Source organism: Bradyrhizobium sp. USDA 372 (assembly GCF_053629095.1).
This window is the reverse complement of sequence record NZ_JBRJHR010000001.1, coordinates 7,816,389-7,870,907: the sequence shown is the minus strand read 5'-3', so window position 1 is coordinate 7,870,907 and position 54,519 is coordinate 7,816,389. Positions and strand designations below refer to the sequence as shown.

At 65.6% G+C, this 54,519-nt stretch carries 56 protein-coding genes and 1 pseudogene (1 of these 57 cut by a window edge); 30 read left to right on the top strand and 27 right to left on the bottom strand.

What is annotated here, in order from left to right; translation table 11 throughout:
- Positions 1–20: 20 nt before the first annotated feature.
- Positions 21–1,880, top strand: coding sequence for an ABC-F family ATP-binding cassette domain-containing protein (locus AB7M16_RS36660; RefSeq protein WP_453946992.1), 1,860 nt, complete (start codon positions 21–23; stop codon positions 1,878–1,880).
- A 134-nt stretch (positions 1,881–2,014) separates the two neighbouring features.
- Here the strand turns inward: AB7M16_RS36660 and AB7M16_RS36655 are convergent, their stop codons facing one another.
- Positions 2,015–2,980 carry a tripartite tricarboxylate transporter substrate-binding protein gene (locus tag AB7M16_RS36655; protein WP_453946990.1) on the bottom strand — a complete coding sequence of 322 codons (966 nt, stop codon included), beginning with the start codon at positions 2,978–2,980 and terminating at the stop codon, positions 2,015–2,017.
- 160 nt (positions 2,981–3,140) lie between these two features.
- The gene (locus tag AB7M16_RS36650) at positions 3,141–3,611 is read right to left on the bottom strand and encodes a MarR family winged helix-turn-helix transcriptional regulator (RefSeq protein ID WP_453946989.1); all 471 of its coding nucleotides are present in this window, start codon (positions 3,609–3,611) and stop codon (positions 3,141–3,143) included.
- Positions 3,612–3,708: 97 nt separating this feature from the next.
- Between AB7M16_RS36650 and AB7M16_RS36645 the strand changes: the two genes are divergently transcribed.
- On the top strand, positions 3,709–4,077 hold the full coding sequence (locus tag AB7M16_RS36645; RefSeq protein WP_212257557.1) for an antibiotic biosynthesis monooxygenase family protein: 369 nt from the start codon (positions 3,709–3,711) through the stop codon (positions 4,075–4,077).
- Positions 4,078–4,101: 24 nt separating this feature from the next.
- Positions 4,102–4,575: a hypothetical protein gene (locus tag AB7M16_RS36640; protein WP_453946987.1), complete on the top strand. Its 474-nt coding sequence runs from the start codon at positions 4,102–4,104 to the stop codon at positions 4,573–4,575.
- A 93-nt stretch (positions 4,576–4,668) separates the two neighbouring features.
- Here AB7M16_RS36640 and AB7M16_RS36635 read toward each other — a convergent pair whose 3' ends face one another.
- The 3 genes from AB7M16_RS36635 to AB7M16_RS36625 all read right to left on the bottom strand — a co-directional run bounded on the left by AB7M16_RS36635 (position 4,669) and on the right by AB7M16_RS36625 (position 7,265).
- Positions 4,669–5,157, bottom strand: a complete 489-nt coding sequence (locus tag AB7M16_RS36635) for a hypothetical protein (RefSeq protein WP_212257555.1) — start codon at positions 5,155–5,157, stop codon at positions 4,669–4,671.
- 149 nt (positions 5,158–5,306) lie between these two features.
- Positions 5,307–5,759 (bottom strand): DNA polymerase III subunit chi, encoded by a 453-nt coding sequence (locus AB7M16_RS36630; RefSeq protein ID WP_453946985.1) that lies wholly within the window; start codon positions 5,757–5,759, stop codon positions 5,307–5,309.
- A gap of 6 nt (positions 5,760–5,765) precedes the next feature.
- Positions 5,766–7,265: a leucyl aminopeptidase gene (locus tag AB7M16_RS36625; protein ID WP_453946984.1), complete on the bottom strand. Its 1,500-nt coding sequence runs from the start codon at positions 7,263–7,265 to the stop codon at positions 5,766–5,768.
- Positions 7,266–7,603: 338 nt separating this feature from the next.
- Here AB7M16_RS36625 and lptF point away from each other — a divergent pair, with 338 nt between their 5' ends.
- The 9 genes from lptF to AB7M16_RS36580 all read left to right on the top strand — a co-directional run bounded on the left by lptF (position 7,604) and on the right by AB7M16_RS36580 (position 17,514).
- Positions 7,604–8,770, top strand: coding sequence for an LPS export ABC transporter permease LptF (lptF, locus tag AB7M16_RS36620; RefSeq protein WP_172786469.1), 1,167 nt, complete (start codon positions 7,604–7,606; stop codon positions 8,768–8,770).
- Positions 8,767–9,864, top strand: a complete 1,098-nt coding sequence (gene lptG / locus AB7M16_RS36615; RefSeq protein WP_172786468.1) for an LPS export ABC transporter permease LptG — start codon at positions 8,767–8,769, stop codon at positions 9,862–9,864. The genes lptF and lptG overlap by 4 nt, the downstream gene beginning before the upstream one ends.
- Complete coding sequence (locus tag AB7M16_RS36610) at positions 9,864–12,350, top strand: LPS assembly protein LptD (protein ID WP_439400700.1); 2,487 nt, start codon at positions 9,864–9,866, stop codon at positions 12,348–12,350. Before lptG ends, AB7M16_RS36610 begins: the two co-directional genes overlap by 1 nt.
- A 61-nt stretch (positions 12,351–12,411) precedes the next feature.
- A complete protein-coding gene (locus AB7M16_RS36605; protein ID WP_172786466.1) occupies positions 12,412–13,347 on the top strand; it encodes a peptidylprolyl isomerase in 936 nt (311 codons plus the stop codon).
- Complete coding sequence (gene pdxA / locus AB7M16_RS36600; RefSeq protein WP_172786465.1) at positions 13,347–14,384, top strand: 4-hydroxythreonine-4-phosphate dehydrogenase PdxA; 1,038 nt, start codon at positions 13,347–13,349, stop codon at positions 14,382–14,384. The genes AB7M16_RS36605 and pdxA overlap by 1 nt, the downstream gene beginning before the upstream one ends.
- Positions 14,384–15,241 (top strand): 16S rRNA (adenine(1518)-N(6)/adenine(1519)-N(6))-dimethyltransferase RsmA, encoded by an 858-nt coding sequence (gene rsmA, locus AB7M16_RS36595; protein ID WP_439400702.1) that lies wholly within the window; start codon positions 14,384–14,386, stop codon positions 15,239–15,241. The genes pdxA and rsmA overlap by 1 nt, the downstream gene beginning before the upstream one ends.
- Positions 15,242–15,264: 23 nt before the next feature.
- Positions 15,265–16,323 carry an alcohol dehydrogenase gene (locus AB7M16_RS36590; protein ID WP_172786463.1) on the top strand — a complete coding sequence of 353 codons (1,059 nt, stop codon included), beginning with the start codon at positions 15,265–15,267 and terminating at the stop codon, positions 16,321–16,323.
- 75 nt (positions 16,324–16,398) lie between these two features.
- The gene (locus tag AB7M16_RS36585) at positions 16,399–16,635 is read left to right on the top strand and encodes a hypothetical protein (protein ID WP_212257547.1); all 237 of its coding nucleotides are present in this window, start codon (positions 16,399–16,401) and stop codon (positions 16,633–16,635) included.
- A 159-nt stretch (positions 16,636–16,794) separates the two neighbouring features.
- The gene (locus AB7M16_RS36580; RefSeq protein WP_260383419.1) at positions 16,795–17,514 is read left to right on the top strand and encodes a Crp/Fnr family transcriptional regulator; all 720 of its coding nucleotides are present in this window, start codon (positions 16,795–16,797) and stop codon (positions 17,512–17,514) included.
- Positions 17,515–17,524: 10 nt separating this feature from the next.
- Here the strand turns inward: AB7M16_RS36580 and AB7M16_RS36575 are convergent, their stop codons facing one another.
- On the bottom strand, positions 17,525–18,262 hold the full coding sequence (locus AB7M16_RS36575; RefSeq protein ID WP_172786460.1) for a Crp/Fnr family transcriptional regulator: 738 nt from the start codon (positions 18,260–18,262) through the stop codon (positions 17,525–17,527).
- Between the two features lie 157 nt (positions 18,263–18,419).
- Here AB7M16_RS36575 and AB7M16_RS36570 point away from each other — a divergent pair, with 157 nt between their 5' ends.
- Entirely contained in the window at positions 18,420–18,659 is a 240-nt protein-coding gene (locus tag AB7M16_RS36570; protein ID WP_172786459.1) for a hypothetical protein, read from the top strand.
- A gap of 17 nt (positions 18,660–18,676) precedes the next feature.
- Positions 18,677–19,378: a Crp/Fnr family transcriptional regulator gene (locus AB7M16_RS36565; RefSeq protein ID WP_453946980.1), complete on the top strand. Its 702-nt coding sequence runs from the start codon at positions 18,677–18,679 to the stop codon at positions 19,376–19,378.
- Here AB7M16_RS36565 and AB7M16_RS36560 read toward each other — a convergent pair.
- The 3 genes from AB7M16_RS36560 to AB7M16_RS36550 all read right to left on the bottom strand — a co-directional run bounded on the left by AB7M16_RS36560 (position 19,366) and on the right by AB7M16_RS36550 (position 20,893).
- Positions 19,366–19,977: a cupin gene (locus tag AB7M16_RS36560; RefSeq protein ID WP_453946979.1), complete on the bottom strand. Its 612-nt coding sequence runs from the start codon at positions 19,975–19,977 to the stop codon at positions 19,366–19,368. The genes AB7M16_RS36565 and AB7M16_RS36560 overlap by 13 nt on opposite strands.
- Positions 19,978–20,093: 116 nt before the next feature.
- Positions 20,094–20,579 carry an SRPBCC family protein gene (locus AB7M16_RS36555; RefSeq protein ID WP_260383415.1) on the bottom strand — a complete coding sequence of 162 codons (486 nt, stop codon included), beginning with the start codon at positions 20,577–20,579 and terminating at the stop codon, positions 20,094–20,096.
- On the bottom strand, positions 20,576–20,893 hold the full coding sequence (locus AB7M16_RS36550) for an ArsR/SmtB family transcription factor (RefSeq protein ID WP_212257542.1): 318 nt from the start codon (positions 20,891–20,893) through the stop codon (positions 20,576–20,578). The genes AB7M16_RS36555 and AB7M16_RS36550 overlap by 4 nt, the downstream gene beginning before the upstream one ends.
- Before the next feature lie 189 nt (positions 20,894–21,082).
- Here AB7M16_RS36550 and AB7M16_RS36545 point away from each other — a divergent pair, with 189 nt between their 5' ends.
- Positions 21,083–22,375 (top strand): hypothetical protein, encoded by a 1,293-nt coding sequence (locus AB7M16_RS36545; protein ID WP_453946976.1) that lies wholly within the window; start codon positions 21,083–21,085, stop codon positions 22,373–22,375.
- Here the strand turns inward: AB7M16_RS36545 and gmk are convergent.
- The 9 genes from gmk to AB7M16_RS36500 form a co-directional block, all read right to left on the bottom strand.
- Positions 22,308–22,967 carry a guanylate kinase gene (gmk, locus tag AB7M16_RS36540; protein ID WP_172786453.1) on the bottom strand — a complete coding sequence of 220 codons (660 nt, stop codon included), beginning with the start codon at positions 22,965–22,967 and terminating at the stop codon, positions 22,308–22,310. The genes AB7M16_RS36545 and gmk overlap by 68 nt on opposite strands.
- 3 nt (positions 22,968–22,970) lie before the next feature.
- The gene (locus AB7M16_RS36535; RefSeq protein WP_453946975.1) at positions 22,971–23,858 is read right to left on the bottom strand and encodes a YicC/YloC family endoribonuclease; all 888 of its coding nucleotides are present in this window, start codon (positions 23,856–23,858) and stop codon (positions 22,971–22,973) included.
- 117 nt (positions 23,859–23,975) lie between these two features.
- A complete protein-coding gene (mltG, locus tag AB7M16_RS36530) occupies positions 23,976–25,259 on the bottom strand; it encodes an endolytic transglycosylase MltG (RefSeq protein WP_172786451.1) in 1,284 nt (427 codons plus the stop codon).
- Positions 25,260–25,386: 127 nt separating this feature from the next.
- Positions 25,387–26,652, bottom strand: a complete 1,266-nt coding sequence (fabF, locus tag AB7M16_RS36525) for a beta-ketoacyl-ACP synthase II (protein WP_212257540.1) — start codon at positions 26,650–26,652, stop codon at positions 25,387–25,389.
- 107 nt (positions 26,653–26,759) lie between these two features.
- Complete coding sequence (locus AB7M16_RS36520; protein ID WP_008551805.1) at positions 26,760–26,999, bottom strand: acyl carrier protein; 240 nt, start codon at positions 26,997–26,999, stop codon at positions 26,760–26,762.
- A 311-nt stretch (positions 27,000–27,310) separates the two neighbouring features.
- Positions 27,311–28,048, bottom strand: coding sequence for a 3-oxoacyl-[acyl-carrier-protein] reductase (gene fabG, locus AB7M16_RS36515; RefSeq protein WP_172786449.1), 738 nt, complete (start codon positions 28,046–28,048; stop codon positions 27,311–27,313).
- Between the two features lie 11 nt (positions 28,049–28,059).
- The gene (fabD, locus tag AB7M16_RS36510; RefSeq protein WP_439363262.1) at positions 28,060–29,019 is read right to left on the bottom strand and encodes an ACP S-malonyltransferase; all 960 of its coding nucleotides are present in this window, start codon (positions 29,017–29,019) and stop codon (positions 28,060–28,062) included.
- A gap of 188 nt (positions 29,020–29,207) precedes the next feature.
- Positions 29,208–30,233: a fatty acid desaturase family protein gene (locus AB7M16_RS36505; RefSeq protein WP_453946972.1), complete on the bottom strand. Its 1,026-nt coding sequence runs from the start codon at positions 30,231–30,233 to the stop codon at positions 29,208–29,210.
- A gap of 3 nt (positions 30,234–30,236) precedes the next feature.
- A complete protein-coding gene (locus AB7M16_RS36500; RefSeq protein WP_453946971.1) occupies positions 30,237–30,941 on the bottom strand; it encodes a TetR/AcrR family transcriptional regulator C-terminal domain-containing protein in 705 nt (234 codons plus the stop codon).
- Positions 30,942–31,272: 331 nt separating this feature from the next.
- On the opposite strand from AB7M16_RS36500, the gene rpsF reads away from it, so the two are divergent.
- From rpsF to rplI, 4 genes are all read left to right on the top strand, one after another.
- Positions 31,273–31,740, top strand: a complete 468-nt coding sequence (gene rpsF / locus AB7M16_RS36495; protein WP_025035823.1) for a 30S ribosomal protein S6 — start codon at positions 31,273–31,275, stop codon at positions 31,738–31,740.
- 5 nt (positions 31,741–31,745) lie between these two features.
- The gene (gene rpsR / locus AB7M16_RS36490; protein WP_007592020.1) at positions 31,746–31,985 is read left to right on the top strand and encodes a 30S ribosomal protein S18; all 240 of its coding nucleotides are present in this window, start codon (positions 31,746–31,748) and stop codon (positions 31,983–31,985) included.
- A 131-nt stretch (positions 31,986–32,116) separates the two neighbouring features.
- The gene (locus tag AB7M16_RS36485; protein ID WP_453946969.1) at positions 32,117–33,094 is read left to right on the top strand and encodes a DUF2232 domain-containing protein; all 978 of its coding nucleotides are present in this window, start codon (positions 32,117–32,119) and stop codon (positions 33,092–33,094) included.
- Between the two features lie 51 nt (positions 33,095–33,145).
- Positions 33,146–33,745, top strand: a complete 600-nt coding sequence (gene rplI, locus AB7M16_RS36480) for a 50S ribosomal protein L9 (RefSeq protein ID WP_172786444.1) — start codon at positions 33,146–33,148, stop codon at positions 33,743–33,745.
- Positions 33,746–33,819: 74 nt separating this feature from the next.
- Here rplI and AB7M16_RS36475 read toward each other — a convergent pair whose 3' ends face one another.
- The 3 genes from AB7M16_RS36475 to AB7M16_RS36465 form a co-directional block, all read right to left on the bottom strand.
- On the bottom strand, positions 33,820–34,287 hold the full coding sequence (locus AB7M16_RS36475) for a PaaI family thioesterase (RefSeq protein ID WP_212257535.1): 468 nt from the start codon (positions 34,285–34,287) through the stop codon (positions 33,820–33,822).
- Positions 34,288–34,298: 11 nt separating this feature from the next.
- Positions 34,299–34,895 (bottom strand): TetR/AcrR family transcriptional regulator, encoded by a 597-nt coding sequence (locus AB7M16_RS36470; RefSeq protein ID WP_453946967.1) that lies wholly within the window; start codon positions 34,893–34,895, stop codon positions 34,299–34,301.
- Positions 34,896–35,000: 105 nt separating this feature from the next.
- Entirely contained in the window at positions 35,001–35,900 is a 900-nt protein-coding gene (locus AB7M16_RS36465; protein WP_172786441.1) for a hypothetical protein, read from the bottom strand.
- A 276-nt stretch (positions 35,901–36,176) separates the two neighbouring features.
- Between AB7M16_RS36465 and AB7M16_RS36460 the strand changes: the two genes are divergently transcribed.
- Positions 36,177–37,427 carry an SAM-dependent methyltransferase gene (locus AB7M16_RS36460; RefSeq protein WP_172786440.1) on the top strand — a complete coding sequence of 417 codons (1,251 nt, stop codon included), beginning with the start codon at positions 36,177–36,179 and terminating at the stop codon, positions 37,425–37,427.
- Between the two features lie 9 nt (positions 37,428–37,436).
- Here AB7M16_RS36460 and AB7M16_RS36455 read toward each other — a convergent pair whose 3' ends face one another.
- Positions 37,437–37,709, bottom strand: a complete 273-nt coding sequence (locus AB7M16_RS36455; RefSeq protein ID WP_453946964.1) for a transcriptional regulator — start codon at positions 37,707–37,709, stop codon at positions 37,437–37,439.
- Positions 37,710–38,194: 485 nt separating this feature from the next.
- On the opposite strand from AB7M16_RS36455, the gene AB7M16_RS36450 reads away from it, so the two are divergent.
- Complete coding sequence (locus AB7M16_RS36450; protein WP_061876691.1) at positions 38,195–39,706, top strand: replicative DNA helicase; 1,512 nt, start codon at positions 38,195–38,197, stop codon at positions 39,704–39,706.
- A gap of 46 nt (positions 39,707–39,752) precedes the next feature.
- Complete coding sequence (gene alr, locus AB7M16_RS36445) at positions 39,753–41,027, top strand: alanine racemase (RefSeq protein ID WP_212257620.1); 1,275 nt, start codon at positions 39,753–39,755, stop codon at positions 41,025–41,027.
- 135 nt (positions 41,028–41,162) lie between these two features.
- Here the strand turns inward: alr and AB7M16_RS36440 are convergent, their stop codons facing one another.
- Entirely contained in the window at positions 41,163–41,378 is a 216-nt protein-coding gene (locus tag AB7M16_RS36440) for a hypothetical protein (RefSeq protein WP_172786439.1), read from the bottom strand.
- Positions 41,379–41,418: 40 nt separating this feature from the next.
- Between AB7M16_RS36440 and AB7M16_RS36435 the strand changes: the two genes are divergently transcribed.
- On the top strand, positions 41,419–42,189 hold the full coding sequence (locus AB7M16_RS36435; RefSeq protein WP_439363268.1) for an exodeoxyribonuclease III: 771 nt from the start codon (positions 41,419–41,421) through the stop codon (positions 42,187–42,189).
- A 3-nt stretch (positions 42,190–42,192) separates the two neighbouring features.
- Here AB7M16_RS36435 and AB7M16_RS36430 read toward each other — a convergent pair whose 3' ends face one another.
- A complete protein-coding gene (locus AB7M16_RS36430; protein ID WP_439400715.1) occupies positions 42,193–42,561 on the bottom strand; it encodes a GFA family protein in 369 nt (122 codons plus the stop codon).
- A gap of 161 nt (positions 42,562–42,722) precedes the next feature.
- Positions 42,723–43,499, bottom strand: coding sequence for a potassium channel family protein (locus AB7M16_RS36425; RefSeq protein ID WP_172786514.1), 777 nt, complete (start codon positions 43,497–43,499; stop codon positions 42,723–42,725).
- Positions 43,500–43,719: 220 nt separating this feature from the next.
- Here AB7M16_RS36425 and AB7M16_RS36420 point away from each other — a divergent pair, with 220 nt between their 5' ends.
- Positions 43,720–44,445 carry a sulfite exporter TauE/SafE family protein gene (locus AB7M16_RS36420; RefSeq protein ID WP_260383401.1) on the top strand — a complete coding sequence of 242 codons (726 nt, stop codon included), beginning with the start codon at positions 43,720–43,722 and terminating at the stop codon, positions 44,443–44,445.
- A gap of 12 nt (positions 44,446–44,457) precedes the next feature.
- Here AB7M16_RS36420 and AB7M16_RS36415 read toward each other — a convergent pair whose 3' ends face one another.
- Together AB7M16_RS36415 and AB7M16_RS36410 are read right to left on the bottom strand one after the other, a co-directional pair.
- Positions 44,458–46,527, bottom strand: coding sequence for a putative bifunctional diguanylate cyclase/phosphodiesterase (locus AB7M16_RS36415; protein ID WP_453947321.1), 2,070 nt, complete (start codon positions 46,525–46,527; stop codon positions 44,458–44,460).
- The gene (locus tag AB7M16_RS36410) at positions 46,527–47,540 is read right to left on the bottom strand and encodes an ABC transporter substrate-binding protein (protein ID WP_453946961.1); all 1,014 of its coding nucleotides are present in this window, start codon (positions 47,538–47,540) and stop codon (positions 46,527–46,529) included. Before AB7M16_RS36410 ends, AB7M16_RS36415 begins: the two co-directional genes overlap by 1 nt.
- 327 nt (positions 47,541–47,867) lie before the next feature.
- Here AB7M16_RS36410 and radA point away from each other — a divergent pair, with 327 nt between their 5' ends.
- The 6 genes and pseudogenes from radA to AB7M16_RS36380 all read left to right on the top strand — a co-directional run.
- Positions 47,868–49,313, top strand: a complete 1,446-nt coding sequence (radA, locus tag AB7M16_RS36405) for a DNA repair protein RadA (RefSeq protein WP_453946959.1) — start codon at positions 47,868–47,870, stop codon at positions 49,311–49,313.
- A gap of 167 nt (positions 49,314–49,480) precedes the next feature.
- Positions 49,481–50,110, top strand: a complete 630-nt coding sequence (locus AB7M16_RS36400; RefSeq protein ID WP_172786433.1) for a CvpA family protein — start codon at positions 49,481–49,483, stop codon at positions 50,108–50,110.
- A gap of 28 nt (positions 50,111–50,138) precedes the next feature.
- Positions 50,139–51,663 (top strand): annotated as a pseudogene (gene purF, locus AB7M16_RS36395) (amidophosphoribosyltransferase).
- Positions 51,664–51,843: 180 nt separating this feature from the next.
- On the top strand, positions 51,844–52,584 hold the full coding sequence (locus AB7M16_RS36390) for an SDR family NAD(P)-dependent oxidoreductase (protein WP_453946958.1): 741 nt from the start codon (positions 51,844–51,846) through the stop codon (positions 52,582–52,584).
- Between the two features lie 267 nt (positions 52,585–52,851).
- Positions 52,852–54,075 (top strand): ABC transporter substrate-binding protein, encoded by a 1,224-nt coding sequence (locus AB7M16_RS36385; protein WP_172786430.1) that lies wholly within the window; start codon positions 52,852–52,854, stop codon positions 54,073–54,075.
- Positions 54,076–54,468: 393 nt separating this feature from the next.
- Positions 54,469–54,519, top strand: partial view of an IS110 family transposase gene (locus tag AB7M16_RS36380; RefSeq protein WP_453944235.1) — the beginning only. The gene runs 921 nt beyond the window's last position; 51 of the gene's 972 nt are visible here — the first part of the coding sequence; it begins with the start codon at positions 54,469–54,471; its stop codon lies off the right edge, out of view.

Below are 54,519 nucleotides of genomic sequence, written 5' to 3'. Positions count from 1 at the left end.
CCTTGCGGTGACAAGGCCGCATGCTCGCCATCAACGACCTCTCCATCCGCCTCGCCGGACGCCTTTTGATCGACCAGAGTTCCGTGCAGATCACGCCCGGATCGCGCGTCGGCCTGGTCGGACGCAACGGCACCGGCAAGTCGACGTTGTTCAAGGTGATCCGCGGCGAGCTTGCGGCCGAGCACGGCACGGTGACCCTGCCGCCGCGCTGGCGCGTCGGCAGCCTGGCGCAGGAAGCGCCGAACGGCCCCGAAAGCCTGATCTCGGTCGTGCTCAAGGCCGACCTCGAACGCGACGCGCTGCTCACCGAGGCCGAGCACGCGACCGATCCGCACCGCATCGCCGAGATCCAGACCCGCCTCGTCGACATCGACGCCCACTCGGCGCCGAGCCGCGCGGCCGCGATTCTCTCCGGCCTCGGCTTCTCCGCCGCCGATCAGCTCCGCCCCTGTGCCGAATTCTCCGGCGGCTGGCGCATGCGCGTCGCGCTCGCCGCAACGCTGTTCGCGGCGCCCGACCTTCTGCTGCTCGACGAGCCCACCAACTATCTCGACCTCGAAGGCACGCTGTGGCTGGAGGATCACCTCGCGCATTATCCGCGCACGGTGATCGTGATCAGCCACGACCGCGACCTCCTGGAAAGCTCGGTCGACCAGATCCTGCATCTGGAGCGCGGCAAGCTCACGCTCTACAAGGGGTCTTATTCCTCGTTCGAGGAGCAGCGCGCCGCGCGCGAGCTGCTCGATGCCAAGGCGGTCAAGCGCCAGGAGGCCGAGCGCGCCCGCCTCCAGGCCTTCGTCGACCGCTTCAAGGCCAAGGCATCGAAAGCCCGGCAGGCACAGTCTCGCGTGAAAATGCTGGAGCGGCTGAAGCCGATCACGGCGCTGGTCACCGAGGACGTGCGGGAGATCAGCTTCCCGGCGCCGGAGAAGATCTTGTCGCCGCCGATCATTGCCGTCGACAACGCCTCGGTCGGCTACGACCCGGCGAGCCCGGTGCTGGGCCGCGTCACCTTGCGCATCGACAATGACGACCGCATCGCGCTGCTGGGCGCCAACGGCAACGGCAAGTCGACGCTGGTGAAACTGCTCGCCGGACGTCTCGCGCCGTTCTCGGGCAAGGTAACGCGCGCCGACAAGCTGTCGATCGCCTATTTCGCGCAGCATCAGCTCGATGAGCTGACCGAAGACGCCTCTGCCTACGATCACGTCCGCAAGCTGATGGGCGATGCGCCCGAGGCCAAGGTGCGCGCCCGCGCCGGCGCGATCGGCTTCTCCGGCAAGGCCGCCGACACCAAGGCTGGCAAATTGTCAGGCGGCGAGAAGGCGCGCCTCCTCCTGGGCCTTGCGACCTTCTTCGGCCCCAACATGATCATCCTGGACGAGCCGACCAACCATCTCGACATCGACAGCCGCGGCGCGCTTGCCGAGGCGATCAACGAGTTTTCCGGCGCGGTGATCATGGTCTCGCACGACCGCTATCTGATCGAGGCCTGCGCCGATCGGCTCTGGATCGTCGCCGATCGCACCGTCACCAATTACGACGGCGACCTCGACGAATATCGCCGCCTGGTGCTGTCGACGCGCAACGCCGAGGCCCCGCGCGAGCGCAGCGCGCCGCCTGAGAAGCCGCTGCGTCCAAGAGTGGACAATCGCGGCTCACTGAAGAAGCGCATCGCCGAAGCCGAGGCCGAGATCGCGCGCGTCAGCGAGATCATCGCCAAGATCGACACGGCGCTGGCCCTGCCCGACATCTTCACGCGCGATCCCAAGCAGGCCGCGCAGCTGTCGAAGGCGCGCGCGAACGCGGCCGACGCGCTGGCGCGCGCCGAGGAGCAATGGCTGGAGGCGAGCGCGCAATTCGACGAGGCGGCGGGTTAGCGCCTCCACCGCGCGCCAGCCAAACGTGCAAAACAACCCCATGCACAGTACCGGCATTATGGCACCGGCGAACTAGCCTTTGAACAAGCTGCTTTTTACCCGCTCGGCCGGCAAGCCTCGCGGGGCCCAAAAGCTCAATCCGCGTATTGCCCGGCCGCCTTGATGATCGGGGCCCAGCGGTCGATCTCACTCGTCAGCATCGCACCTAACGCCTCCGGCGTCGCCTTGTCCTGCGGGACCGGCTCGGTGTTGATATCGTTGAACCGTGCGATCAGCGCGGGATCCCTAAGGGCCGTCTGAAGCGCCGCGGTCAGCTTCTGAACGATCGCCGGCGGCGTGCCCTTGGGCGCATAGATGCCGTGCCAGACACCAAGCTCGAAACCCTTGAGGCCGGCCTCGTCGGCCGTCGGCAGATCGGGAAGACTCTTCAGCCGTTCCTTGGTGGTGATCGCATAGGCCTTGACCTGCTTGGCCGTGATCGGACCGGTGGTGTTGGTCGCTTGATCGCAGGTGAGATCGATCTGCTTGCCGAGCAGATCGTTCATGATCGGGCCGTTACCCTTGTACGGCACCGTGGTGAGCTGCTTCTGGATCGCGGTCATGAACAGCATGCCGCAGAGATGCGAGGCCGCACCCAAGCCGGCATTGGCATAGGTCAGCTTGTCGCCCTGCTGCTGGGCGTAGGCGACCAGGTCCTTGAGCGTATCGGCCGGGAAGTCGGGGCGCGCGATGATGGTCATCGGCGCGTTGGTGACGAGCCCGATCGGCGCAAAGGCCGTTTTGGTGTCGTAGCTGAGATTGCGGTAGAGCGTCGCGGCGGTCGAGATGCCGACGTGATGGATCAGCAGCGTGTAGCCGTCCGGCTGGGCGCGCGCGGCCCGGGTCGTGCCGATGGTGCCGCCGGCGCCGGTCGCGTTCTCGACGATGACCTGCTGTCCCAGGGATTTCGCCATGCCCGCCGCGGTCAGCCGGGCGATGGTGTCGGTCGGCCCGCCCGCGGCGAATGGCACCAGCATGGTGATGGGCCTGGTCGGATAGTCCTGGGCGAATGCCGCACTGAGCGGCAGAAGCAGCGCCGATACGAGGGCAATGTACCGCATAGTTTCCTCCGGATTGTTGTTTGCGCCATCAAAGCGCATTCAGGGGCGCGCGGCCATCACGAAAGCGACGTCAGCAGGAACCTTGCAGCGGTCGAGCGCGCGCCGAGGCCGACCGCATCGCATTCGGTGCGACCGCGCGCGCCCTTGCCGCTTGCCCGCGCTACGTCTGCGCCTCGGCTTCGCTCTCGAGCTTCGTCCGTAGTGCCGTGACGATGCGATGAACCGTTTGCAGATCCTTGACCGACAGCCCTTCGGAAAGGCTGTTGACCCACGGCATCTGCAGGGCCATGGCGGCATCGAAAGCACGGCGCCCCTTGTCGGTCAGGACGACGAGCTGCGCTCGGCGGTGGTGCGGATTGGCCTCGAAAGCAACGAGGCCTTCCGCATGGAGGTCGTTGACGATCCGCTGCACGTTTTGACGATTGCCGCCCAGATCGCGGGCGAGCCAGGCCACCGGCTGGGGCCGCTCCGCCTGCACGATGGCGCCGAGAATCTGCCAGCGGGCGCTGGTGAGCCCGAGCCGGGCCACCAAGCGGTCGCCAGCGGTCAAGAGCAGGCTGTTCAGCCGGAACAAGTCAAGCATGAGGTCGGTCAGAGCATCGCCGGCCGGCGTTCGTTGGGATTTTCGCATCCGTCACCATAGACAGTTATTGACATCATGATGTCAAATTACTAAATTATCCATAGTACCCGATTGACATCATAAAACCATCTCGACGGAGTTCGTCATGGCGCGCCTACGCCCACTGGACCCTGACTGTCCCATCGAGCGCCAGCTCGGCATCGACACCGGCCCCGTGGTGCTGGTGAATCTGTTCACGCTCGACAAGGCCGATGAACAAAGCTTTCTCCAAATCTGGCAAGACGATGCCGCCTTCATGAAGCGGCAGCCGGGCTTCATCTCCACCCAGCTTCACCGAGCAATTGGCGAAAGCCCCACGTATCTGAACTATGCGGTTTGGCAGACGACCGCCGACTTCCGGGCTGCGTTCACGCACCCCGAGTTCAGGTCGAAGATCTCGGCCTACCCCGCATCCGCCGTCGCCTCCCCGCACCTTTTCGAGAAGGTCGCGGTGCCCGGCATTTGCGTCGCGTAGCTCGCTTCGAGAACGGCAGACCCGATGACCAGGATCATCCACCCAATCGCGGGAGCGGTCGCACTGACGACCATTGCAACCTTCTGGCTTTCCACGGCTCTCACCGAGCTATTTGCGTCACACCAGACCATCGCCATGGTGAAGACCGCCATACCGTGGGGCTTCCTGTTGCTCATTCCGATGCTCGCGGCGACGGGAGGTTCGGGATTCGTCTTGGCACAGGAGCGGCGCGCCGGCCTGATCGGTGCGAAGATCAAGCGCATGCCGTTCATCGCCGGCAACGGCATCCTGGTTCTGATTCCCGCCGCGTTGTTTCTTGCCTCCAAGGCGAAGGCCGCGGAGTTCGACACCACGTTCTACGCGGTGCAGACTCTCGAATTGTTTGCCGGCGCGATGAACATCGCCCTTCTCGGCCTCAATATGCGCGACGGCTTCAAGATGAAGGGCAGTTTCCGCGCTCGCCAGCCCGATCGCTTCAACACCAAGCCGATCCTCTGAGCGCGCCGCCAAGCCGACTTTGCATCGGGTCCGCCCCGCTCACCTCCTGGATCGGAGACTCTTCCGTTTCACTGCGGCGCAGGCGATCCCCGACTACGCGTGCTTCTTCTTCGGCTTGGCCGCCCTCGGCATCGGCTGCGGGTCCGGATTGCCTTCGATCGAGGACAGACGTCCAGCGGTGAACGTGTAGACGCCCGCGCGCGGACCAGTCGTCCACGTGACCACGGCGACGCGGCGGCCGGCGGCATCGTTGGAGAGATTGATGCTCGAGGGCGCGCCGATGCCGCGCACCACGTCGCATTCGGTGTGGCCGAGCGCGACCGTGCCGCCCATCGGCGCGGTCGTCGAGGCATTGGCATCGGCCGGTCCGGGCGGCGGCGCCATGCCGGGACAGGCGCCGTCGGCGCTGACGAGATCCTCAGCTCCGACCGGCTTGTCCGGGGTCAGCGGCGGCGATTCGATCGAGATGTTCTTGATGAAGAGACGGCCGGGTTTCTGGAACCATTCGGCGTCCTTCGACAGCAGGTCGGTGCCGCCCGAGCAGCCCGCGACCAGCGGTGCTACGGCAACGAGCGCAATCATGAGCGAGCCGGGAAGCTTTTGATGTCGCACGATAAACTAATTCCCCGCGTGAAGGACCAGCCCTAAGCGTTTGTCCCAACATCCCTTTGCGGCACGAAGGTGGCCGAAGCCAGCATCGCCCGAAAAGTGCAAATTATCATTAATTGCGGCTAATTGCGTTTCTGCCACCGGCCCCGGTCGTCGGCCTGCCAATAGGTGACATCAAATCCCCGCGCCTTGCAATCCGTCCAGGCCGTGCGGGCGAGCGCGAGCGCGTCGGGATCGTCGCCGTTGAACAGCAGCACCATGCGCTCGTAGGCCTGTGCGTCCTCCGGCAGCGCGGCGTTGTCGACCAGGAAGCGGACATTGGCCCCATTGGGATTGCCGCCCTCGATCGCCAGCACGATCGGCTGGTCGGCAACATCGTTCACCCGCCATGTCGCGTGCGGCAGGAATGAATCGTCGCGATAGGTCCACAAATGCGAGTCGAGCGCGTCGGCGCGCTCCTCCGAGGTCGACTGCACCACGACGCGCCAGCCGCGCTCGAGCGACTTCTCGAGCAGCGGCGGCAACACATTCTCCACCGTCATGTTTTGCAGATGGTAGAACAGCACTTCAGTCATGTCGGATCATTTGCGCTCGTAATGGTCGGCGACCAGGCGGTCGAGCAGGCGGACGCCGTAGCCGCTTCCCCAGCTCTGGTTGATGTCGGTCTTCGGCGCGCCCATCGCGGTGCCGGCGATGTCGAGATGGGCCCAGGGCACACCGTCGACGAAGCGTTGCAGAAATTGCGCGGCGGTGATCGAGCCGCCATGGCGGCCGCCGGTGTTCTTCATGTCGGCAAACTGGGAATCGATCAGCTTGTCGTATTCGGGGCCGAGCGGCATGCGCCAGACCTTCTCCCCGCTCTCGATGCCGGCCGTGAGCAGTCGCTCGGCCAGTTCGTCGTTGTTGGAGAACATGCCGGCGTGCTCGGTGCCGAGCGCCACCATGATCGCGCCGGTCAGCGTCGCCAGATCCACCATGAATTTCGGCTTCACCTTCTTGGCGACGTACCAGAGCACGTCGGCGAGCACGAGGCGGCCCTCCGCGTCGGTGTTGATGATCTCGATGGTCTGGCCGGACATCGATGTGACGATGTCGCCCGGCCGCTGCGCGTTGCCGTCGGGCATGTTCTCGACCAGGCCGATGGCGCCGACCGCGTTGACCTTCGCCTTGCGCGCCGCGAGCGCATGCATCAGGCCGACGACGCAGGCCGCCCCGCCCATGTCGCCCTTCATGTCCTCCATGCTGCCGGCCGGCTTGATCGAGATGCCGCCGGTGTCGAAGCAGACGCCCTTGCCGACGAAGGCGACCGGGGCCTCGCCCTTCTTGGCTCCGTCCCAGCGCATGACCACGGTGCGGCTCGGCCGCGCCGAGCCCTGGCCGACGCCGAGCAGCGCGCCCATGCCGAGCTTCTGCATCGCCTTGACGTCGAGCACCTCGACCTTGACGCCGAGCTTGCGCAGCTGACCGGCTCTGCGGGCGAATTCCTCCGGGAAAAGCACGTTCGGCGGCTCGTTGACGAGGTCGCGAGCGATGATCACGCCGTCGACGACGTGGCCGGCCGCAGCGAACGCCTTTTTCGCCGCACCGGCATCGCCGACCGCAAGCGAGACGTCGGCGCGCGCGCCGCCCTCCTCGCCGTCCTTCTTCCTGGTCTTGTAGCGATCGAACTTGTAGGCGCGTAAGCGCAGGCCCGAGGCGATCGCAACCGCCTGCTCGCTCGTCATGGCGCCACCCGGCAGTTCCGCGAGGACGGTCATGGCGCTGGTGCCGACGGGCAGCTTGCTGGCGGCCACCCCGCCGAACTTGAGGAAATCATTCGCCTTGAGGCCGGTCGCCTTGCCGGCGCCGATCACGATCAGCCGGGTCGCCTTCACCCCCTCCGGTGCCAGAATGTCCAACGCGGCCCCGCTTTTGCCCTTGAAGGCGGCCGCGGCCGCGGCGCGCTTCACGATGTCGGCAGCGCCACCCAGCGCCTTGGCCGTCGCCGGGCCGAGCTTCAGGCCGTCGTCGCAAAACACGACCAGGATGCCACGGGGGGCGGCAGACAACGGGACAAAGCCGACCTTGATGGCATCGGACATGGATAACTCCTCCAAAACATGGGGTTTTTCGTCGTTCGGGGGTCCGAGCACAAGCCGGAGCTGAACGGCGATTCACTGAGGCTTCCCCCACTATGGGCCAGCGGCCAGCCCGATGCCAAGCGCCGCCGTGGCCGCGGGGCCACAACGCCCGAAATATTAACCATATAATGAGGGTGCCACGGGGCAGCCATTTTGTTGACGGATCAAAGGGATGGTAGTGAGAGAATGAACCGCCGGAAGAGCTGTCGGCCGACCTTGGGGATCCCCTGACGGGGATTGGTTGGACCGCCGGAATTCTGGTCGACATTGGGGACTTGGGTGGGTTCGTGCGGTAGCGCATGGGGTCGATCGATAGGTATATCTTCCGCACGACGCTGGCGTCGTTTGCGCTGGTCCTGGTCAGCCTCACCGGCGTGATCTGGATTACGCAGGCGTTGCGCGGCATCGACCTGATGACGAGCCAGGGTCAGACCATTCTCACCTTCCTCGGCATCACCAGCCTCGTGATCCCGGCCCTGGTCCTGATCATCTCGCCGATCGCGCTGATGATCGCGATCTCGCACACGCTGAACAAGCTCGCGACCGATTCCGAGATCATCGTGATGAATGCCGCCGGCTTCTCGCCGTTCCGGCTGTTCTATCCGTTCTTCTACGCCACCTGCGTGGTGGCCCTGCTGGTCGCCTTCATCGCGGCCTATCTCGCCCCGGACGGCATGCGGCGGATCAAGCAGTGGGATGCCGAGATCACCGCCGACGTGCTCACCAACATCCTGCAGCCCGGCCGCTTCGCCCGGCTCGACGAGAACCTCACGATCCGGATTCGCGAACGCCAGCCGGGCGGCATCCTTGCCGGCATCTTCATCGACGACCGGCGCGATCGGAACGAGCGCGTCTCGATCGTCGCCGAGCGCGGCGAGGTCGTGAAGAACGAGACCGGCTCGTTCCTGGTGCTGGAGACCGGCAATCTCCAGCGCTTCGAGGCGGGCAAGCGCGATCCGGCGCTGGTGGCCTTCGGCCGCTACGGCTTCGACATGTCGAAATTCTCGAAGGGCCGCGACGTCACCCTCGGCATTCGCGAGCGCTATCTCTGGGAGCTGCTCTGGCCATCCGAGACCGATCCCGTCTACAAGGAGATTCCCGGGCAGTTCCGCGCGGCCCTGCACGACAGCCTGCTCGCGCCGATCTATCCCTTCGCCTTTGCGGTGCTGACCTTTGCCTTCCTCGGAGCGCCGCGCACCACCCGCCAGAGCCGCAACTTCTCGATCGCCTCGTCGATCGTCGCGGTGTTCGGCCTGCGCATGGCCGGCTTTGCCTGCTCGGTGATGGCGGTGAAGTCGCCGAGCCCGGTGCTGGTCCAATATGCGATGGTCTTCGGCGCGATCGGCGCTGGGCTGTGGATGATCATCGGCGGCGTCGTGGTCGAAGCGCCTCCCGGCCTGATGGAGGCCATCAACAGGTCGAACGCACGGATCGCGCGGCTGTTCGGACGTCCGGCCACCGCATGAGCATGCTCACCAACACACTCGGGCGCTATTTCGCCGGCCGCTTCGTGGTCGCCGCGCTCGGCGTCTTCGGCGGCATTTTCCTGCTGCTGGTGCTGGTCGATTACATCGAGATGGTACGCAAGACCTCAGGGCTCGCCTCCGCCTCCGCGATCATGGTGGCCGAGACTTCGCTGTTCCGGGTGCCACAACTGCTGGAGAAGCTGACGCCGTTCTGCATGCTGATCGGCGCCATGACCTGCTATCTCGCCCTCTCCCGCCGGCTCGAGCTCGTGGTGGCGCGCGCGGCGGGCATCTCCGCCTGGCAGTTCATCTCGCCGGCGCTCGGCAGTGCGCTGCTGATCGGGGTGATCGCCACCGTCGCCTACAATCCGATGTCGGCCAATTTGCGCGAGCTGTCCAAGCGCATGGAGGCCGAGCTGTTCGGCTCGGCGCCCGGCGGCGGCATTCAGGACGCCTCCGGCTTCTGGCTCAACCAGCTCACCAACGACGGCCAGACCATCATCAATGCGGCGCGCAGCGAGCAGCAGGGCATCCGGCTCACCGGGCTGACGCTGTTCCGGTTCGACCAGGACCAGCACTTCAAGGAGCGGGTCGAGGCGCGCGAGGCGACGCTGGAGTCGGGCCGCTGGCTGTTCAAGAGCGTCCGCCGCTTCTCGCTGGACGGACCGCCGATCGACCAGCCCGTTCTTGAGATACCGACCACGCTGACCGAGGCGCAGGTCCGCAACAGCTTTTCCACCCCCGAGACTGTGTCCTTTTGGCAACTACCGAGCTACATCCGCTCCTCCGAGAGCTCGGGCTTCGCGACAGCCGGATACCGACTCCAGTATCAGAAGCTTCTGGCACAGCCGTTTTTGCTCGCAGCCATGGTGATGCTCGCGGCCTCCGTGTCGTTGCGCTTCTTCCGGATGGGCGGCGTGCAGAAGATGGTTTTGAGTGGCGTGGGCGCAGGCTTTCTGCTCTACGTTCTGTCGAAAGTAACTGAGGACTTGAGCAAGGCTGAGTTGATGCATCCGATCGCTGCGGCGTGGTTGCCCGTTGTGGTGGGCGGCCTCACCGGCTTTTTGGCCTTGCTCTATCAGGAGGACGGATAGTGACTGCCGTCCGCCGAGGGCTCGTGTCTCGTTTGACGCGGCGCACATTGGTGCGCGCGAACGGGTGCGGCTTGTCCGTCCGCAGGCTCCTGCTTGCCGTCGTCGCGGCTGCCTCGCTGGGCGGCTTGATCGACGCTGCCGTGGCGCCGGCTAAGGCCCAGAGCTTCACCTACAATCCGCTGCCGCCGCGTCCGAAGCCGCCGAGGGCCCCCAACGACAACCAGATGCTGGTTCAGGCCACCGAGGTCGACTACGACTACAACAATTCGCGCGTCTCCGCCGTCGGTAACGTGCAGCTGTTCTACAACGGCACGAGCGTCGAGGCCGACCGGGTCATCTACGACCAGAAGACCAAGCGGCTGCATGCCGAAGGCAACATCCGCATGACGGATGCCGACGGCAAGATCACCTATGCCGAGATCATGGATCTCTCCGACGATTACCGCGACGGTTTCGTCGATTCGCTGCGCGTGGACACGGCCGATCAGACCCGTATGGCCGCGAGCCGCGCCGACCGCTCCAGCGGCAATTACACGGTGTTCGAGAACGGCGTCTACACGGCCTGCGCGCCGTGTAAGGAGGATCCGAAGAAGCCGCCGCTGTGGCAGGTCAAGGGTGCCCGCATCATCCACGATCAGCAGGAGAAGATGCTGTATTTCGAGACGGCGCAGCTCGAATTCTTCGGCGTGCCGCTCGCCTACATGCCCTATTTCTCGACCCCCGACCCCACCGTGAAGCGTAAATCCGGCTTCCTGATGCCGGGTTATATTTCCGGCACGACGAACACGGGCTATGGCGTCGAGGTTCCCTATTACTGGGCGATCGCGCCCGACATGGACGCAACCATCACCCCGCGCTTCTTGTCGCGGCAAGGCGCGCTGCTGCAGGGCGAATTCCGCCAGCGCCTGATCGACGGCGCCTACCAGATCCGCGCCTACGGCATCTACCAGCTCGATCCCGGAGCATTCGCCGGGCAGCCCGGCGACCGCGAGTTCCGCGGCGCCATCGACACCAAGGGTCAGTTCGCGCTGAACGACAAATGGGTCTGGGGCTGGGACGGCGTCCTGATGTCCGACTACTATTTCTTCTCGGATTATCGGCTCTATCAATACCGCGATCCGCTCGGCTCGTTCCTGTTGCTGCCGACGGAAGCGCTGTCGCAGCTCTATCTGACCGGCGTCGGCAACCGCAGCTTCTTCGATGCGCGCACGATGTACTGGCTGAGCTATTCGGGCAACCAGAGCCAGGTGCCGATCGTCTACCCGGTGATCGACTACTCCAACGTGCTCAACTATCCCGTCTTCGGCGGCGAGTTCAGCTACAAGACCAATTTCGTGAACCTGTCGCGCGACGATGCGGTGTTCGACCCGATCACGACGCTCGCCAACACCAACGGCCTGTGCACCACGGCATCGGCCGATCCGCTGGCGCGGATGCCCGCGCAGTGCCTGTTGCGCGGCTTCCCCGGCACCTACACCCGCCTCTCGGCGGAAGCGCAGTGGCGCAAGTCCTTCACCGACCCGTTCGGCCAGATCTGGACGCCGTTCGCGAGCCTGCGCGCAGACGCGATCAAATCCTCGGTCTCCAACCAGCCCGGCGTGTCGAACTACCTGCCCGTCGGCGACACCGAGGCGTTCCGCCTGATGCCGACCGTGGGCCTCGAGTACCGCTATCCGTTCATCAACGTTCAGCCCTGGGGCTCGACCACGCTCGAGCCGATCGCGCAGATCATCATCCGTCCGAACGAGACCTATGCCGGCAGGCTACCGAACGAGGACGCCCAGAGCCTGGTGTTCGACGCCGCGAACCTGTTCAACGTCGACAAGTTCTCCGGCTACGACCGTGTCGAGGGCGGCGGCCGCGCCAATGTCGGCGTGCAGTCCACCACGCAGTTCGACAGGGGCGGCGCCGTCAAGGTGCTGTTCGGCCAGTCCTACCACCTGTTCGGCCTGAACTCCTTCGCGGTCCAGGATGCCATCAACACCGGCCTGAACTCCGGCCTCGACAAGCCGCGGTCCGATTACGTCACCAGCGCCAGCTACTCGCCGAACAGCACCTACACGTTCAGCGTCCGCTCCCGCATGGACGAGCAGACCTGGAACGTGCAGCGCTTCGAGGCGGAAGGCCGCGCCAACTTCAATCGCTGGTCGGTCAGCGTGCTGTACGGCAATTACGCAGCCCAGCCGGAATTGGGCTATCTGACCCGCCGCGAGGGCATCCTGACGACGGGCTCGCTGAAGGTCGCGACCAACTGGGTGGTGTCGGGCTCGGCGCGCTGGGACCTCGAGGCCAACAAGATCAACCAATACGTGCTCGGTGCCGGCTATGTCGACGATTGCTTCGTGCTGGCGGCGAATTACGTAACTTCGTATAGCTATTCCGCGGGCACCGCACCGCCCACGCTGAGCCACGCGTTCATGTTCCAAATCGGCCTGCGCACGCTGGCGAACTCGTCGACGAGCAGCAGTTCCGCCGGCCTCCAGTGAACAGTTTAAAGTGTCGGCCGCGTTTGCCCTATCTCAACGCGGTCGACATGCGAGCGACATCATGACGACGCCATTGCCTATCTTCCGCCTCCTTCTCGCCATCGGTGCCGGACTGATGTTGGCCGCCCTGCCCTCACCGTCGCGCGCGCAAAACATCGTCGTGATGGTCAACGGCGATCCCATCACCGATTTCGACATCGAGCAGCGCACCAAGCTCGACCAGCTGACGACGCAGAAGACCCCGAGCCGGCAGGAGGTCATCAACGAGCTGATCGACGACAAGGTGAAGATCAAGGAAGGCAAGAAGTACGGCGTAGATCCCGGCGTGTCCGACATCAACCAGTCCTATGACGGCATGGCGCAGCGCATGCGCATCACACCGGACCAGCTCACCAAGACGCTCGAAACCAAGGGTGTCCGCTCGGAGACGCTGAAGAGCCGCATGAGGGCCGAGATGGTCTGGGGCAGCCTCGTGCGCGGCCGCTTCAAGGAGAAGCTGCTGGTCGGCGAGCGCGACGTCGCGCAGGCCGTGCAGGCGCAGACCGGCGATAAGCTGCAGGTCGAGGGCATCGAGTACAAGATGCAGCCGATCGTGCTGATCGTGCCGCGCGGCTCGTCGGCGGCGTTCCTGGAAACCCGGAAGAAAGAAGCCGAGTCCTATCGCGCCCGCGTCGGGAGCTGCGAGGAGGCCAATTCGCTGTTCCGCTCGACCCCGAACGCCACCATCCGCGACGCCGTCACCAAGACCACCGCCGAGCTGCCCGAGCCGCTGCGCAAGGTGCTCGACGACACCGCGATCGGCCATCTGACCGCGCCCGAGATGACCAAGAACGGCATCGAGATGGTGGTGCTGTGCTCGCGCAAGCCGACCATGATCGACACGCCGAAGAAGCGTGAGGTCCGCGAGAAGATGTATCAGGAGAAGTACGAGAAGACGCAGAAGGCCTATCTCGACGAGCTCCGCAAGGCGGCGATGATCGAATATCGCAACCGCTGATGGCCAAGCCCCACCCAGAGCCCTCCACCAGGTCCGCAGCCAAGCCCCTTGCCCTCACCCTGGGAGAGCCCGCCGGCATCGGTCCCGACATCACGATCGCAGCCTGGCGCAGCCGGGGCGAGCTGAACCTGCCCGCCTTCTATCTGCTCGGCGACGAGGCGCTGATCGCGCGCCGCGCCAAGGCACTCGGCACCGACATCAGGATCGCCACGGTGAGCCCCGGAGAGGCGACGTCCGCCTTCAAGGATGCCCTGCCCGTGGTCGCGACCGGCGAGCGCGCCACCGCCGAGCCCGGCAAGCCCGATTCATCCAGCGCGCCGGCCGCACTCGCCTCGATCCGGCAGGCGGTCATCGACGTGCGCGCAGGCCGTGCCGGCGCCGTCGTCACCAACCCGATCGCCAAGAGCGTGCTCTACCGCGCCGGCTTCCGTCATCCCGGCCACACCGAATTCCTCGCCGAGCTCGCCGCGGAGAGCGGCCGCGTGCCGCAGCCGGTGATGATGCTGTGGTCGCCGCAGCTCGCCGTCGTGCCGGTGACCATCCACGTCTCGCTGCGCGATGCGCTGGGAGAGCTCACCAGCGAGCTGATCGTCTCGACCGTCCGCATCGTCGCCGCCGAGCTGAAATCCCGCTTCGGCATCGCAACGCCGCGCATCGCGATCTCCGGCCTCAATCCCCATGCCGGCGAGGACGGGTCGCTCGGCCACGAGGAGCAGACCGTCATCGCCCCGGCGCTGAAAGTGCTGCGCAACGACGGCATCGAGGCCAGGGGTCCGCTGCCCGCCGACACCATGTTCCACGAGGCGGCGCGACGAACCTATGATTGCGCGGTCTGCATGTATCACGACCAGGCGCTGATCCCGATCAAGACCGTCGCCTTCGACGACGCCGTCAACGTCACGCTCGGACTGCCCTTCATCCGCACCTCGCCCGATCACGGCACCGCCTTCGACATCGCCGGCACCGGCAAGGCCAATCCGGCGAGCCTGATCGCCGCGCTCAAGCTTGCGAGCCGCATGGCGGCGTCGCAAAGCTGATGAGCGCGATCGACGACCTCCCGCCGCTGCGCGAGGTCATTCGCCAGCACGCACTGTCGGCGCGCAAATCGCTCGGCCAGAATTTTCTGCTCGACCTCAATCTCACCGCCCGCATCGCGCGCGCGGCGGCACCGCTGGAAGATTCCACGATCGTCGAGATCGGCCCGGGTCCCGGCGGGCTGACGCGCGCGCTGCTCGCGCTCGGCGCGAGACGCGTCATCGCCATCGAGCACGACGAGCGCGCGATCCCGGCCTTGCAGGATATTGCCGCGCGCTATCCTGACCGGCTCGAGATCGTGCATGGCGATGCCATGACCTTCGATCCGCGCCCGCTGCTCAATGGTGAAAGAGCAAAAATCGTCGCCAACCTGCCCTACAACATCGCGACACAGCTTCTGATCAACTGGCTCATTACCGAGCCCTGGCCGCCCTGGTACGAGATGATGGTGCTGATGTTCCAGCGCGAGGTCGGCGAGCGCATCGTCGCGCGCGAGGACGAGGAGGCCTATGGCCGGCTCGGCGTGCTCGCCAATTGGCGCTGCGAGACCAAGATCCTGTTCGACATTGCGCCGTCGGCCTTCGTGCCGCCGCCGAAGGTCACGTCCTCCGTCGTGCGCCTCAAGCCGCGGCCGGAGCCGCTGCCGTGTGATCGCAGGCTGCTCGAGCAGGTCGCCGCCGCCGCGTTCGGCCAGCGCCGGAAGATGCTGCGGCAAAGCCTCAAATCGCTCGGCGTCGATCCGGCACGGCTTGCGCAGGCCGCCGGCGTCGATGCGACGCGGCGCGCCGAGACCATTCCCATCTCCGGCTTTGTTGCCATGGCCCGTGAATTGGCGGATATACGCAGCGAAGCCGAGTAACCAAGAATTCCGGAGGAAAGAAAATGGCGTTGATGCGTCGGCAGTCCCTGGTCAAGTTCGATGCGCCCTTGTGCGAGACCATCGTCGACACGCCGAAGCCGAAAGGCGCCGAGGTTCTGGTCCGCATCGAGCGCTGCGGCCTCTGCCACTCCGATCTCCACATCCAGGACGGCTATGCCGATCTCGGCGGCGGCAGGAAGCTCGACACCACGCGCGGCATGACGCTGCCCTTCACGCTCGGCCACGAGATCGCCGGCGTCGTGGACGAGGTCGGCCCCGATGTTCCCTCCAGCCTCGTCGGCGCCAAAAAGGCGGTGTTCCCGTGGATCGGCTGCGGTCAGTGCCGCGATTGCGCCAATGGCGACGAGAACCTTTGTGTGAAGCAACGCTTCCTCGGCGTCTCCATCGACGGCGGCTTCGCCACCCACGTTCTGGTCCCCGACGCAAAGTACCTGCTCGACTACGATCCCCTGCCCGTCAACCAGGCCGCGACCTTGATGTGCTCCGGCGTCACCGCCTATGGCGCGCTCAAGCGCCTGGTCGACCGGCCACGCCAACGCAATTTGCTGCTGATCGGCCTCGGCGGCGTCGGCATGATGGGCCTGTCGTTCGCGCAGGCGATGTTCAAGCAGCCGATCACGGTCGCCGACCTCTCGCCGGCCGCGCGCGAGACCGCACTCAAGAACGGTGCCGCGGTGGCCTACGATCCGGCCGAGCCCGACGTCATCAAGCGCATCCTGAAGGAGACCGAGGGCGGCTTCGACGAGATCGTCGATTTCGCCGGCAACGAGAAGTCGATGGCCTTTGCCGTCGCGGTTGCCGCGCGCGGCGGCAAAATCGTGGTGTCCGGCCTGATGGGCGGCCAGTTCACGCTGCCGATGGTGCAATGGGTGTACAAGCGCATGACCATCGAAGGTTTCATGGTCGGCACGCTCGCCGAAGCCCACGAGCTGATGGCGCTCGCCCGCGCCGGCAAGATCAAGCCGACGCCGATGCGCGAGGAGCCGATGGGCGACGTGCAGAAATGGATCGACGAATTGCGCGCCGGCAAGGTCGTCGGCCGCATCGTGCTGAAGAACTGACAACAGCGCGGGCGGGTCCGACGCAAGTCTCGCCCGCCGCACGGAACGCCTGCGGCCGCGCCGCGTTGGCTGCGCATGTCGATCCGTTGCACCGTCGAAAGCGCGTTCTTCATCGCCTGGAGCTGCCTGGAGAAGAGCGGCGAGCTCGGGCCGCCGGACGCGACCGCGAACTTCCTGCTCGACGCCATCGAGGCCCAGCTTCGAACCGGTGAGCGCCGGCAATTGATGCTCGCCAACAAGGCGATCGACGCTTACCGCGCGGCTGCGGCACAAGGCCGACTGGCGGGGGATCGCGAAGTCCGCTGCGGCTGACGATCCTCGCTGCCGTCCAGCCAGCTGAAGCACACGACGTCGTGCTGTAGTTTTCAACGCCCGACCGCCCGTTGTGTGCACTTTGGAACCGTCGGTTCCGCCGCGGAAACGTAGGTTTGCCGCTGGCGCCGATTCCCGGCCCGCCCAAGAGAACACGATGTGACCGGTCGGCCCCAGAACGATCTGCTCCGGCAGCTCAATGATCCGGATTTCGAGCTGCTCGCGCCTCACCTCCAGCCGGTCGAACTCGAGGCGAGCCACGTCCTGCATCACGCCGGCGACGATGTCGCCGCGGTCCATTTTCCATGCGGGCCCGCGCTGGTGTCGTTCGCCGTGCCGGTCGAGGACGATCGCGAGGTGGAAAGCCTGCTGGTCGGGCGCGAGGGCGCGGTGGGGATCGCCGCCGGCCGCAGCCCTTCGCTCGCCTATTCGCGCATGATCGTGAAGCTCGGCGGCACCCTGGTGCGGCTGCCGCTGCGCGCGCTCGAGCAGGCGCAGCAGAGGTCGGCGACACTCCAGGAGGCCTTCGCGCGCTATGCCGACTGCCAGTTCGCGCAGCTGCTGCAGACCGCGGCCTGCAACGCTGCACATTCGATCGAGCAGCGTGCCGCCAAGTGGATCATCTCCGCGCATGAACATATCGGCGGAGCTGAGATTCCCCTCACCCACGAGCAGCTCGCCGGCATGCTGGGCGTCTCCCGCAGCTATGCCAGCCGCGTCATCCAGATGTTCAAGGCGCGGCGCATCCTCGCGACCCGCCGCGGCGCCATCCTGATCCTCGATGCAGCAGCGCTCGAAGCAAGGGCCTGCTGCTGCAACGATTGGGTGAAGAAGCATTTTGACGAGGTGCGCGGTGGAGCGGCAACCGCGGAGGGTTGACGCCTCCGACTCACCCAAGCGGCGGCGACTGCCGCTTCAGATGCAGATAGGCCGGACTGAAATCGCCGAGCCGCTGCAGCTCGCGCCATTTCAGCACGACCAGTTCGCCGTCACGAAGATCCATCGCTCCGCTGCGCCTGAGATCGCCGAGGGTCCGGTTCACCGTCGCGATCGCCATGCCGAGCGTCTCGCCGAGTTGCGCGAGGCTGATCGGCACGCGGCAACGATTGCCGCGCACCAGCTGCGCCGCGCGGGCGCGGTAGAACAGCTCGCAAAACAGGTGCGCCATGCGCGCCTGCATCGGCCGGGCGCTGTTGTTGGTGATGGCCTCGCGAAAGATCGCGGCATCGCGCAGAGTCTCGCGCCAGACGGCAAGGCTGAAGGTCGGCCGCCGCCGGAACGCGATGAACAATTCGCGGTGCGGGATGAACGCGACCGACGCCGGCCCGAGCGCACTGAGCCCGTGATCCATCTGGTCGATGAACAGCCCCTGCGCGTCCGGGAGATCGCCGGTGAGATGGAACGCCAAATATTGCCGCCGCCCGCTGCCGAGCAGGTGGTAGCGGGCGACCATGCCGGAGACGACCAAAGCGGAATGCTCGGGTTCGTCGCCTTGGCGGATGAAATCCTCGTTGGGCGCGAAATCGCGCAGCAACAAGGTCAGCGCGCGAATCTCGGCCATATCCTCATCTGCGAGCGCGGTGTGCTCGCCGAGGTTCCGTATCAGCACGTCGTGAGCTTTTTCCATGGGGCCGCCAATAATCGCGCCGGTCCTATCAAATGATACGTCCGGCTTGCGTTCAGCGGACTAGAACGCAGATCGGAAGCACAGGTTGCTAACCGGCTTGCGACGCACCGATCGCAGCCACACCAATCCCCCCGATTTCGGACGAGCCGGCCTTCTCATGAAAAGTACCACTCTGCTGGAGCGCATCCGCCGCCTGTTCGCATCCGAGGCGGGCGAGCATCTGGACAGCATCAACGATGCCTTGCTGAAGGGAAGGCTGAAGGAGCCGGTCCGGCCGATGTCGGATCAGGAGCTCGCCCGCGCCATCCTCGAGTTCCGATCCGCGCCCGTTTCCGACGGGACACTTGCGAAACTGTCGCGTCGCTTGGCCGAGGCGCCGGGGCCGCGGGACGGCTGAAGCGGCACGCGAGGCCCATGCCGCATCCGAAGTTCATCGCCCGTCTGCAAGCGATCGAAGGCCTGTCCGAGGACGAGCGCCGACAGATCGCGGGCTTGCCGTCCACGCTGCGCCAGGTCTCGGATGGCGAGATCGTGCTGCGCCAGGGCGAGACCGCGACCCGCTGCGTCTTCGTCGTCAGCGGCTTCCTGTACCAGTCGCGCATCGTCGGCGATCGCAGCCAGACCCTCGCCTTCCATGTTCCCGGCGACATGCCGTGCCTGCACACGCTGCTGGTCTCGCCGACGGACGCGGACCTGGTGGGGCTCGGCCCGACCATCGTCGGCACCGTCGCCCACAGCCAGCTCCGCCAGCTGCTCGACAGCTCGATCCACCTGACCCGCGCCTTCTGGCGCGAGACGCTGGTCGACGCGGCGATCTCGCGGCAATGGATCGCCCGCCTCGGCGCGCAGGCGGCGTTGCCCAAGGTCGCGCACCTCATCTGCGAGCTGGCCGCAAGGCTGGCGGTCGTCGGCCTGGTCAAAGGGAACGGTTTCCAGATGCCGATGACGCAACGGCACGTCGCGGACGCCTGCGGACTGTCGATCGTCCACGTCAATCGCACCATCCAGGAGCTGAGGCATCGCGGGTTCATCGCCTGGGAAGGCAGCGAGATCGAGCTGCTGCAGCCCGACGAGTTGCGCAGACTGGCGGATTTCACGCCGGATTATCTGAGCTGAGCGCTCCGCCACGCGGCGAGCAGCGGCCCGTCGCTCCCCAGCACGGGATCCGTCTTCGGCTTGCGGACCTTGGCGATGCGCTTGACCGCGTCAGGACGCTGGCGCGTGTCGGTGCACTCGTCATAGGTGCCGTCCTGCGGGTAGGCTCCGACGACCAGAAAGTCCCGGCTGGACTCGATCAGCCGGTGGCCGGTGCCCGCGGGCAGGACCAGAACGTCGCCGGCTTTCACATTCAGGATGCGGCCCTTGATCCCGCCGCACTCGATCCGCGCCGCACCGCGCGCCACCCCCATCACTTCATGGATCTGCGAATGATAGTGGACGAAGTCGTACACGGTGTGGCGCCACGACCGGCCCCAGCCGTTCGTGTCGAACAGCGTGTCGATGACGACCTCGGGCGGAAAGCGCCGACCGTTCAGCTTCACCGCCCGGCGATAGAGCAGCGCCGGGAAGCGCGGATTGTTCGGCACGATGCCGTCGTCGCGAAAGTGCATGGCGGTCGGCTTGCGGGCCCGCACCAGCGCCCGCAGGGTCGCCGCATCGGGCTGCTCCTCCACCAGCTTCTTGGCGAAATTCTTGATCTGATCCTTGACTGGCATGACGTCTCCTCAGCCGCGAAATAACGGCTGCGGAGGTGAGAAGTTTCCAGGCCCTATCGGAGCAAGGCTCGATAGGGCCTCTCCAGCTCATCATGACGCGGCGGTGGAAAGGCGCGTCAACCCTTGCCGGCCATCAGCTCGGCAAACTGCCGCAGATAGAGCGGCCAACCCTGATCACTGTCAACGCCGCTGCGGACGCCTTCCCAGCCCTCGCCATGCCGATCGAGGTGACGGTGCTCCAGCTCCAAGCGGGTCCGGCTTGGTGTCTCCGCAATGAACCGGACCTCCCATTCACTCGTCTTGGCGGGATCTGTTTCGATTTGCCAGCGCGGGCTGATGTCCCAGCTCAAGAGGACTCGGTTGGGTGGTTCAAACGCCAACACGCGTGCCCAGCGGCATTCGCTGCCGTCGATCCCCCGATCATAGATGCTTCCGCCCACCCGAGGCTCGAATACAGTCTCCGCAATGGGAACGGCGAGTAGAGTGTGCTCGCGCGGCTTGAAGCTGCCGAAGTCTTCGGTGAAGACCTTGAACGCGCGCTCGATCGGCGCCTCGACGACGATGGAATGTTTTACGGGCGCAGCCGATACACGTGTGTTCATTTGGATCCCTCCGATGGTTTTTCGACGGCCAATTTGTAGGCTGCCAGCGTGTCGCTCCAGAAGCGGTCGAGCCACGCGCGCATCTGGCCGAGCCCTGCTGGATCGATGTGATAGACGTTGCTGGCACCCTTCGGCTCTGCACGAACCAAGCGAGATTCGCGCAGCACCTTGAGATGTTGTGAGACGGCCGACTGGGACACGGTCAGCTGTCGCGTGATCTCAGCGACGGTGCGTGGCCGTGCACCCACGAGCTCGAATATCCGCCTGCGGGTCGGATCGCCGAGAGCAGCCAGTTGTGCGCTGTCTTTAGCCATAGAAACTCGCCGCCCGATGCCATGCCTGTTCGAGTTATAATAAGCTGTGACTAATGATTAGTAGAAACTAATTATCATGTCAACGCGGCTGAGGTCGCGGCGTGGAACTCTGATCCTGGTGTTGAAGAGTCACATCCGGCTCGGAACGAACGCCGCGCAGGCCCGATTCAAGCCACATCCTCTCCGGATTTGCGGCTCATTGCCACCCAAGTCTTTGATGACAAAGGGGTGGTTAAGAGTTGCGTCATGCGTAACCGGGAGACCAGGATGGGCAACCGCACCGCAAAGTTCGTATCCGCGCTGGTTGGCAGCATCCTTGCCGGCGCGCCATTAGCCGCCGTGTCGCAGAACGCGCCTGCACCATCGAGCACCGCCAATGCGGCCCCCGACTGCCTGGCTTTGCCGAAGGATGCCGCGCCGCAGGGCCAGCACTGGTACTATCGCCTGGATCGCACGACGAAGCGGAAATGCTGGTATCTGCGCGCCGCCGGTGAGAAGGAGAGCGCGAGGACCGCGCAGGCCGCCCCGGCCGTGAGCGATCCATCGACCGCGGACGCGCCGGCGCCGCAGCAGAACCCGGTGCAGGACGCGCGCGCCGAATATCCGACGCCGCGCGGAACTGCTGCTGCCAAGACGGCGAACGTGCCGATGCAAGCCGCCGCTGCCGCGCCGGTGCAACAATCCGCGGACCAGGCCGCTGACGGCAACGCGCAGCAACCCGCTGGCGCCGCACCCTGGCCCGATGTCTCCACTGCATCCGCTCCCCCCGCGTCGTCGCCGGCACCGACCGCTGTCGCGCAGCCGAGCGCAAAGCCGTCGAAATCCTCCTCGCCCGTGGCGCTCGCTGCGGCAGACAACAGCACGACTGAGAAGCCGACCGGCTCGCTGCAGATGCTGCTGCTCGTGATCGGCGGCGCGCTCGCGCTCGCTGGAATCCTGGCCAGCCTCATCTACCGCTTCGCCGGCGCGCGCGTCCGGCTCCGGTCGGCGGACCGTCACGGGCGTTGGGACGATTGGCAGGCGCAGAACCAGGAGGGAAGCCGTGCGCCCTGGCGCGATTCACCGCCGGCCGCCGCCCAGCCGCCGCGCCCGATCGACTTCGATGCGGCACGTCCGCAACCGACAAGACAAGCGACGAAGCTTGCCGCGATCGGCCGCGAGATCGAGCTGATCGACGCGCGCAGACAACGTGCCGCCGCTCCGGCCGCACAACCCGTCGAGACCAGAAGCACCAAGGTCGAGATGGTCGAGAAGATATTCCAGCCCGTCGCCGCAGCGCCCAAGCTCGCCGCTGGCGAGATCGGCAAGGATCACGATGACGCGTCGGCAGGTCGTGACGCCGATGCCGTCGACGTCGACGGCATCACGACGATGCTGGAACAGCTGGCCAAGCAAGGGCCGCGACTGTCGCGGCCTAACCTTGAAGCTGACCTTGCAAACTTCGAACGAAGCCTACGAGGCCGATCCGCCGCTCGCGCTTGAGGCGCTCGGCCTTCAGGATCGACTGCACCTCCGCGAACGCCTCGTCGACCGCGTGGTTGATCACGATGTAGTCGTACTCGGCCCAGTGACTCATCTCGTCGCTGGCGCGACTCATGCGCTTGCGGATCACCTCGTCGGAATCCTGCGCGCGCGAGTGCAGGCGCTTCTCGAGGTCGGCCGCCGAGGGCGGCAGGATGAAGACGCTGACGACGTCGGCGCGCGCCTTCTGCTTCAACTGCTGAGTCCCTTGCCAGTCGATGTCGAACAGCACATCCTGGCCTGCCGACAGAGCCGCCTCGACAGGGCCGCGCGGCGTGCCGTAGCTGTTGTCGAACACGGTCGCCCATTCCAGCAGTTCGTCGGCCTTGACCATCGCATCGAACGTCGCCTTGTCGACGAACGTGTAATCCTTGCCGTTGACCTCGCCCGGGCGCATGGGCCGCGTGGTCGCCGAGACCGACATTTTCAGGCCGGGCATCCGCTCGATCAAAAGACGCGACAGCGTCGTCTTGCCCGCGCCTGATGGCGAGGACAGCACGAACATCAATCCGCGCCGTTCGACACCGTCAGTTCCGTGACCGCCCGTCGTCATCGATCACTCCAGATTCTGGACCTGCTCGCGGAACTGCTCGACCACGTTCTTCATGGCGAGGCCCGTATTGGTCAGCTCGATGTCGTTCGACTTCGAGCAGCAGGTGTTGACCTCGCGGTGAAACTCCTGCGCCAGGAAGTCGAGCTTGCGGCCGATCGGGCCGCCCTTGCCGATCAGCTCGCGCGCCTGCGCGACGTGCGAGGCGATGCGGTCGAGCTCCTCGCGGATATCGGCCTTGGTGGCGATCAGGATCGCCTCCTGCATCAGGCGGTCGGAATCGAAACGGTCGGAGGTGTCGAGCAGCGCTGCAATCTGTTCAGCCAGCTTCGCCTTGATCGCCTCCGGCTTGCGGCCGGGCGCGGCTTCCGCTTTTTTCGCCAGCTGCTCGATCTCGTCGACGCGCTGGGTCAGGATCTGCCCGAGCGAGGTCCCCTCGCGCTTGCGCATCGCGACGAGCTCGTCGAGCGCCTTGTCGAAGGCCTCGGCGGCAGCACCGCGCGCGGCCTTGTCCTCCTCCTCGTCGCCCTCGGGCTCGGCGACCTCGACGACGCCCTTGATGGCGAGCAGGCCATCGATGCTCGGCGCCACCGCTTCGACCTTCCCCGAGATCAGCGCGGCGGCCTTCAGCACGGCGTTGAGCACGTCCTCGTTGACGCGCACCGTGGCGGCGGCGTTGGTGCGCTTGACGTTGAGATTGGCGTAGACGGTGCCGCGCGAGAGCAGCTCGCCGGCGCGCTTCTTGGCATGGGCCTCGAGCTCGTCAAAGCCCTGCGGCAGCCGCACGCGCAAGTCGAAGCCCTTGGCGTTGACCGACTTCAACTCCCATTCGAACGTATACGGCCCGCTCGCGCCGTGGCATCTCGCAAAGCCGGTCATGGACGACAGCGCCATCAGTTCAGATTCTCCAGGAACACGGGATTCGCGAGGCCATCAAGCCACGCGAATCTTAAGACTATTTTGCCGGAAAGTGGAATCAGCAATGCCCGGCAGCTGGTCTGCGCGCGGGCTTTAGCGCTGGACCACCGGCGGCGAGCCCTGCACTGCGCCCTGTCGGGCCGGTGCGGGATTGGCTGGGCCAGCCGGGCGTGCCGCCGGCGGCTTCTTCTGCTGATTGGGCCGCGCCGGCGTGGTGGCGGTCGGCGCGTCGGCAGCGCCGGACCCGGCAGCCGCCGGCGGCTGCGCGTCCTCGGCCGGCTCGACCGTGTCGTTCTGGATCTGCTTCTCCATCGCGCGCAGCTTGGCGACGTTCTTCTGGTGCGCGTCGTAGGTCTCGGTGAAGGCATGCCCGCCGGTGCCGTCCGCGACGAAGAACAGGTCGCGGGTGCGGGCCGGATTGGCGGCGGCTTCCAGCGAGGCGCGGCCGGGGTTGGCGATCGGGCCCGGCGGCAGGCCCTCGATCACATAGGTATTGTAGGGCGAGGGCTGCGTGATCTCGCTGCGCTTGATCGGCCGGCCCAGCGTGCCCTTGCCGCCGACGAGGCCGTAGATGATGGTCGGATCGGACTGCAGCTTGATCCGCTGCTTCAGCCGGTTGACGAACACCGCGGCGACGCGGCTGCGCTCGTCGGGCTTGCCGGTTTCCTTCTCGATGATGGACGCCAGCGTGACCAGCTGCTCCGGCGTCTTGACCGGAATGTCGGGATTGCGGCGTTCCCAGATCTCCGTCAGCACGCGCTTGTGCGCCTGCTGCATGCGCTGGACCACCTGCTCGCGCGGCGTGCCGCGCGGGAATTTGTAGGTCTCCGGAAGCAGCGTGCCTTCGCGCGGCAGCTCGCGCACGCTGCCGGTGAAGATGTCGTTGTCGGACAGCCGCGCCACGATCTGCTCGGAGGTCAACCCTTCCGGTATCGTGACCGCGTGCTGCACCACCTTGCCCTCGACGATGGTGCCGATGACGTCGCGCAGCGAGGCGTTCTTCTGGAACGAATACTCACCTGGCTTGAGGTCCGAGCTCGCCTTCAACGCGGCGACGCTGGCGATGAACACCCAGGGATTGACGTCTGTCACGCCTTCCCGGTTCAGCGTCTCGGCGATGTCGCGCTTGCCCGCACGCTGCGGGATGTTGACGATCTTGTCCTCCTTCAGCGGTCCGGGCGCCTCAAGCACCTGGCGGCCGTAATAATAGACGCCGCCGGCGCCGAGCATGGCGATCAGCAGAAGGGTGATGATGGCGTTGCCGACGATGACGAACGGATTGCGCGCACGGTCCGACCGCTTGGGCGGCGGCGGAAGTTGCTCGGGCTCGAGCGCGGCCCGCGGACTCCGGGGTGAAATGGGCGGCCTTTCACTCATCGAAACAACCTGAATCCTGCCGGTTCAATCGCGGCCCGACAATCGCTTGCCCTGCCAAAAACGCACGCGCCCACGTCCATGACTATCGCCGAATACGGCAAAACGGTGGATTCGTCTCAAACACAAACTAACTAACAAGGCGCCGGACGATCACCGACGCATTGGTACCGCCAAAACCAAAAGAGTTCGACAACGCGACGTTGACCTCACGCTGCTTTGCCTTATGCGGCACGAGATCGATTGCAGTCTCGACCGACGGAGCGTCGAGATTGATCGTCGGCGGCACGACATTATCGCGAATCGCCAGAATCGCGAAGATCGCTTCGATGGCACCGGCCGCACCGAGCAGATGGCCGGTCGACGACTTGGTCGAGGACATCGCGACCTTGGAGGCGGCGTTGCCGAGCAGACGCTCGACCGCGCCGAGCTCGATCTCGTCGCCGAGCGGCGTCGAGGTCCCGTGCGCGTTGATGTAGTCGAGATCGGACGGCGTCAGCCCGGCGCGCTTGAGCGCGGCCGACATGCTGCGGAAGCCGCCATCGCCATCGGGCGACGGCGACGTGATGTGATAGGCATCGCCCGAAAGACCGTAGCCGATCACCTCGGCATAGATCTTCGCGCCACGCCGCCTGGCGTGTTCCAATTCTTCCAGCACCAGGACGCCGGCGCCCTCGCCCATCACAAAGCCGTCACGGTCCTTGTCGTAGGGACGCGAGGCCTTCTCGGGCGTCTCATTGAAACCGGTCGAAAGCGCGCGCGCGGCGTTGAAGCCGGCAATGCCGATGCGGCTGATCGGCGACTCGGCGCCGCCCGCGACCATCACGTCGGCATCGCCGAGCGCGATCAGGCGGGCGGCATCGCCGACCGCATGCGCGCCGGTCGAGCAGGCGGTGACCACCGAATGGTTCGGTCCCTTGAGCCCGTGCGCGATCGAGACGTAGCCGGAGGCGAGATTGATCAGGCGGCCCGGAATGAAGAACGGCGACACCCGGCGCGGTCCGCGCTCCTTCAGCAGGATCGCGGTGTCGGCAATGCCGTTGAGGCCGCCGATGCCGGAGCCGATCATGGTGCCGGTCGCACACTTGTCCTCTTCGGTCTCGGGATGCCAGTTGGCGTCGTCGAGCGCCTGGCCGGCCGCGGCCATGCCGAAGATGATGAAGTCGTCGACCTTGCGCTGGTCCTTCGGCTCCATCCATTTGTCCGGATTGAAGCTGTCGTTCGACCCGTCGCCGCGCACGACCGTGCAGGCGATCTTGGTCTGCAGATCGGAGACATCGAAGCTCTCGATCCTGCGCGCACCGCTTTCGCCGTTGAGGATGCGCTTCCAGGTCGGCTCGACGCCACAGCCGAGTGGCGAGACCATGCCGAGACCCGTGACGACAACCCGCCTCATATCCGAAAACTCCGCATCGAAAGATTCACGGCCAATAACAAGAAACCGGCTGGCCGCTGCGAAGCGGCCCGTCCGGTTTCAATGCTGTCCCCGCGAAATGAAGAGCCTTAGCTCTTCGCGTTCTTCTCGAGAAACTTCGTGGCGTCGCCGACGGTGAGAATCGTTTCCGCAGCGTCGTCCGGAATCTCGCAACCGAATTCCTCTTCGAACGCCATCACCAGCTCGACGGTATCCAGACTGTCGGCGCCGAGGTCGTCGATGAAGCTCGCGTTGTCGACAACCTTCTCGGGTTCAACACCAAGGTGTTCGACCACGATCTTCTTAACCCGCTCGCCAATGTCACTCATTGCTTAACCTCGTGTTGTTCCCTGTAGACCCGACCCCCCGGGACGATACGAGCCGTCGTGGTCGTTTGACTGCCTTCGCTTACGAACTTGATTTGGCCCATCCTAACCGATGGAGGCCCCGGCGAACGACGGCCAAAGGCTCCGCATCGCCAATATACAGGGTTTCAAAAACCTGCAATGGCGTTCTTTGCCCATCCGTTGAAGGTCCGGTTATCATACTTCAATTGCCTTGACTACAAGCCTCATTTCGCTCCGGAAACGGCCGTTTGCCGCATGCCGCACCGCCCTGACGGGCGCTGCGGCACGAGACATCAGATCATGGCCATGCCGCCGTTGACGTGGATGGTCTGCCCGGTGACATAGGCTGCTTCGTTCGAGCTCAGATAGACGGCGGCCGCCGCGATGTCCTCGGGCGTTCCCAGGCGGGCGGCCGGAACCTTGGTCAGAATCGTTTCGCGCTGCTTGTCGTTGAGCGCATCGGTCATCGGCGTCTTGATGAAGCCGGGCGCGATGCAGTTCGCGGTCACGCCGCGCTTGGCGTATTCGGCCCCCAACGTCTTGATCATGCCGATCAGGCCGGCCTTCGACGCCGTATAATTGCCCTGCCCGGGATTGCCGGTGACGCCGACCACCGAGGTGATGGCGACGATGCGGCCGAAGCGCTTGCGCATCATCAGCTTGGTCGCGGCGCGCGCCAGGCGGAAGGTCGCGGTCAGATTGACGTTGATGACCTCGTCCCAGTCCTCGTCGCGAAGCTGCACGAAGAGATTGTCGCGCGTGATGCCGGCATTGGCGACGAGAATGTCGACCTGGCCCATCGCCGCTTCCGCAGCTGGCACCAGCGCCTCGACCTCATCGGCCTTGGAAAGATTGCAGGGCAGCACATGGGCGCGCTCGCCGAGCTTGCCGGCCAGCTCGTCCAGCACCTCCTTGCGCGTCCCTGATATGGCGACGGTGGCGCCCTGCGCGTGCAGCGCCTGCGCGATCGCGCCGCCGATGCCGCCGGTCGCGCCGGTGACGAGCGCCTTTCGGCCAGTCAGATCGAACATTGATGACTCCCTTAAGCCTGCTTCGCAGCGGCCAATGCATCCTTGGCGGCGGCAATGTCGTTCGGGCCGCCGACCGCAATGCCGACCGCGCCGTCCGCGATGCGCTTGACGAGACCGGTCAGCACCTTGCCGGCGCCGATCTCGAAGAAGCGGGTGACGCCCTGCCCGGCCATATAGGCCACCGACTCGCGCCAGCGCACCGTGCCGGTGACCTGCTCGACCAGACGGCGGCGGATCTCGTCGGGATCGGTGATGGCGCTCGCCAGCACGTTCGAGACCAGCGGTGCCGCCGGAGCCTTGATCGTGACCTTCGAGAGCGCCTCCGCCATGGCATCCGCAGCCGGCTGCATCAGCTTGCAATGGAACGGGGCGGACACCGGCAGCAGCATCGCACGCTTGGCGCCCTTGGCCTTGGCAATCTCGACGGCGCGATCGACCGCGGCCTTGTCGCCGGAGACGACGACCTGGCCGCCGCCATTGTCGTTGGCGGCCTGGCAGACCTGCCCCTGCGCCGCCTCGCCCGCGACCTCCATGGCGGCCTCGTAGTCGAGACCGAGCAGCGCGGCCATCGCGCCGGCGCCAACCGGGACCGCCTTTTGCATTGCGAGACCCCGGGTGCGAAGCAGACGCGCAGTATCCGACACCGTCAGGCTGCCGGCCGCCGCCAGCGCCGAATATTCACCGAGCGAGTGGCCGGCGACGAAGGCCGCGTCTCGTCCCACGGAAAAACCAGCCTCGGCCTCGAGCACGCGCAAGGTCGCGACAGACACCGCCATCAGCGCCGGCTGGGCATTCTCGGTGAGCTGGAGGGTTTCGGCCGGACCTTCCCAGATGATGGCCGTGAGCTTCTCGCCGAGCGCGGCATCGACCTCGTCGAACACCGCGCGCGCCACCGGAAAGGCGTCGGCCAGGGCCTTGCCCATGCCGACCGCCTGGGAACCCTGCCCAGGAAATGTGAATGCAGCCGTCATCGGCGCTCCCTGCTTGTCAGGCATGATCCCTTTCGAGAACCGGCAGCCGATTACGCGCGGCCTGGTCCGTGGTTCCTTGGGCCACGGTTCCGGATCATGCTCCAAAGGGGGCCGTAGACACCGTCCGGGGCCGCACTGTCAAGCCGAGACGGGAACCTGGAGCAGCATTCAACGGGGAATGAGCTCCCTCAAAACCCGCCGGCGGTCTGGTTGGCATCGACGTCCGCCCCGGCCCGCGCGCGGCGCGCACTGTTGACGAGTTGCCCCGGCCGATCCTCGCGATTCGGCTTTGCGGTGGCGAGCCGCAGCACCGAAGCGTAGTTCGGCTGCACCTCCATGCGGCCGGCGTAGCGGCTGGCACTCAGCAGGCGGTGTACCTTCGGTAAATTATAGCAAGGCACGTAGAACAAGAGATGATGCTCGAGGTGATAGTTCACATAATACGGCGCGATGAACAGGCGCTCGAGAAAATTGGCATGCGTCGTGCGCGTGTTGCGCAAGGGGTCGCTGCTATCGGGGACGACGGCGTGCTCAGCGATGTTGCGGATGCGGGTGATGACCATCATCCAGGTCAATAGCGGCACCAGCCAGAGCAGCGGATAGGCCCACCACACGCCGGCCGCCGCGAGCGCGGCAAACATGATCCCGTTGACCACACATTGCGGGCCGAGCATCTCCCAGAAATGCGCCGCACGCTGCCGCCATGACCAGTCGCTTGGCCCGAGCGCGTTGAGCAGCTGCGCCTTGCGCTGCTGGTAGCCGGTCTGCCCGGTGATGTCGCGGATGAACTTTCGGCGGTAGCTCAGCCCCGTGATCGGAAACGGCGCCGACAGCACGAGATCGGGATCATCCTCCTGCTGCGTGCGCGCGTGGTGCTGCAAGTGGTAGCGCCGGTAGCTGCGTGTCTCCGCAAACAGCGGATAGGCGCAGAACCACTGGCTCAGCGCCAGATTGGTTTTCTCGTCGGCGGACAGGCAGCCATGCGCACCGTCATGCATCAGGATCGCAAGGCCGAGCTGGCGTGAGCCGATGATGGCGACGGCAAAGATATAGGTGAGCGGATTGGGCCACCACGCCACCAGCGCGATGGCAGCAATGATCAGTGCCCAGGCGTGCGCGATCAGCGCAGCGCCTTTCCACGTCGCGCGCTGACGCACCTCGGCCAATTGATCATCGGTCAGGAAATCGCGGGCACGCATGCGAAGCGCGGTCATGGCCTAGCCCTCTCCGTTCGAATTGTCGGATGCTTCACGCGCCTCGACGAGACGCAGGCGCCCGGTGTCTTCAGTGGATTTCGCCTGCTCGCCCAGCACGCGCAGCATCTCGGCGCAGAGCGCCTCGGGCGAACGGCCCATCGCATAGCCTTCGAGAATGACGCCGATGGCGACGGCCCAGAAGCGCCGCGAGCTTTCGTCGGGCGCGCGCAGCGAGCGCCAGCCGTGCCGCTCGACCTGTCCCGCATAAGCGCGCGCACCCTCGCTGTGCAGGCGCTCGATGGTCCGCTCGACCAATGGCGCGAGATCCTGGCGCCGCCGCGTCAGCGTCAGCGCTTCGGCAAAGAAGGCGACCGAATCGCTCGCCGTCACGGTCTCGGCCAGTGCGCGGGTGTATTCCCGGGGCGTCTTCGCCTTCAGCGCCGCCTGCTCGGTGGCCCGCGCCAGGTACAGGAGATCGCGGCAGGCGCATTCGACGAACAGCGCCTCCTTGGTGCGGAAGTAATAGGTGATCTGGCTCGGAAATGCGTCCGCGGCGGCCGCGATGTCGGTGATCGCCGTGCCGGACAGCCCCCGCTCCCGAAACAGCGGGCTCGCAGCATCCAGGAGCAGCGACCGCATCTTGCGGCCGGCCGAGCGCGTCGCGCGCGCGGCGTGCTTGGGGTCGCCTGCCGCCTCGAGCGGCGCATCGGCCGACGTTTCCGCCATGGGATCCTCTCCGCTGGCTTATTTGTATGTCATACAAACAAATAGATCAAGCGAATCTTGGTATTGGAGGATGGTCCTGCCGGTGTGGGAAGGGAGGACAGCCCCTCCAACCTTGCAAAGCCGCCCAAAATCCGTATAAGGCGCCCATCCGCAGACCCCGGCCGGGAGCTGAACGGACGGTCTCAGCAAATCATTCGTGATTTTGGTGTGGCAGGGCCAGTCGGCCCGTCGTCCCGTGTTTCCGCCTTCTGAGCTTGATCCCAGAGTCCTTTCCGAAGGCCTCTTAAGGGTTTGACGCCGGGCGATGCGCCAACATGAGGAAAGGACGACCATGCCTCTTTACGAGCATGTTTTTCTCGCGCGTCAGGACGCGAGCCCGCAGCAGGTCGAAGAGCTGACTGCGCAGATGACCGGTATCGTCGAGGGTCTCGGCGGCAAGATCACCAAGACCGAGAATTGGGGCGTGCGGTCCCTCACCTACCGCATGAACAAGAACCGCAAGGCGCACTTCGTGCTGCTCAACATCGACGCGCCGTCCGCGGCGATCGCCGAGATCGAGCGCCAGGAGCGCATCAGCGAGGACGTGATCCGCTATCTCAGCGTCCGCGTCGAGGAGCTCGAGGAAGGCCCGTCCGCGATGATGCGCAAGGCCGATCGCGACCGCGAGCGTGACGACCGTGGCGGTGGCTTCCGCGGTGAGCGCGAAGGCGGCTTCCGTGGCGACCGCGAGGGCGGTTTCCGCGGCGATCGCGGCCCGCGCCGCCCGCGTGACGAAGCTGAAACCACGGATGGGGAGTAAGAATCATGGCTGAAGCTGGTGCACGCCGCCCGTTTTTCCGTCGTCGCAAGAGCTGCCCGTTCACGGGCGCCAATGCTCCGAAGATCGACTACAAGGACTCCAAGCTCTTGATGCGTTACGTCTCCGAGCGCGGCAAGATCGTGCCGAGCCGTATCACCGCGGTGTCCGCGAAGAAGCAGCGTGAACTCGCCCGCGCCATCAAGCGCGCGCGCTTCCTGGGCCTCTTGCCCTACGTCATTCGCTGATACGACCAATTCGACCGGCGGCCGCTCAGCCGCCGGTCGCGACTTCGAACTCATAAGGCTTCCGGGTCGTCCGGTCGCCGATGGTTGGGGCAAACGATGCCTCTAACCGCTCGAAGGGAGCGGGACAGCTGATGATGGCCTTTGGACTGATAGCCCTGATCGCCGGCGCTGCGTCGGCCCTGATGTTCGCCTCGATCATTTCGGGCGCGCTGATCTCGCTCGTCCTGTTCTATCTCGCTCCGCTCCCTCTGATGGTCGCCGCGATCGGGTGGGGCCCGCTTTGCGCGAGCCTCGGCGGCATCGCTGCCGCGATCGGCCTTGGCGCCCTGTTCGGCCTGCCCTACTGCATCGCCTTCGCCGTCACCGTCGCGTTGCCGGCCTGGTGGCTCGGCCATCTCGTCCTGCTCGGGCGTCAGGGGGGAAGCACAGCGCCTGCGACCGGCACGGCGCCCGCCGCGGAGCCGGACATCGAGTGGTACCCGGTCGGCCGCATCCTGCTCTGGATTGCAGGCTTCGCCACGCTGACCACGATGGCCGCTCTGCTCACGCTTGGGACCGACGCGGAGACCATCACCGGCACGCTGCGCCGTGGCCTGATGCGCCTCCTGCGCGCCACCGACCCGCAAACTTCGGGTGAAGCCAGTCAGTTCGTCGACGCCTTGGTGCGCATCGCACCGGCCGCCGCCACCATCGCTGCGACGATGACGCTAACTCTCAACCTCTGGCTCAGCGCCAAGGTGACCGCGACATCGGGCCGGCTGCGCCGTCCCTGGCCGGATCTCAAGGCCACCGAGCTGCCGCAGATGACGCTGGTTGTGCTGTGCATCTCGCTTGCCTTCTGCTTCACCGGTGGGCTGCTGGCCATCGTGGCGCAGATCGCCACCGCTGCGCTGATGATGAGCTATGCGCTGGCGGGTTTCGCCGTGCTGCATACGCTGACGCTCGCGCTGAACGGCCGCACGTTCTGGCTCGGCTCGACCTACGCCGCCGTCGTCGTGTTCGGATGGCCCGTGATCGCGATGGTGATCCTCGGCCTTGCGGACGCCGTGTTCGGCTTCCGCGAACGCTTCCTGCGCAGCCGGCAACCGCCACCACTGCCTACCCCCTGAGTTCAACCCCGAAACTGAAACCCTACAGAGCACTTCAAAAGGAGAACGAATATGGAAGTCATTTTGCTGGAACGCGTCAACAAGCTCGGCCAGATGGGCGAAGTCGTGAAGGTTCGCGACGGCTACGCTCGCAATTTCCTGCTCAAGCGCGGCAAGGCGCTGCGCGCCACCGCCGACAACCGGGCCAAGTATGACGGCATGAAGGCCGAGCTCGAAGCGCGCAATCTCGCCTCGAAGGCCGAGGCGTCCAAGGTCGCCGAGAAGATCGAGGGCAAGAACATCATCGTGATCCGTCAGGCGTCGGAAGCCGGCCAGCTGTTCGGCTCGGTCAACGTGCGTGACATCGTGATCGCGTTCGAAGCCGACGGCGTTTCGCTCGCCCGTCCGCAGATCCAGCTCGACGCGCCGATCAAGACCATCGGCAAGCACTCGATCACCGTTGCCGTTCACCCCGAGGTCGAGGTCGAGATCACCGTGACGGTCGCGCGCAGCCAGGACGAGGCCGAGCGCATCAACCGCGGCGAGGACATCTCGACCCGCAACGAGGATCGCGATGCGGCCGCCGAAGCGATCGCCGCCGCCGGCGAGTTCTTCGATCCGGAAGCCCAGCACGACGACGTCGCGCCGGCGCCGGCCGCGGAAGAGAAGTAACTCCAATGTCGTCATTCCGGGATGGTCCGAAGGACCAGACCCGGAAGCCCGAGATATGGATCAGCCCGGTCGCGTCACGCGGCCGGGCTTTTCGTTTTTGCAGCGACGTCCTCGCTCAGCATCGCGATCGATGCCAGCGCCGTGGCCGTATGCTTCTCGACGCCGTCGCTGACGCAGAACACGTCAGCCGCGACCACCGCGACCTGGCGGCCGGGCTTGATCACCCTGGCACGGCAGATCAGCTTCTCGCCAACCGCGGGCGACAACAGATTGAGCTTGTATTCCGCCGTCAGCGCCGGCTGGCCGCGCGAGGTGGCGGCCGCAATCGTCGTGGCGTTGTCGACCAGGAAGGCGGTGACGCCGCCGTGGAAGAAGCCGTGCTGCTGCAAGAGCTCCGGCCGTCGCTGCACGGCGATGGTGCAGGTGCCGCGCGACAATTCGGAGAGCTCGGCGCCGACCAGGTTCATGAAACCCTGTCGGCCGACATTGGCGTGGATGCGCTCGGCAATCGGCGCAAATTCCGGATCAGCTTCGGCCCGCATGCGGCCTCCCCTTATTGCTTGTTGATGCGATCGAACGGCCTCAGCGCGCGCTTGGCGCAGTCGATCAGCGTGTCCGCCTCGGTGCGCGGATCGGTGCGGTCGCGCCCCGACAGGAAGGCGCGGCAGAAGATCTGCGCCGGACCGATCAGCTGGCTGATGAACATTGCCGGCGTCATCGGCAGAAGCTCGCCGCTTGCGACCAGCGGCGCGCGCCAGCGCTCGATGCCTTCGGCAAGCCGCGCATTCTGCGCCCGCTGGGCGTCGCGCACGTCCTCGCCCCATTCGCTGCGCGAGATCTCGAAGAGGTAGCGCGCCTCGCGCCGGCTGGTGACGACCCAGTCGAGATGCGCCCGGATCAGGCGATCGATGCCGTGCTCGGCATCGGGCACGGGATCGAGCGCGGCCAGCACCGCGGCGTGATAGTGCCGCAGAACCTCCAGAAACAACGCACCGGCGAGCTCCTTCTTCGAGCCGAAGACGTGGAAGAAGCTGCCATTGGAGGCGCGCGCCCGGCTGCGGATCGCGGCCACCGTCGCGGCCTCGAAGCCGACGCGGTCGAACACCATCAGCCCGGCCGCCAACAGATCGTCTCGCACGCTCGCCGCCATCGCGCCTCCTGGAGTATTACTCTAGAGCAACACTCTAGAACTGGTCAATACGGAGCGGAGGTCGCCATGAAGGCGGCCTCCGCTCGTCTGTCTAAGCTAAGGGACTTACCGCGAGATCGGCGGTGCCGGCGGACCGGAGGACTCGGCCGGCGCCGCGGGCGGGGCCGGCTGCGGCCTGGCCGCCGGCTCGGAGCTGGCTGCGGGCGCGGCCGGCCTGGAAGCAGCCTCTTCGGCCGGCTTTGGCGCCGCCGGCTCGGCAGGCTTCGCGGCGGCAGGTGCAGCCGGCGTCACCTGCGGGACCGGGTCGGGTCGCGAGGCCGGAGCGTCGCTGCGCGGCTCGACCTTCGCGGTATCAGGCTTAGCGCTATCAGGCTTGGCCTCGACTGGCTTCTCGGATGCCGGCTCGACCTTGGCACTGTCAGGCTTGACGGCGTCCGGCTTCGGCTCGCTCTTCTTGTCGTCAGTCGCCGGTGCGGCCGCATCGACCTTCGGGGCTTCCTCGGTCCCGGGCTTGGCGCGGCGCTTGCCCTTGCGTCCCTCGGGCGCAGCCTGTCCCTCGGGCTTCGCGCCGTCATCGGCCGGCCGTGCGGCACGCTTCTGGCGCGTGCCCTCGGCGGCCGGAGTGGCGCCCTCGCCCTCGGGCCTGGCGGCCTCCTGCGCGCGCGGGCGTCGGCCCTGCTGCTCCGGCGAAGCGCCGTCCTTCTTGCCGTCCTTGGCTTGGTAGCGGGTGTCGGTGGCGCCATTGGAGACCAGATAGGCGGAGAGGACGCCCGCCATGTCCGAGCTCGTGGTGTAGTGCTGGCGCAGGAAACCGGGCAACGAGCCGGGCGACACGGACTTCAGCAGTCCGCGCGGGCTCTTGTGGCAGGCATTGCAGGTTTGCGCGAACAGCTGGGACGGGGACTTGCCGGCCTCGAGGTTCGTCGCCTGCGCAAGGACGGAATCGGCCGCACCGAAGCCAATCAGAAGCATCACCGTCGCGAGGCTGAGCGCTCGGCTCGACATTCCCATGATCTCCGTTGAATTTTACTGCGAAGCAGCCGGCATCCGGTGCGGCGGCGGTCACCTTTTAACCGATTGAGCCGCGAATGGAAGCAGGTCCACGCGCAAGGATGTGGTTAAGCGGTTTTCGAATATCTACTTTGAATACAGTGCAATAGCGCGGCCGGAACCGGCTCGCTAGATTTAGATGCAAACGCATAGGAACCGCTGCGGCGCCTGGGCGTCAGATATGAAGGCCGGGTTAGTCGCATCTTTCGGGTTCGCTCGAGAGGAGTGCCGATGGACCGTCTGTTGCGTCGATTCCTGTCTCAATTCATCCGCCGCGGCTCGCTGACGGTGACCGGCGCCAGCGGATCGAAGTTCACCGTCGGCGACGGCTCCGGCGAGCCGGTCGCGGTCCGCTTCGTCACCGCGGACGCCGAGCGGAGGGTCCTCATCAATCCCGAGCTGGGGCTTGGCGAGGCCTACATGAACGGCGAGTTCGTAGTCGAGCGTGGCAGCATAGCTGATGCCCTCGCGATCCTGCTCGATCAACCCGACCTATTGCCGCAGTGGGCAAAGCCGTGGTGGCACCTGCGTTACCTGACGCGGCACCTCAAGCAGTTCAATCCCCGCCCCCGCTCCCGTCAAAACGTCGCGCATCACTACGATCTCGACGGCCGGCTCTATTCGCTCTTTCTCGACGCCGACAAGCAATATAGCTGCGCCTATTTCGAGACGCCCGAGATGTCGCTGGACGACGCGCAGCTTGCCAAAAAAAGGCACATCGCCGCGAAGCTTCTCGTCAGGGACGGCCAGCGCGTGCTCGACATCGGCTCCGGCTGGGGCGGCCTCGGGCTCTATTTCGCCGAGATTGCAGGCGCCGACGTCACCGGCGTGACGCTGTCGACCGAACAGCTGCAGGTCGCCAATGCGCGCGCCGCCGAAAAGGGCGTGGCGGGCTCGGCCAGATTCCTGCTCCAGGATTATCGCGACGTCGACGGTACGTTCGATCGCATCGTCTCCGTCGGCATGTTCGAGCATGTCGGGGCAAGGTTCTACGACGCCTACTTCCAGCGCTGCGCCGAACTGCTGAAGGAAGACGGCGTCATGCTGCTGCATTCGATCGGCCGTTCGCAGGGCCCGGATTCGACCAATCCCTGGATCGCCAAATACATCTTCCCCGGCGGCTACATCCCCGCGCTGTCGGAGGTGCTGCCGGCGATCGAGCGTGCGGGCCTCCTTGTCTGCGACATCGAGATTCTGCGCCTGCACTATGCCGAGACGCTGAGGGCTTGGCGCGAGCGCTTCATGGCGCGGCGCGAGGAAGCCGTGCAGCTCTACGACGAGCGCTTCGCCCTGATGTGGGAATTCTACCTGGCGGCCTGCGAGATGACGTTCCGCAAGCAAGCCATGATGAACTTCCAGATCCAGATCACCCGTCGCCAGGGCGTGGTGCCGATGACCCGCGACTACGTCCCGCGGGAGGAAGCCCGGCTGCGCGCGCGGGAGGGCGCGGCCACGCCGAGGCTCAAGCTGGCTGGTGAATAGGTCCGGATCCTAGTGACGAAGCGTCGAAATCCTGGATGTCCGGAAAGACGCCGTTAACGCCAATTGCGCCCGCAATTCCAGCAGGATTTCGGGGGCGACCGGCTGGCGACGCACCTCGGGCCGCTCCGCATGCTTCATGGCAGCGATCAACCCGGACAGCCAAAGCCGGCTGCCTGCCTCGCTTCGCCAGTTCTGGTGCTGCCGTTCTGGCTGCATCGCTCGCCTCGTATCCCTGTCGGCGGGAAAAGAGATAATCCCCTGCCCCTCCGCCTGTTCCGGCATGACCCCGAAAGAATCCGGGGAGATGTGATCTGTTTCACATAAGTCTGGTCGGGCCTGGCTTAGACCGTCGCCATGAGCAAAGAGACCCAAACCTCATTCGACGTGCAGGACGACCTCCGCACCGATTACGCCCTGATCGTCACCGGCGTCGGGGCGGCCCTGGTTGCGCTGGTCTACCTCCTGCTGGTCTAAAGCCGAGCCGAATGCGGCTGCGCTGCGTCATTTCGCGCGCCTCCCCATAGGTCTGCGCGCCAGCCGACAGGGTTCATGGGTTTCAGGATTTTTCCAAGGCGCGACCGCGGCCCCTTTCGGACGAGCGAGCTCCGCCAAAATCCAGTCAAGCGCGGCGCATGCTGCGGCTGCTAATCATCCACCATTTTAACTGAGCGGTTGATAGCGGTCAGCTTTCGCTTCCGCTTTGCACCGAGGCGGCGCTTTATCCCGGCCCCGCATCCGCCCAAGAAAATTGCTAAGCACGTCCGACCATGGCACTGACTGATTCGAACGTTCTCAAACTCGCGCCCGATGCCGGAACTCCCGCCTATCGGAGCGCGCCGCACAATATCGAGGCGGAACAGAGCCTTCTGGGCGCGATCCTGGTCAACAACGACGCCTTCTACCGCGTCTCCGACTTCCTGGAGGCGAAGCACTTCTTCGAGCCGCTGCACCAGACCATCTTCGAGACCGCCGGCAGCCTGATCCGGATGGGCAAGATCGCCACCCCGGTCACGCTGAAGACGTTCCTGCCGGCCGATACCGACGTCGGCGGCATGACCATCGGCCAATATCTGGCGCGGCTTGCGGCCGAAGCGACCACCATCATCAACGCCCAGGATTATGGCCGCACCATCTACGATCTGTCCTTGCGCCGCGACCTGATCGGCATCGGCGAGGACATGGTCAACGTCGCCTATGACGCGCCGGTCGACTTCCAGCCGCGGGCACAGATCGAGGACGCCGAGCGAAAGCTGTACGAACTAGCCGAATCCGGCCGCTATGACGGCGGCTTCCAGAAGTTCTCGCAGGCGCTGGCGGTCGCGGTCGATCTCGCGGCCAAGGCGTTCCAGCGCGACGGAAAACTGTCCGGCATCTCGACGGGCATGCGCGACCTCGACACCAAGATGGGCGGCCTGCAGCACTCCGACCTCATCATCGTCGCGGGGCGTCCCGGCATGGGCAAGACCTCGCTCGCGACCAACATCGCCTACAATGTCGCCCGAGCCTACGTTCCGGAACTCCAGGCCGACGGCACCACGAAGGCCGCCAATGGCGGCGTGATCGGCTTTTTCTCCTGCGAAATGTCGGCCGACCAGCTCGCCACGCGTATCGTGGCCGAGCGCACCGGTGTTCCCTCCTCCCACATCCGCCGCGGCGGCATCTCGGAAGCCGATTTCGAGAAGATCCGGGAGGTCTCGATCGAGCTGCAATCGCTGCCGTTCTATGTCGACGCCACCGGCGGCCTGTCGATCGCGCAGCTGATGGCGCGCGCGCGCCGGCTGAAGCGCCAGAAGGGTCTCGATCTCCTGGTGATCGACTACATCCAGCTGCTCTCGGGTTCGAGCAAACGCGCCAGCGACAGCCGCGTGCAGGAAATCACGGAGATCACGACCAGCCTTAAGGCGCTCGCCAAGGAGCTCAACGTTCCCGTGATCGCGCTGTCCCAGCTATCGCGCCAGGTCGAGTCCCGCGACGACAAACGGCCGCAGCTCTCAGACTTGCGCGAATCCGGATCAATCGAACAGGACGCCGACGTTGTGCTGTTCGTTTACCGCGAGGAATATTACCTCGCCATGAAGGAACCCCGCCCAGGCACGCCTGAACACGAGAAGTGGCAGCTCGACATGAGTCTTGCGCACGGAAAGGCCGAGGTCATCATCGGCAAGCAGCGCCACGGCCCGACCGGCACCGTCGATTTGGCGTTCGAAGCCTCGGTCACGCGGTTCGGCGACCTGGCACCCGACAGTCAGCTGCCGGCTCGCAGCGACAACGACTACTGAGTTCCTTGAACCGGACCTACCTCTTGCGTAAAACGGCGCCATGACAATGGCGTCCGCCCCGAAATCGATCCCGCAATCCGGCCCACTCTCCGCGGAGGCCAACCAGGCCGCCGCGCTCGCGGCCTATGGCGGCGTGCTGACCGTCGATCTCGACGCGATCATCGCCAATTGGCGCAAGCTCGAGAAGACGGCGGTGCCGGCCGAATGTTCGGCGGTGATCAAGGCCGATGCCTATGGCTGCGGCGCCGAGCAGGTGTCGCGAGCCCTCAGCAAAGCCGGCTGCAAGACCTTCTTCGTCGCCACCATCGAGGAAGCGCGCAAGGTGCGCGCCGCCGTTCCCGAGCCCACGATCTACGTGCTCGGCGGCTACTTCCAAAACACCGGCGAGCACTACGCCAAGATCAATTGCCGTCCGGTGATCGGCGATCTCAACGAGCTCGCCGAATGGGACGTGTTCTGCCGCCGCACCGGCTGGAACGGGGGCGCTGCTATTCACATCGACACCGGCATGAACCGGCTCGGGCTGACGCTGTCGGAAGCGCAGGCCATCATCCCCCGCATCAATGCCGGCGATCACGGCATCACGCTGGTGATGAGCCATCTGGTCTCGGCCGAGCAGCTCAACAGCCCGATCAATGCCAGACAGCTCGCGGCCTTCCGCAGCATCGCCAGTGAGTTCACAGGCGTGCCGGCGGCGCTCGCCAACTCCTCCGGCATCTTCCTCGGCGCGCCGTTCCAGTTCGACCTGGTGCGGCCGGGAGCTGCGCTCTACGGCGTCAACCCGACGCCGGAGGCCGACAATCCCATGCAGCAGGTGGTCGACCTCAAGGCGCGCATCGTGCAGATCCGCACCATCGATCGCGGCGAGACCGTCGGCTATGGCGGCACCTGGACCGCGCGGCGTCCGACGAAACTCGCGATCATCGCGGTCGGTTACGCCGACGGCTATTTCCGTGCTGCGAGCTCCAATGACGGCACCCGCGGCGCCGATGTCATCGTGGCCGGCAAGCGCTGCCCTATCGCGGGCCGCATCTCCATGGACCTGATCGCGATCGACATCACCGATCTGGCGCCGAATGCGGTGCGGCGCGGCCACATGGTGACGCTGCTCGGCGAAGGCATCACCGTCGACGAGCTCGCGCACCATTTCGGCACGATCGGCTATGAGGTGCTGACCAGCCTCGGCCACCGCTATGCCCGCGTCTACAAGGGCGGCAATGTCGAGGAGCCGCTGACGAAGCCGGAGCCCGCGTCGAACGCCGGGCAGCCGCCCGCCCCGCCAATCGAGCAGCCGCCGGCGTTGCCGCCGCTGCCAAGTTAAGCGACGCTCTCGTGCCCCGGACGCAGTGCAGCGCTCCTTCAGCGCTCCGCTGCAGAGCCGGGGCCCATCTCTCGACAGTGTGCCGTGTCGCCTTCTGGATCCCGGCTCGCGCTCCGCGCGTCCGGGACACGAGGGCTACTTCTTCTTTCTGCTGTCCAGCGCTGTCTTGCAGGTGGCGCTGAGCTGGTCGCGCTTGGCGTTGAGACAGGCGACGATGCCGCCGCCCGGCGCGATGCCGGCGCAGAATTTGTCATAGTCCGCCTTGCACGCGCCGCGCGTTTCGGCTGACTGTGCCGTGGCCCCGGAGAACGCGACGACGAAGGCAGTAGCGGCAAAGCTCAATTTGAACATTGTATCTCCGAGGACGGAAGGCAGGAGCCGGTAGCTCTACATGAAGATCGCGACATTCAACATCAACAACATCAACCGCCGCCTGCCCAATCTGTTGGCATGGCTGCGCGCGGCGAAGCCCGATGTCGTCGCGCTTCAGGAGTTGAAGGCAAGTGATGGCGAATTTCCGGCGGCCGCCATCGAAAAGGCCGGCTATGGCGCGGTGTGGCGTGGACAAAAGACATGGAACGGCGTTGCCATCCTCGCCCGCAACGCCGAGCCTGTGCTGACGCGCGACCGGTTGCCAGGAAAGCCCGCCGATCTCGAAGCGCGCTACATCGAGGCCGCCGTGCGCGGCGTCATCGTCACCAGCATCTACCTGCCCAACGGCAATCCGCAGCCGGGACCGAAATTCGACTACAAGCTCGACTGGTTCGCGCGGCTGCGGCGCCACGCCAAGACCTTCATCAAGCAGGACCTGCCGGTGGTGCTCGCCGGCGACTACAACGTCGCGCCCACGGAGATCGACATCTATCCGACGCGCTCATGGGACAAGGATGCGCTGATCCAGCCGAAGAGCCGCGCGGCCTTTGCCGCGCTAGTCGAGCAAGGCTGGTGCGACGCGATCCGCGAATTGCATCCTGACAAGCGCATCTACACGTTCTGGGACTACATGCGGAACCGCTGGCCGCGCGATGCGGGCCTGCGGCTCGACCATCTCCTGCTCAGCCCGGCCCTCGCCCCGCGTCTCGCCAAAGCCGGCGTCGACAAGAAGATCCGCGGCGAGGATGGCGCGAGCGACCACGCGCCGGCGTGGGTGGTGTTGCGGTGACCCTCACCACAAATTCCTGCCGTCGATCACGTTCACCGGCACGGCCTCCAGATCGAAATCGTCGAACAGGCGCGCGTTGACGGCAACCTTGGGATTGTCGAAATCGGGCTTGCCGGTCGACCAGTCCGGCGACTCCGAATAGGTGCCGCAGCCGCAAGTCGCGCAAAAATGGTGTTTGACGGTGCGGCTGCCCCAGAGATAGGTCGCCACGTTCTCCGGCGGCGACAGCAATCGAAATTGCGCAGGCTTGTAATAGGCCCACAGCGCGCCGCGCTTGGCGCAGAGCGTGCAGGTGCAGCGCGTCACGCTCGAAGGCGCCTCCGTCACCTCGAACACCGTCTCACCGCAATGACAGCTTGCCTCGATCGGCATGATCCGCTCCCGTTTTGTCAGGAGCGCGGTCGTAGCCGGCCGCTGCTGCCAACATGCTGTCAGCAGCGGCACGGTCAAAACAAAAAGGTGAAAACAACCCCATGCACAGTAGGAGACCTCAGTCCGGTCACACAGCGCACCGCGCCGGCGTGAGAGGCTCTTCAGGTGGCCCCCTCATCGGGAATATTGAGAACATTGCCGCAGGCCTTACAATGGACGGCGTCGGCATCATGCCTCTGGAGTCCGCAAGTCGGGCACGGAAATCGCACCTTGTGCGGACTGAGCAGTGCGCGGGCGAGATTGAAGAACAGCGTGACGCCGAAAATCATGATCACGACGGTGATCAAGCGGCCGACCGTGCCCGGCAGGGTAATGTCGCCGAAGCCGGTCGTCGTCAGTGCCGTGACGGTGAAATACAGGGCATCGGCATAGTTCCGGATCTCATCGTTCCGAAACTTCTGGGTCTCGTAAACGATGCCGGTCATGACGAAGATGAAGACCGCCAGATTCGTGACGGCAAAGATGACGTCTTCATTGCGACGAAAGAATGGAGAATCGAGGCGGAGCCTCACCAGCATCTGGTAGTCGCGAAGCAGCCCCAACGTCCGCAGGATCCGGAGAAAGCCGCCCGCTTCGCCGGCAAGCGGCGCCAGGAAGGACACGATCGCGACCATGTCTGCCCAGGTCGCGAGCTGGGTGAACTTCCGAAGCGGATGCCGATCGACCAGGAGCCGAGCCGAGAAGTCGGCAAGCAGTATGGCGCCGAACAGAACATCGAGCGTCTCGACGATGCCACTGGGCTGCAGGAACGAGGTTGCAATGATGAACAGCACCGTCACGATATCGAAGACGAGCAGCGCATAGCGGAAGCGCACGCCGTCCGGCGTTGCGCCCTCGTAAAGGCGGCGGACCTTGCTTCGGAGAGACGTTATGGTCACGGCACCATGATCGCGGTTCGCACGAATGATGCCAACTCGGAACGGGTGCCGCAAGGTCCGCTCCAATCGCGCTGTTTCTGCCGGAGCAGCAGAACGTTGCCGCCCCCCAAAAGAATGGCGCGCGCAATTCAGGAACGAGGAGAACGAGGCAGCACTCGGGACAATGTTCGCCCTCTCCAGCCCCTCCGGCTACACTGCCCCGATTCCCGGAGCGCTCGCCTTGGCCTTCCTGTTCGTCCTCACCACCGGCCTCATTGCCGGCACCATCTCAGGCATCGTCGGCACCGGCTCGTCGATCATGCTGATGCCGGTGCTGGTCTATGCCTACGGGCCGAAGGAGGCCGTGCCGATCATGGCGGTGGCCTCCGTGATGGCGAACTTCTCCCGGATCCTGGCGTGGTGGCGTGAGGTCGATTGGCGGGCCTGTGCGGCCTATTCGGTTACGGGCATTCCGGCGGCGGCGCTCGGCGCGCGGACGTTGCTGGCACTGCCCGCGCATGCCGTCGATCTCGCCATCGGCCTCTTCCTGATCGCGATGGTGCCGGTGCGGCACTGGCTGGCGCGGCACGACCTCAAGGCCAATCTCTGGCATCTTGCGATCGGCGGCGCGGTGATCGGCTATCTTACCGGCATCGTGGTCTCGACCGGGCCGCTCAGCGTGCCGCTGTTCCTGTTCTACGGCCTGTCCAAGGGCGCCTTTCTCGCCACGGAGGCGGCCTCCTCGCTTGGCCTCTATTTCGCGAAGTCAGTGACGTTCGAACGTTTCGGCGCGCTGACTGGCGAGGTCTTCATCAAGGGACTGATCGCGGGCTCCTCGCTGATGTCGGGCGCCTTCATCGCCAAGCGCTTCGTGCTGCACCTGAAGCCGGACGTGTTCCGCCTGGTGATGGACGCGATCATGATCGCCGCCGGGCTCTCGATGCTCTGGAACGCAGCGCAGCCGTAACCCGGCCACGGCTCAGGCGGCGAATTCCGGGGTGATCGATGGGCTGTCAGCCATGACGCGGCTCGCCGCCGCCGGCTGGCCATCGAGCCATTGCAGCACGGCCTCGAGCGGCTGCGGCCGCTGGTAGAGGAATCCCTGTCCGAGCCGCACGCCCATCTCGCGCATGGCCGCGGCCTGCTCGGCGCGCTCGATGCCTTCGGCGACCAATGTCAGTCCCAACGTGGCGGCGAGTGATGCGATGACGCCGACTATCGCCTTGTCCTCCGCGCTGCCAGGAATTTCGCTGATGAATGCCTTGTCGATCTTCACCTTGTCGAGCGGAAACCGGCGCAGATGGGCGAGCGAAGAGTAGCCGGTACCGAAATCGTCGAGCGCGATCGTGGCGCCCAGGCGCCGCAGGCGATGCAGCGTTTCGGAGGCGCTGGCGATGTTGTTGATCAGCGATCCCTCGGTGATCTCGAGCTCGAGCATCGATGCCGCGACACCGAAGCGCGCGCAGGTCGCGCGCAGCTCGGCGGCGAGCGAATGATCGGCAAGCTCGGACGGCGGCAGATTGATCGCGATCCGGATCTGCGGCCTGCCCGCAGCCGCCAATTGCTGCAAGGCCTGGCAGGCATCGGTCAGCACGTACCGGGTCAGCCGCGCATTGTTGCCGCTGCGCTCGATCAGCGGCAAGAATTCGCCGGGGCCGATCACGCCGTGCTCGGGATGGCGCCAGCGGATCAGCGCTTCCAGGCCGACCACCTCATGGCTGCCGAGATCGACCTGGCTCTGGTACCAGACCTCGAACTGGCCTTCGGCAAAGCCGGTGGGAATGGCGAGCTCGAGATCCCTGCGGCGGCGATAATCGCGCTGGAGCGCTTCGTCCAGCACGGCGACCGTGCCGGGCGCCTTGCTCTTGGCATGATAGAGCGCGATGTCGGCGAGCGTCGGCAGATGCGACAGCTCCGGATCGTCGGCGTGGCGCACGGCAAGTCCGATGCTGGCGCGCGGCACCACTTGCTTGTCGTGGAGGCGGATCGGCTCGGAAATGGCATCGAGCACGCGTTGAGCGAATGCGTGCGCGGCCTGTTCGTCGCTCACCTCGGGACGAATGACGACGAACTCGTCGCCGCCGAGCCGGGCAACCCAGTCCTCGGCTTCGACCGCGCGACGAAGGCGCTGCGAGATCTGGACCAGGAACGCATCGCCCGCCTCGTGTCCGAAGGTGTCGTTGATGCCCTTGAAATCGTCGAGATCGATGAAGCAGAACGCGACCAGCGTATCCGCCGCGCCTCCATTCTGGCTCGTCACGGCGAGGCGCTCGGTCAGGGAGCGCCGGTTCGGCAGCCCGGTCAGCGGATCGTGCGTCGCCATATGCCCGAGCCTTTCCAGCGCGCCTGACGTCGTGTGCTGCATGGCGTTGAAGGCGCGCGCGAGCTGGCCGAATTCGTTCGAGGACGTGACATCAGCCGGATAGGCCCGGCCGTCCTGCTTGCTGCGCTGGATCGCCGACATCATGGCCGCAAGCGGCCTGCCGATGAAGATGTTGGCGGAGATCCGCATGGCGATCAGGGTCGCGAAGGTTGCGAGCAGCCCGACGACGAGCAGCAGCATCAGGCGGCTGCCCGCATCCACGTACAGCGTCGCACGCGAATAGGCGATGGCGATCCGGCCGGCCTGAACGGCCATATTGCCGTTGCTGTAGCGGATCGGGTGCGAGACCTCAGCAACCGACTGGCCTTCCGAGCGCGCGACCACACGGGCGATCGCGGCGCCTGTATCGTCATAGACGGCCGCCGCCGCGATGGTCTCGTCATGCATGATCTCGTTGAGCACGCCCGTGACCTGGTCGTAACGCATCTTCCAGAGCGGCTCGGCGATCAGCTCGGCGCGGCTCTCGGCGACGCGGGCGATGCGGGCGTCGAGCTGCCTCAGCTGCGACCAGAAGCTCGATGCCTCGACGCCGGCGGAGGCGAGCAATTGCACCAGCAGCAGAACGGGCACGGTGGCCCAAATCATCGCGTGGACGACCGAGCGCAAGCGCGGTGGCTCTTCCTGCTGCTTGCGATCCGGATCGGTCATCGCCTCATCCTTGCGCATCAATCCGCAACGCCTTCGGCAAGCGGCAGCGACGAGATGAGCGCACCGACGGAGAAGTCATATTGACCGCAGCGCCCGGCCTGCGCCCGAAACCGCGTGAAGTCGATCCGGTCGAACGCCCGGGTCCTGATGAGGTCGCCGACCGACGCGAGATTGTCGCGGGTGATTGCCGACGTCTTGACCTCGACGCGGGGCGAAACGGCGGCGAAATCGCAGCCGTCGGCATAGTCGCGCAGCAGAACGACGGACCAGCCGCCGAGCAGGAAATGCCCGCCATCGGTCAGGAGCATGCGGCCGGCCTTGATCTCGCGCATCGCATCCTCCGACCAGTTGAGGCCGACCACCTGGATGTTCTGGCCGGGCACGAGGCCCGCGGCGATTGCCGCACGTAGCGCGCCGAGCGCCATCGGATCGTTTCCAGCCCAGATCCCGGCAGGCCGGATTTCCTTGCGTGCGGCCCAGCTCAGATAGTTTGCCGTAACCCGCTCGGCCTCGGACTGCGTCCAGTTGGCGAACAGCATGCGGTCCACCACGACGTCGGACGCAGCATCCGCCGCGAGCTTGAGGCCGGCATTGCGGGCGATCGAGGCGGGCGTCGTCTCGTCGCCACCGATGCCGAGAATGTGGATCTTGCCATCCGGGCTCTGCCATTTCTCGGCACGCGCGGCCGTGATTAGCGCATCGGCCATCCGCGCGCCCGCAATCTGAAGATCGGTCGTGATGTCGCCGAGCCAGGTCTTGAGCTTGTGCCTCGGCGGTCCAAGACGCACCGCGTCCTCGCCGATCAGCGTGTTCGAAAGCAGCAGCGTCTTGACGCCCGCGGCTTCGGCGGCCTCCAGGATGGGAACGGCGGCGGATTCCTCGTTCGACAGGATGAGGAAGTCCGGCTTGTCGGCACGGGCCACCACGCCGAAGCCGAGCTCCTGCATGGTGCGGTAGTTCCGCTCGCTGGTCAGCACCTCGACATGCGCGTCGAGCTTGCGGCCGGCAGCCTGCATGGTCTGCGCGACCATGTCCCAATAGACCTCGCCGGACTTGCCGGGATTGACGAAGACGATGTTGAGGGGCCTGGCAAGGGCTGCGGCCAGCGGACCCGAAAACGCCGCAGGCCACGCCCGCCGCGAGCAATATTCGCAGAAATCTCGTCATCTTCGCCGCCCCCGTTGGTTCCGAGATTGGACCCCCGTCCGCTAAAGAATTGGCAAAATCCAGCCGGGCACGGCGGCACAGAGCTAACGAAGGGTATATCTCCGGTGCCAAATTGAGATATTCGAAGCTCCGGCGATCGGCCCGCCATTCCGTGCTATCAGCACATCCGAAACCCGCGACTCGCTGTCCCCATGGCCAAATCCACGCTGTCCTTCGTCTGCCAGAACTGCGGCGCGGCCTATAACCGCTGGCAGGGCAAGTGCGAGTCGTGCGGCGAGTGGAATACGCTGGCGGAAGAAGACACCAGCGGCAGCGTGCCGGTGTCGATCCGCTCCAAACGCAAGGGCCGAACGTTTGCGCTGGAGAGCCTTGCCGGCAAGAGCCCGGACGCGCCGCGCCTGTCCTCGGGGATGACCGAGCTCGACCGCGTCACCGGCGGCGGTTTTGTCCGCGGCTCCGTTTTGCTCGTTGGCGGCGATCCCGGCATCGGCAAGTCGACGCTGCTGACGCAGGCGACCAGTCTCCTGGCGCGCGCCGGCCACCGCGTCGTCTACATTTCCGGCGAAGAGGCGGTCGCCCAGGTGCGCCTGCGCGCCGAGCGGCTCGGGCTGTCGGACGCGCCGGTGCAGCTCGCGGCCGAGACCTCGGTCGAGGACATCGTCTCGACGCTGTCGGAGGGCGCAGTGCCCCGGCTGATCGTGATCGACTCGATCCAGACCATGTGGACCGACACGGTGGAATCGGCGCCCGGCACGGTGACGCAGGTGCGCGCTTCGGCGCAGGCGCTGATCCGCTTCGCCAAGAAGACCGGAGCCGCCATCATCCTGGTCGGCCATGTCACCAAGGACGGCCAGATCGCCGGCCCCCGCGTGGTCGAGCACATGGTCGATGCGGTGATGTCGTTCGAGGGCGAAGGCTCGCAGCAATTCCGCATCCTGCGCGCGGTGAAGAACCGCTTCGGGCCGACCGACGAGATCGGCGTGTTCGAGATGACGGGCCTTGGCCTGCGCGAGGTCACCAACCCGTCGGAGCTGTTCCTGTCCGAGCGCGATCTCGGCACGCCCGGCACCGCGGTCTTCGCCGGCATCGAGGGCACGAGGCCCGTTCTGGTCGAATTGCAGGCACTGGTGGCCCCAACCTCGCTCGGCACCCCGCGCCGGGCCGTGGTCGGCTGGGATCCGAGCCGGCTCTCGATGGTGCTGGCCGTGCTGGAGGCCCATTGCGGGGTCAAGCTGTCCGGCCACGACGTCTATCTGAACGTTGCCGGCGGCCTGCACATCCACGAGCCCGCGGCCGATCTCGCCGCCGCCGCGGCCCTGGTGTCATCGCTGGTTAATGCGCAGTTACCCACCGATGCCGTCTATTTCGGCGAAATCTCGCTGTCGGGCGTGGTGCGCCCGGTGGCGCAGACCCCGGCCCGGCTGAAGGAGGCGGCAAAGCTCGGCTTCCAGCGCGCGGTGCTGCCCGAATCGGCACGGGGCGATGCGGGCGGCGACGCCGGACTGTCCCTGAACACGGTGAACAGCCTGACGACATTGGTCGCCGAGATCGCAGCCCGGGGCTCCCGCCGGGGCGAATCCAGCGCGCAGCCAGAGAAAAATGCCACACCGGCAAGATTCCGCCGCGGAGAGGGTTAGGTGGAGGTGACGCCGGAGGCCCTCGCCGCTATACAGCCGTCACAAAAGCAGCATGGGATTGCGTGGTTGCGGCCTTGCCGGGAACGCCGTCTGCCCTTCTTTTAGGGCAGCGGCCAAACACCGATTCGCTAGAGCACCTTTGAAGTACGAGCGGACCAGACCAGCCGATGCCAGTAACACTCCTCGACCTGATCCTGCTCGGTGTGATGCTGATCTCGGGCCTGCTCGCCATGGTCCGCGGCTTCATGCGCGAAATCCTGTCGATCGCGGCCTGGGGTGCGGCGGCGATCGTGACGCTGTATTCCTTCTCGAAGCTGCTGCCGACCGCCAAGAGCTATTTCAACAACGACACGGTCGCGAGCGTGGTCGTGGTCGCCGGCGTGTTCGTCGGCACCCTGGTCGTGGTCTCCGTCATCACGGTCCGGATCTCCGACATGATCCTGGATTCGCGGATCGGCGCGCTGGATCGCACCCTCGGCTTCCTGTTTGGGCTGGCTCGCGGGCTTTTGATCGTGGTGGTTGCCTTCCTGTTCTTCACCTGGCTGGTGCCGGACAAGCAGCGGCCGGACTGGGTCACCGGGGCCAAGTCCCGCGTCGTGCTCCAGGGAACCGGCGATTGGCTGATGGCCCTCTTGCCTGACGACCCCGAGAACACCATCTTGAAGAGATTCAAGAAAAACAAACCAGATGATGATCAAGCTGAATCCGAGCAGCAGCCTTCGGGCAGTGGCGACGGGTACAGTAAATCGGCTCGTGACGGCATGAAAAAGCTGATCGAGAAACCTGCGGCGCGTTGATAGAGCCCTAGAGAGAGGCGAGAACGAGATGCGACACCCTGACCAGGACGCCCTGCTTGATCTCGATCCAAACGCCGGTCCAGGCCCGGCCGCACTCGAGCTTCAGGACGATCTGGAAGGCGATACGCTGCGCGAGGAATGCGGCGTCTTCGGCATCTACGGTCACCCTGATGCGGCGGCCATCACCGCGCTCGGCCTTCACGCCCTGCAGCACCGCGGCCAGGAGGCCGCCGGCATCGTCTCCTACGACGGCAGCCGCTTTCATTCAGAACGCCGCCTCGGCCTCGTCGGCGACACCTTCTCCCGCCGCGAGGTGATCGACCGCCTGCCCGGCAGTGTCGCGGTCGGCCATGTCCGCTACGCCACGACCGGCGCCACCATCCTGCGCAACGTGCAGCCGCTGTTCGCCGAGCTCAATGCCGGTGGCCTTGCGGTCGCCCACAACGGCAACCTCTCCAACGGCCTGACGCTGCGCCGCGAACTCGTCAAGAACGGGCGCGATGATGCAGTCGACCTCCGACACCGAGGTGATCCTGCATCTGGTGGCGCGCTCGAGGCGCAGCCGCTTCATCGAGCGCTATATCGACGCGCTGCGCGAGATCGAAGGCGCCTATGCACTGGTCTCGCTGACCAACAAGAAGCTGGTCGGCGCGCGCGATCCGCGCGGCATCCGCCCGCTGGTGCTCGGCGAGCTCGACGGCTGCCCGATCCTGACGTCTGAGACCTGCGCGCTCGACATCATCGGCGCCCGCTTCGTGCGCGACATCGAGCCCGGCGAGGTCATCGTGTTCGACGAGAACGGCCAGGACATCCACAAGCCGTTCCCGCCGATGGCGCCGCGCCCCTGCATCTTCGAATACATCTACTTCTCGCGGCCGGATTCCATCGTCCACGGCCGCTCGGTCTACGAGGTGCGCAAGAATTTCGGCGCGCAGCTCGCACGCGAGAGCCATGTGCCTGTCGACGTCGTCGTGCCGGTGCCGGATTCCGGCGTGCCCGCGGCGGTCGGCTACAGCCAGCATTCGGGCGTGCCGTTCGAGCTCGGCATCATCCGCAACCATTATGTCGGCCGCACCTTCATCCAACCGACGCAGGCGATCCGCGAATCCGGCGTGCGCATGAAGCACTCGGCCAACCGCGCCGCGATCGAAGGCAAGCGCATCATCCTGATCGACGACTCCCTGGTGCGCGGCACCACCTCGAAGAAGATCGTGCGCATGATGCGCGATGCCGGCGCCAAGGAGGTGCATTTCCGTCTCGCCTCGCCACCGATCCTCTACCCTGACTATTACGGCATCGACCTGCCCGACCGCGGCGGCCTGCTGGCAGCGACGCATTCGCTGGAGGAGATGCGCGAGCTCATCGGTGCGGACTCACTCGCCTTCCTGTCGATCGACGGCATGTACCGCGCCATGGGCGAGCCCGGCCGCGATCCCGCCAATCCAAAGTTCGCGGATCACTGCTTCACCGGCGTCTATCCGACCCATCTTACCGACCAGACCCAGACCGAGCCGCAGCCGCGGCAGCTGTCGCTGCTGGCGGAGGCGAGCTGACGGCGAACGCGTCATCGCGGGGCGGTCCGCAAGGACCGAACTATGGTGCGCAATTGCGCACCTGAGGATCTCGACATGTTGCCTCAAACCTCTGGATTCCGGGTTCGATGCTTCGCATCGCCCCGGAATGACGACCATGCGGGGGCTTGTCCCGGCCGTCCACGGCTGTAAAACCCCGCCATGACAAAGCCCTTCGCTGACCGCATCGCTCTCGTCACCGGCGCCTCGCGCGGCATCGGCTATGCCACCGCTATCGCACTGGCCAAAGCCGGGGCGCATATCGTTGCCACCGCGCGTACGCAAGGCGGGCTCGAAGAGCTCGACGACGAGATCCGGAAAGAGGATGGCAGTGCCACCCTGGTGCCGCTCAACCTCACCGATTCCGACGGCATCGCGCGTCTCGGCGCCGGCCTGCACGATCGCTACGGCAAACTCGACATCCTCGTCGGCAATGCCGGCGTGCTCGGCCCTTCCTCGCCGATCGGCCATATCGAGCTGAAGACCTTCAACGAGGTGATGGCGGTGAACGTCTCCGCGAATTTCCAGCTGATCCGCTGCATGGAGCCGCTGCTGAAGCAGTCCGATGCCGGCCGCGCCGTGTTCATCACCTCGGGTGCCGCCAACAAGGCCACCGCTTACGTCAGCCCCTACGCGGCGTCCAAGGCCGCACTGGAGACGCTGGCACGCGCCTGGGCACAGGAAACCGCAAACACGAAGCTGCGTGTCAATCTGTTCAATCCCGGCCCGGTGCGCACCCGCATGCGCGCAACGCTGATGCCCGGCGAGGATCCGGCGACGCTCGACACGCCCGAGCAGGTTGCCGAATTCATCGTGCCGCTGTGCGCGCCCGACTGGACCGAGACCGGCAAGTTCTACGACTACAAGACCCGCACCCTGATGAGCTTCCGCGCTCCGGCCTGATTGCCTTCGGACGCCATGCCCGGGGCATGGCCATACCGCCGAAGTCGGTGCCGGAAAGCGCAATCAGAAATTCACGCTGACATCGCACGCGCTGAAATAGCGTCTCAACGCATTTTGCCCAAAAGTTAACCGAAGGATGACGCTAGGACGCAGCGTCATCCGGCTTTAGGTGCATTGCCGTCGGCCGTGGGACACGGTAGAGCGATCACTTGGAACAAGGCTCCCAAAGAGAGCCGTTCGCATATTTGACAATGGAGGAAGCCTTTTATGACGATGCCCGCACGCCGCACCGCGGCCCTTCTGGCCTGTGCCGCTTTCGGCTTTGCCACATCCGCCTTCGCGCAGGACAAGACCATCAAGATCGGCGTGCTCAACGACATGTCGAGCCTCTATGCCGACATCGGCGGCCCGAACTCGGTCGCGGCAGTGAAGATGGCGGTCGAGGATTCCGGCCTGAAGGCGAAGGGCTGGACCATCGAGGTGCTCTCCGGCGATCACCAGAACAAGCCCGACATCGGCGTCAACATCGCCCGGCAATGGATCGACGCCGACAAGGTCGACGCCATCGCCGACACGCCGAGCTCCGGCGTGGCGCTCGCGGTGAGCAATCTCGTCAAGGAAAAGAACGCGGTGCTGCTCAATTCAGGTGCGGCCACCGCCGACCTCACCGGCAAGGCCTGCACGCCCAACACCGTGTCCTTCACCTACGACACCTACATGCTCGCCAACGGCACCGGCAAGGCGCTGACCAAGGCGGGCGGCGACAGCTGGTTCTTCCTCACCGCGGATTACGCGTTCGGCCATGCGCTGGAGCGTGATACCGGCGCGGTCGTCACGGCGACCGGCGGCAAGGTGCTCGGCGGCGTCAAGCACCCGCTGAACACGGCGGACTTCTCCTCCTTCCTGCTGCAGGCGCAGTCCTCCAAGGCCAAGATCATCGGCCTTGCCAACGCGGGCGGCGACACCACCAACGCGATCAAGCAGGCCGCCGAATTCGGCATCGTCCAGGGCGGACAGAAGCTCGCCGCGCTGCTGCTGTTCATCAACGACGTGCACTCGCTCGGCCTGAAGACGGCGCAGGGCCTGACCTTCACTGAGTCCTTCTACTGGGACCTCAACGACCAGACCCGCGAATGGTCGAAGCGCTTCCAGAAGGTCTCGCCCAAGGGCTCGATGCCCTCGATGACGGTTGCGGGGCTCTACGCCGAGATCCTGCATTACCTGAAGGCAATGGAAGCGCTCGGCAGCAATCCGCATGACGGCGCCAAGGTCGTCGCCAAGATGAAGGAGCTGCCGACCGACGATCCGCTGTTCGGCAAGGGCCCGCTGCGCCAGGACGGACGCCGCCTCATCCCCGCCTATCTGTTCGAGGTGAAGAAGCCCGAGGAGTCGAAGGGACCGTGGGACTATTACAAGCTGGTCGCCACCATCGCGCCGGAGGATGCGGCCAAGCCGCTCAAGGACAGCGACTGCCCGCTGGTGAAGAAGTGACCGTGTAGCGGTCATCCCGGGATGGTGCGCACGGGACCGTGTAGCGCGGCCCGCAGCACCAGACCCGGGATCTCGCGCGACATGCGACACTGCCGTAGGGTGGGCAAAGCGAAGCGTGCCCACCATTTCTCGATATCGCATAACGATGGTGGGCACGGCGCTTACGCGCCTTTGCCCACCCTTGTATTAGCGCGCCGGGTTAGGATGGCCCCGTTCCGTGAGGAATGGCCCAGCCCGGGTGGCCGCCCGAGCTGGGCCGCCGATCGATCGGATCGATGCCCACCGAAGCCTTGAAGGGCTGCGTTTCGTAGCAAGATCGCGGTCGGCACTTCATCGGGACCCGCATGGTTGAACGAACTTCAGGTTCGCATTCACAAGGGAGGGTCGAGGAAGATGGCCAAGCGTATCACGATCTGTGCCGGGATCGATACCGGCAAACATAAG

What these genes read in the sequence shown, in the direction of transcription:
- gmk (WP_172786453.1), bottom strand. Translation starts at nt 22,967, where the DNA reads ATGACGACGGGCGGTCACGGAACTGACGGTGTCGAACGGCGCGGATTG.
- rsmA (WP_439400702.1), top strand. Translation starts at nt 14,384, where the DNA reads ATGAGCGCGATCGACGACCTCCCGCCGCTGCGCGAGGTCATTCGCCAG.
- AB7M16_RS36435 (WP_439363268.1), top strand. Translation starts at nt 41,419, where the DNA reads ATGAAGATCGCGACATTCAACATCAACAACATCAACCGCCGCCTGCCC.
- lptF (WP_172786469.1), top strand. Translation starts at nt 7,604, where the DNA reads ATGGGGTCGATCGATAGGTATATCTTCCGCACGACGCTGGCGTCGTTT.
- rpsR (WP_007592020.1), top strand. Translation starts at nt 31,746, where the DNA reads ATGGCTGAAGCTGGTGCACGCCGCCCGTTTTTCCGTCGTCGCAAGAGC.
- AB7M16_RS36590 (WP_172786463.1), top strand. Translation starts at nt 15,265, where the DNA reads ATGGCGTTGATGCGTCGGCAGTCCCTGGTCAAGTTCGATGCGCCCTTG.
- AB7M16_RS36605 (WP_172786466.1), top strand. Translation starts at nt 12,412, where the DNA reads ATGACGACGCCATTGCCTATCTTCCGCCTCCTTCTCGCCATCGGTGCC.
- AB7M16_RS36400 (WP_172786433.1), top strand. Translation starts at nt 49,481, where the DNA reads ATGCCAGTAACACTCCTCGACCTGATCCTGCTCGGTGTGATGCTGATC.
- pdxA (WP_172786465.1), top strand. Translation starts at nt 13,347, where the DNA reads ATGGCCAAGCCCCACCCAGAGCCCTCCACCAGGTCCGCAGCCAAGCCC.
- AB7M16_RS36635 (WP_212257555.1), bottom strand. Translation starts at nt 5,157, where the DNA reads ATGATTGCGCTCGTTGCCGTAGCACCGCTGGTCGCGGGCTGCTCGGGC.
- AB7M16_RS36455 (WP_453946964.1), bottom strand. Translation starts at nt 37,709, where the DNA reads ATGCCGGAACAGGCGGAGGGGCAGGGGATTATCTCTTTTCCCGCCGAC.
- AB7M16_RS36585 (WP_212257547.1), top strand. Translation starts at nt 16,399, where the DNA reads ATGTCGATCCGTTGCACCGTCGAAAGCGCGTTCTTCATCGCCTGGAGC.
- AB7M16_RS36640 (WP_453946987.1), top strand. Translation starts at nt 4,102, where the DNA reads ATGACCAGGATCATCCACCCAATCGCGGGAGCGGTCGCACTGACGACC.
- AB7M16_RS36555 (WP_260383415.1), bottom strand. Translation starts at nt 20,579, where the DNA reads ATGAACACACGTGTATCGGCTGCGCCCGTAAAACATTCCATCGTCGTC.
- AB7M16_RS36410 (WP_453946961.1), bottom strand. Translation starts at nt 47,540, where the DNA reads ATGGTCGCGCAGACCATGCAGGCTGCCGGCCGCAAGCTCGACGCGCAT.
- AB7M16_RS36565 (WP_453946980.1), top strand. Translation starts at nt 18,677, where the DNA reads ATGCCGCATCCGAAGTTCATCGCCCGTCTGCAAGCGATCGAAGGCCTG.
- fabF (WP_212257540.1), bottom strand. Translation starts at nt 26,652, where the DNA reads ATGAGGCGGGTTGTCGTCACGGGTCTCGGCATGGTCTCGCCACTCGGC.
- fabD (WP_439363262.1), bottom strand. Translation starts at nt 29,019, where the DNA reads ATGACGGCTGCATTCACATTTCCTGGGCAGGGTTCCCAGGCGGTCGGC.
- AB7M16_RS36660 (WP_453946992.1), top strand. Translation starts at nt 21, where the DNA reads ATGCTCGCCATCAACGACCTCTCCATCCGCCTCGCCGGACGCCTTTTG.
- radA (WP_453946959.1), top strand. Translation starts at nt 47,868, where the DNA reads ATGGCCAAATCCACGCTGTCCTTCGTCTGCCAGAACTGCGGCGCGGCC.
- rpsF (WP_025035823.1), top strand. Translation starts at nt 31,273, where the DNA reads ATGCCTCTTTACGAGCATGTTTTTCTCGCGCGTCAGGACGCGAGCCCG.
- AB7M16_RS36460 (WP_172786440.1), top strand. Translation starts at nt 36,177, where the DNA reads ATGGACCGTCTGTTGCGTCGATTCCTGTCTCAATTCATCCGCCGCGGC.
- AB7M16_RS36390 (WP_453946958.1), top strand. Translation starts at nt 51,844, where the DNA reads ATGACAAAGCCCTTCGCTGACCGCATCGCTCTCGTCACCGGCGCCTCG.
- AB7M16_RS36625 (WP_453946984.1), bottom strand. Translation starts at nt 7,265, where the DNA reads ATGTCCGATGCCATCAAGGTCGGCTTTGTCCCGTTGTCTGCCGCCCCC.
- lptG (WP_172786468.1), top strand. Translation starts at nt 8,767, where the DNA reads ATGAGCATGCTCACCAACACACTCGGGCGCTATTTCGCCGGCCGCTTC.
- mltG (WP_172786451.1), bottom strand. Translation starts at nt 25,259, where the DNA reads ATGAGTGAAAGGCCGCCCATTTCACCCCGGAGTCCGCGGGCCGCGCTC.
- AB7M16_RS36535 (WP_453946975.1), bottom strand. Translation starts at nt 23,858, where the DNA reads ATGGCGCTGTCGTCCATGACCGGCTTTGCGAGATGCCACGGCGCGAGC.
- AB7M16_RS36485 (WP_453946969.1), top strand. Translation starts at nt 32,117, where the DNA reads ATGATGGCCTTTGGACTGATAGCCCTGATCGCCGGCGCTGCGTCGGCC.
- AB7M16_RS36440 (WP_172786439.1), bottom strand. Translation starts at nt 41,378, where the DNA reads ATGTTCAAATTGAGCTTTGCCGCTACTGCCTTCGTCGTCGCGTTCTCC.
- AB7M16_RS36650 (WP_453946989.1), bottom strand. Translation starts at nt 3,611, where the DNA reads ATGCGAAAATCCCAACGAACGCCGGCCGGCGATGCTCTGACCGACCTC.
- AB7M16_RS36430 (WP_439400715.1), bottom strand. Translation starts at nt 42,561, where the DNA reads ATGCCGATCGAGGCAAGCTGTCATTGCGGTGAGACGGTGTTCGAGGTG.
- AB7M16_RS36475 (WP_212257535.1), bottom strand. Translation starts at nt 34,287, where the DNA reads ATGCGGGCCGAAGCTGATCCGGAATTTGCGCCGATTGCCGAGCGCATC.
- AB7M16_RS36450 (WP_061876691.1), top strand. Translation starts at nt 38,195, where the DNA reads ATGGCACTGACTGATTCGAACGTTCTCAAACTCGCGCCCGATGCCGGA.
- AB7M16_RS36630 (WP_453946985.1), bottom strand. Translation starts at nt 5,759, where the DNA reads ATGACTGAAGTGCTGTTCTACCATCTGCAAAACATGACGGTGGAGAAT.
- AB7M16_RS36505 (WP_453946972.1), bottom strand. Translation starts at nt 30,233, where the DNA reads ATGACCGCGCTTCGCATGCGTGCCCGCGATTTCCTGACCGATGATCAA.
- AB7M16_RS36470 (WP_453946967.1), bottom strand. Translation starts at nt 34,895, where the DNA reads ATGGCGGCGAGCGTGCGAGACGATCTGTTGGCGGCCGGGCTGATGGTG.
- AB7M16_RS36560 (WP_453946979.1), bottom strand. Translation starts at nt 19,977, where the DNA reads ATGCCAGTCAAGGATCAGATCAAGAATTTCGCCAAGAAGCTGGTGGAG.
- AB7M16_RS36385 (WP_172786430.1), top strand. Translation starts at nt 52,852, where the DNA reads ATGACGATGCCCGCACGCCGCACCGCGGCCCTTCTGGCCTGTGCCGCT.
- AB7M16_RS36645 (WP_212257557.1), top strand. Translation starts at nt 3,709, where the DNA reads ATGGCGCGCCTACGCCCACTGGACCCTGACTGTCCCATCGAGCGCCAG.
- AB7M16_RS36465 (WP_172786441.1), bottom strand. Translation starts at nt 35,900, where the DNA reads ATGTCGAGCCGAGCGCTCAGCCTCGCGACGGTGATGCTTCTGATTGGC.
- AB7M16_RS36570 (WP_172786459.1), top strand. Translation starts at nt 18,420, where the DNA reads ATGAAAAGTACCACTCTGCTGGAGCGCATCCGCCGCCTGTTCGCATCC.
- AB7M16_RS36520 (WP_008551805.1), bottom strand. Translation starts at nt 26,999, where the DNA reads ATGAGTGACATTGGCGAGCGGGTTAAGAAGATCGTGGTCGAACACCTT.
- alr (WP_212257620.1), top strand. Translation starts at nt 39,753, where the DNA reads ATGGCGTCCGCCCCGAAATCGATCCCGCAATCCGGCCCACTCTCCGCG.
- rplI (WP_172786444.1), top strand. Translation starts at nt 33,146, where the DNA reads ATGGAAGTCATTTTGCTGGAACGCGTCAACAAGCTCGGCCAGATGGGC.
- AB7M16_RS36415 (WP_453947321.1), bottom strand. Translation starts at nt 46,527, where the DNA reads ATGCGCAAGGATGAGGCGATGACCGATCCGGATCGCAAGCAGCAGGAA.
- AB7M16_RS36500 (WP_453946971.1), bottom strand. Translation starts at nt 30,941, where the DNA reads ATGGCGGAAACGTCGGCCGATGCGCCGCTCGAGGCGGCAGGCGACCCC.
- AB7M16_RS36575 (WP_172786460.1), bottom strand. Translation starts at nt 18,262, where the DNA reads ATGGAAAAAGCTCACGACGTGCTGATACGGAACCTCGGCGAGCACACC.
- AB7M16_RS36655 (WP_453946990.1), bottom strand. Translation starts at nt 2,980, where the DNA reads ATGCGGTACATTGCCCTCGTATCGGCGCTGCTTCTGCCGCTCAGTGCG.
- fabG (WP_172786449.1), bottom strand. Translation starts at nt 28,048, where the DNA reads ATGTTCGATCTGACTGGCCGAAAGGCGCTCGTCACCGGCGCGACCGGC.
- AB7M16_RS36550 (WP_212257542.1), bottom strand. Translation starts at nt 20,893, where the DNA reads ATGGCTAAAGACAGCGCACAACTGGCTGCTCTCGGCGATCCGACCCGC.